Genomic DNA, 57,671 nt, shown 5'->3' with positions numbered 1-57,671 from the left:
GCAGGAGGTCGTCCGCAAGGTGATGCTGACCTACTGGAACACGGTCAGCTTCCATGCGCTGTACGCCCGGGCCAACGACTGGACGCCGGCCGACCTGACGGCACCCAGCCACGTCCTGGACCGCTGGCTGGCGTCGTCCACCCAGCAGTTGGTGGCCGAGGTCACCGCCGCCCTGGAGGACTTCGACACCCAGACCACCGGGCACCTGCTCGGGGAGTTCATCGACAACCTGTCGAACTGGTACGTGCGCCGCAGCCGTCGTCGCTTCTGGGACGGCGACGCCGGTGCCCTGTCGACGCTGCACTCGACGCTGGTCACGCTGACCCAGTTGATGGCGCCGATGGCCCCCTTCGTCACCGAGCGGGTCTGGCAGGACCTGGTCGTCGCCCCCGACCCGCAGGCCCCGGCCTCGGTGCACCTGTCGACCTGGCCCGTGGCCGACGAGTCACTCGTCGACGCCGAACTGGGTGCCGCCATGGACGTCACCCGTCGCCTGGTCGAACTCGGACGCTCCGCGCGGGCGGAGTCGAAGATGAAGACCCGCCAGCCACTGGCCCGGCTGCTGGTGCCCTCGCTGGCGCTGGGGCAGTTGGACGAGTCGTTGGTGGCCGAACTGCGCCAGGAGTTGAATGTCGAGTCCGTCGGCTCGTTCGCCTCGGCCGGTGACCTGGTCGACTACTCGGCCAAGGGCAACTTCCGGGCGCTCGGCAAGCGTTTCGGCAAGCAGACCCCGCTGGTCGCGGCAGCCATCGCCCAGGCTGATGCTGCGGCGCTGGCAGCCGAGCTGACCTCGACCGGACGTGCGATGGTGGCCTTCGAGGGCGGCACGGAGGTGAGCGCCGACGAGGTGATCATGAGCGAACGTCCCCGTGAGGGGTGGAGCGTGGTCAACGAGCAGGGTGAGACCGTGGCCCTCGACCTGGAGCTGACGCCCGAGCTGGTGCGCGCCGGCCTGGCCCGTGAGGTCGTCCGCGCCGTGCAGGAGGCCCGCAAGTCGTCCGGTTTCCAGATCACCGACCGGATCGCGCTCAGCTGGGCGGCCACCGGTGAACTGGCCGAGGCGATCGGCGTGCACGCGGCGACCATCGCCGAGGAGGTGCTGGCCACGTCGGTGCAGCGCGTCGAGCATGGCGCGGGTTCGGCCGGCGAGGGTTGGGTGAACGACGAGGAGTTGGGCCTGGCCGTGAAGGTGGTCAGGGCCTGAGGCTGCCGGTGCTGGGCGGTGCTGGGCGGTGCTGGGCTGGGCTGGGCGGGGCCGGCTGCCGGTCCCGCCCGCTCGCCGCTGGTGGGCTCAGGCGCGCAGGTCCTCGTACTCGGGGTTCTTCTGCATGTAGCGGTCGAGGAAGGGGCACGTCGGGGCCACCTTCAGGCCACGCTCGCGGGCGTCGTCGAAGGCGAAGCGGGCCAGGTCCTTGCCGTAGCCGCGCCCACCGAAGGCCTCGTCCACGATCGTGTGGGGCATCTCAATGACGCCGTCGGCCTCATGGAACTCGATGTAGCCGGCTTCGGCGCCGTCAGCGGTGAGGACGTAGCGGTGACGGTCGTCATGGCGGGCAATGGACGCGTTGTGCTCGGTCATGGCTCCCACGGTAGTCGCGGTAGCCTGCCGGGGTGGCAGAGTGGACGATCCCCAACCTGGCCGCCGACCCCGGCTGGCACGGTGGCCGCAGCCACGCGCTGGTGTGGGCCCTCGAGCTGGGCGAGCCTGCGCACCGGCTGACGGACCTGGCCCGGCGGCGCCTCGGACCGGTGCTGCTGGAGCGCTACGAACGCCAGCCGCACGTGACCATCAGTTACGCGGGCCTGATGCGTGGGCCCGGAGTTGACGGATACGGCCCCGACGCGCTGGTCGTGGACCTCGAGCGGCTGCGGCCGCTGCTGCGGGGCCCGGTCACGGTGGTCGCGCAGGGCTGGGACAGCTTTCCGATGGTGCCCTACCTGGGGCTGGCCTCCGACTGGCTGCACCAGGCCCACGCCGCCTTGCCCACCCCCGGCTTCCACGGCGCCATGACCTATCGTCCCCACCTGACCGTCGGCCAGTACGCGACCCGGTTGCCGCTGGCCGAGGCACGCGCGCTGCTGGCCCCGCTGCCCTCGACGGGTGCCTGGCAGGTGGGGGAGGTGTCCCTGCTGCGCTACGACACCGACGACATCAGCGGTCCGCTCACCGCGGAGGGACGGTTGGACCTGACCAGTGGCCAGTTCCGGTGGTCGAGCCGGAGCCTGCTCCTGGGGATGGCCGACAGCCCGAGCGTCAACAACTGAGGTCCCAGCAGCACGCGCCCTGCACTATGGCAGGGCGCGTGCCGCTGGGTACTTGGTTGTTGACGGGTTTCGTCCTTGCGCCCGGCTGGTGGGCGGGGCGCTCAGAACTGGGTGGCGATGCCCATGCCGATGGCCGCGGTGACCAGCACGACCGACTGGGTCAGTTCCACCAACGAACCGAAGGTGTCGCCGGTATGGCCACCCAGACGTCTGACCAGATGACGATGCCAGAGGTGGGCAAGACCATGGCCCACCAGCACGGCCACCGGCAGGACGACCAATCCGGGCACGCCGGCCGCCCACCAGCCTGCGGCCGCTGAGCCCAACACCACCAGCACGGAATGAGCCAGCGCCGTGGCGGGTGCGCTGGTCTGGTGGAAGAGGGCCCCGAATCCACCCGGGCGGGCCACGGGGCCGGCGGTGGTCGTGGCCCACACCACGACCACGCGGCCCGTCGTGGTCGCCACGACCCATGCGGTCGCCCCGAGCCAGAGTCCACGCCCGCTGGGGTCGCTGGCCGCGGTCAACCCGACCAATGAGGTGACGTCGACCAGCAGCACCATCAGCAGGGTGATCACGCCCATCGGTCCGATGTCGGAACGTTTCATGATGGCCAGCGCCGTTTCAGGGTCACGCCGGGAACCCAGCCCGTCGGCGGTGTCGGCGACCCCGTCCAGATGGAGTCCGCCGGTCAGCCAGGCGAGCGCCGCCACCGCCAGCACCGCCCCCAGCCATGGCTGGTCGATCGCGGTGAGCGCGACCAGCACCACCGCCCCAGCAATCCCCAATAGCGACCCGACAACGGGAAATGCGGCCATGGCGCGCGTGGCTGTGCGTCGCGTCAGGTCAGTGATGGGGGGCACCGGGATGGTGGTGAACAGTCCCATGGAGGCATGCAGCGGGTGGGGTTCACGGCTCATGGTGTGTCCTCTCGGCCATGTGGTCCCATCCTGGGGTGCCTGCCGTCAGCCCGGCCGGCCACGTCGCGACCCCTCACTTGAGCCGCTGCGCGATGCCGGCGGTGCACAGGACGACGCGGTCGCAACAGGCCGCCACCCGGGCATTGAGGCGTCCCAGTTCGTCCTGGAAGAGCCGACCAGACGCTGTCGAGGGCACCACCCCCGAGCCGACCTCGTTGCTGACCAGCACCACTTGGCGGCCGGTGCCGGTGAGGGCGTCGACGAGGGCGGCGACGGTCTGGTCCAGGCCCTGACGCCACCTCTCGGTGGGTTGCGTCCAGGCGTCCAGGTGGTCGAGGTGGTGGGTCAGCCACAGTGTCAGGCAGTCGACCAGCAATGGCGTCGTGCTGTCGGCGCCGAGCAACCTCACCAGATCAAGGGTCTCGATGGTCTGCCAGTGGCCGGGACGACGCTGGCGGTGGGCATCAACCCGAGCCTGCCATTCCGGGTCATCGGGCTGCGGTTCGGAGGTGGCGACGTAGTCGACCGATGCCTCCTGGTCGAACTGCTGTTCCGCCCAGTGCGACTTCCCGGACCGGGCTCCGCCCAGCACCAGGGTCGTGGTGGGCCGGGCGTCAGGTGCGGCCACGGGTGTCACGGTCGCCACACGTGCCAGGTCCTGCAGCAAGCGTTGCGCCTCGGCGGAGCCCCGGTCCACGCGGACGTGGAACTCGCTCATGACCCCGACACGCCGGCTGACTCGAAGGTCGCCATCTCGTTCATCACCCGCGCCGCCGCCTCGACCAACGGCAGCGCCAGCACCGCACCGGTGCCCTCGCCCAGCCGCAGGCCCAGATCCACCAGCGGATGCAACCCCAGATGGGTGAGGGCCAACCTGATGCCTGGTTCGGCGCCGGCATGCCCGGAGACCAGGTAGCCGCGGACGTCATCGTTGAAGGCGACCGCCACGCAGGCGGCGGAGCAGGCAATCAGGCCGTCCAGGATGACCGGCACCCGGTGGGCCGCGGCGGCCAGGATGAACCCGGTCAGGGCAGCGTGCTCCAGGCCACCGACGGCCGCCAGCACCGCCAGCGGGTCGGTGGGGTCGGGGCGGTGCAGCGCCAGGGCGTCGGTGACCACGCGGGTCTTGGTGGCCATCATCTGGTCGTCGGCGCCGGCCCCGCGTCCGATCACGTCGGCCGGGGCCGCCCGGGTGAAGACGGCCACCAGGGCGCTGCTGGGGGTGGTGTTGCCGATGCCCATCTCGCCGGTGAGCAGGCAGCGGGCACCGTCAGCGATGGCCTGCTGGGCAGTCTCGATGCCGACCTCGATGGCGGCCCGCGCCTCCTCCACGGACATGGCCGGTCCCACGGACAGGTCGGCGGTGCCACGACGCACGGTGCGCTGGCGCACCGACGGATGCCCGTCATGCGCGGTGGCCACGCCGACGTCGGTGATGATCGTGGTAGCACCCAGTTGGCGGGTGAGCACGTTGATGGCGGCACCGCCGGCTGCCATGTTCATCAGCATTTGCACCGTGACCGCCTGCGGCCACGGGCTGACACCCTGCGCGCAGACGCCATGGTCACCGGCGAAGATGCCGACGACGGCGGGGGTGGGCAACGGCGGCGGACAGGCATCGGCGATGCCCGCCAGCCGAATGCCGACGTCCTCGAGCACGCCCAGGCTGCCCGGCGGCTTGGTCAGGTGACCCTGCAACGTCCTGGCCTGCTGCATTGCCGAGGCGCTGACCCCCACGATGGCGGCGAGCGTGCCATCAAGGGTCGACGCGGACGGTGCGGTGGGGGTGGTCGGCGCGGCGGCCGAGGGGGCAGTGGCGGGCGCGGCGGCTGCGGCGGCTGCGGCGGGCGGTGCTGATGGGCCAGGCATGCCTAGATACTGGCACGCTCCGGCAGCGAGCCGTTCATCGGCCACCCAGCAACGTGCATCCAGTCGCACTCCACAGGCCTCGGGGCCCGGAAACGGCGCACTGGATGCACACTGCTGGGGCACGGCTCCGGAACCTCGCTCCCACGCCCCAGCAAAGCGCCGGGTGGCGAGCCCCCATGGGGCCCGCCACCCGGCGCTGGTGCCAGTCGGTGTTCGCGTCAGGTGTCTCGTGCACTCGCGAACGCCTCATTCAGGACTTCGGCTTCACCACCGTCTTGCCGGTGGGGTCAACCTGCACCTGGGCGAGGTTCGGGTCCACCGTGCCGGTGCCGATGCTGAACGGGGTGGTGGTCCACACCTGCCAGTGGTTGGGGTTGTTCTTGTCGCCGAGGGCCTTCAACGCCCGCAGCTCGAGAATGTAGGACCCGGCGGGAGCATTCTTCACGGTGGCGTGCTTGTTCTTGCCCACCTGGTAGGTGCCGTCCCACGACAACGCCGTGAAGTTGTTGTCGCGACCGGAGTTGCCGGTGGTCATGACGGGCCGACTGCTCAGCGGTGCCCCCTTGGTGCCGTCGGCATTGGCGTGGTAGGCCCACAGTTCGAGGTTCGAGACGGGGTAGTCCAGGTGGAACAGCAGGTAGGGCACGTCATCGCCCTGCATGGTGAACTGCCGACCCGGAGCGGCCTCGTTGTAGAACCCATCCTCGAGGTAGCCCAGGAAGAACGGCTGCAGCGGGTTGAGCGACTGGTAGTCACCGGCCATGCCGGCGTAGGGAACCCGCAGCACCGATCCATTGTCCCCGGTGAGAGTCACGTAGCCACCGTAGATGTAGCCGGCAGGAACACCATCGGGGGCAGAGATGGTCACCTTGACCTTGGCGCTGCTCCTGGCCTTGACCTTGACGGTCTGCTTGTTGGCCGAGAAGTTGGCGTCGGCCAGGTAGAAGCCCGGGTCTTGCGTGGTCTCACCCCAGGCACCGACGGCGTTCTCGTTGGTGATGGTGTAGGTGACGGCTGCCCGGCTGTCGTTCTCGATGGTCAGGGTGGTGGTCACCGGCTTCTTGGCGGCATCCCCCAGGCTGATCTTCGAGGGCGAGACACCCTGGCGGGTGGTGGCGGCGCGCAGGATGTTGACCATGCCGGCGCCCTGACGGGCGACGGCCTCGGTGGCTGCGCCCGGGGCGAAGCTGAACGTCGCCGGGGTGGCGGTGTTCTGGAGGACCTCACGGACCTCGGTGGGCTTCTTCTTCAGGTCGGGACGGGCCTGCAGCAGCAGCGCGACGACACCCGCCACATGCGGGGCCGCCATCGAGGTGCCCGAGTTGGACGCGTGTCCGCCCTTCTCGACCGGCACCGTCGACCAGATGTTGCCGCCGGGGGCACCCAGGTCGGGCTTCAGGGTGAGGTCAGCGGCCAGGCCCCAGCTCGAGAAGTCCGAGATCAGACCGGCGCTGGCGCTGGGGGTGGAGGTGACGTCGCCGGTCCAGGTCATGGTGACCCCGCCAGCAGCAGCCGCCGCGGCCAGGGCGGTGCCGTCCGCCTGGGAGATCATCACCACGGGGATGGTGATGGCAGGGTCACCCTCGACGGTCGGGTTGATGGTGCCGGCAACGTTGTTGTACAGGATCGCCGCACCGGCGCCAGCCTTCTGGGCAGCCGCAGCCTTCTCGTAGAACGAGCAGGTGCCGCGCTGGATCAGGTAGACGGTGTCAGCGCTGACCGGGGCCAGCGGGGCGCAGCCGTTGGTCGGGTTGGCGACGGCCACCTTCAGGGTCCCGGACTTGGGGGCGATGGGGGCGCCGGACGCGTTGCCGTAGCCAATGTCCTGGCCGTTCGAGGTGCGCAGCACGTTCTGGGTGATGAGTGCATTGTCGAAGCTGGCCACCGAGATGGCGTTCTTGGCGACACCGGGTGCGCCACCGGAGAACAGGCCGTCCGCGCCCGAGTTGCCGGCCGAGGCGACCACGACGACACCCTTGCGGTGCAGTCGGTCAGCGGCCTGCGCCGTGGGGTAGTCGGGCCAGGTCATGAACGAGAAGCCGAGGGACATGTTGACCACGTCCATCTTGTCCTTGCCGGCCTTTTCCAGGGCGGCCAGGATGATGTCGGAGTCCGATGAGCCCTCACAGCCGAAGACCCGGTAGCCGCCGAGGGTGGCCTTGGGGGCGACGCCCTTGATGCCACCGGTCTTGGTGTCACCATCGGCGGCGGCGATGCCGGCGACGTGGGTGCCGTGGCCCTCGCAGTCGTCGGGGTTGTTGTCGGGGACCGGACGTGACCCGGTGACGTCGGCGTTGTACAGGTCGCCGACGAAGTCGTAGCCATAGGCCACCTTGGCGGTCGGGAAGGCTGTCGACCCGTTGGTGCCCTTGCCACCCAGATCCGGGTGGTCGATGTCGATGCCGGTGTCAATGATGCCGACCTTGATGCCCTTGCCGGTGAGTCCCAGTTCGTTCTGGGCCACCGAGGCGCCGGTGAGGTTGAGTGCGGCGATCATGTCGGGGCTGGTGGTACCGCCCTTGGTGACCGGACGGTTCACCTGGACGACGGGGAAGACCCGCTCGACGCCGGGAATGGACAGCAGTTCGGCGACCGAGGCGTCGTCGGCGTTGACGGTCAGGCCGTTGAACGAGGTGTTGTAGGCCCGGGTGACGTCGATCTTCACGCCGCGGCTCTTGGCATTCTTGACCACGCTGTCCTGGGTGGCCTTGGCGGTGGCGGCGCTGCCACCATCATCAGTGGGAGCGCCAGAAATCTGGACGAACCACTTGTTCGGGACTGCCGTGGTGCCGGCCTGCGTCTTCATGGTCTTGACGTAGTCGGACAGCTTGCCGAGATTTGTTTGGGCGTGCGCCGGTGCACTGCCCAGGCCGGCGCACAGCAAGGCGGCGGCCGCTGTGCCAGCGGCCAACCTCACTGTGAACCGGGGGGGAACCTTGGTCATGGAAAATCCTCACATCTTTGGGGCAGAAGGTGAGGCGAAGATACCTGCGTTGTGGGCCGTCAGTGGCCGATTGGTCCAAGAATTCTGAACTTGTTCTCAGACAGGTCCCCGGCGCCGACCCCCGGTGGGCATGTTTGGCCTAGCCGGGCCACGTACGCGTCCCGGTGAGTGGAGCCCGTCCCCAGACACTTCCGGGGAAGGGCGACGGCGTGTCGGCCGGTCGCGGACCTCAGCCCAGCGGCTCGTCGTTCTCGGTGACGGGCACACCCAGCTCGTCGATCACCTGCTGCATCAGCCGCATCACTTCCAGGGTGTCGTCGAGGGTCATGAACTCACTCTCGGTTCTACCGGCCCGGATGCACCGATTGACCTCCTCGAACTCGTAGCCGTAGCCCTTGCCCACCACCTCGGGGACGATCTCGCGCGACTCGCCACCCAGGGGGTGGACCACCAGCGAAGGCGGGTGGTGGAATCGCGGCGGCAACTCGGCCCAGCCCTGGGTGCCCAGGACCACCATCCGGCCGGGGCCCGGGGTGCGCAGGGCTGCGGCCAAGGTGGCGTAGCGGTCATCGGCGTAGGTCAGCAGCATGCCCAGTTCGGCATCGGCGCCGTTCTCGAAGGTGGTGCCGTGCAGGGTCAGCCTGGTGGCGTTGCCCAGGAAGTCCTGGGCGAAGCTGAGCGGGTAGACGCCCAGGTCGAGCACCGTGCCCCCACCCTCGGCCAGGTCGAAGATGCGGTCGTCGGGGTCGTAGGCGCGGAACGCGCACAGGTCGCCCTGCACCGAACGGACCTCGCCCAGTTCACCGGACGCAATGACCTCATGCAGGGCGCGGACGGCGGGCTGGAAGCGCGTCCACATCGCCTCCATCACGAACACGTTGGCGGCGCGGGCCGCGTCGACCACCTGCTGGGCGCCGGCCAGGGTCGCCGTGAATGCCTTCTCGACCAGCAGGTGCTTGCCGGCGGCGATGGCGGCCAGGGCAATCGTCTTGTGGCGCGGGTGGGTGGTCGCGATGTAGATCGCGTCGACGTCGGGGTCGTCCACCAGGGCCTGGTAGGAGCCGTGGGCGGTGGTGAACCCGTGCTCGGCGGCCATGGCGTCGGCACGGGCCTGGGTGCGCGAGGCAATGGCCTGCAGGTGCACCTCGTGCGGGATCAGTGTGAGGTCGGCCAGGACGGTGTCGACGATGCGACCTGTTCCGGCGATGCCCCAGCGCAGGGGAGTGGTCACCACAGTTCCTTTCGTTGGTGCTGTTGTTGTCGCAGTGCGAGGTCCTCGCGCCGCTTGCGCGCCAACGACTCGATGGCGGCATTGATGCCGGGGGCGAGGAAGAGTCCGGCGAAGAAGACCCACCAGGTGATGCCCAGGATCATCAACACCAACCCCATGGGAATCACGGCCCAACCGACCAGACGCAGGACGCTCAGGTAGCCGGGTTCCCCGGCCGGCAACACAGGTCCCCGGCCGGTGTCGGCCTGCACCTCGTCCGGGGTGGTTCCCGATCTGGTCGGGGCAAGCGTGTGGCCTGTGGGGGGAGCGACGCGCGGCAGGTCCGCGAACAATGGCACCAGGTCCTCGACGGTTCGAGCCTGCAGCGCCCGGCCCATCCGTTCGTCGAACTCGGCCGTGTCGAGGCGACCGGCGGCATGGTGCTCCTGCAGCTGGGCCACGGCCTCGTCGCGCTCGGCGAATCCAATGCGCTTCGGCGGCGTTGGCACGGTCATGCCGAACAGCGTAGTCGGACGAGCGTCACGCTGCTTCTGCTGGGTCACTACACTCAGGGGGTGCCGTGCCGTCCTGGCCGGCGAGGGACCCCCAGGGGTCCCGCAGCGGAGGAAGGTGGACATGGCCCGAATCGTGATGAAGTTCGGCGGATCGTCGGTGGCGGATGCCGAGTCGATCAAGCGCGTCGCGCGGCGCGTCCTGCGAGCCAAGCAGGACGGCAACGAGGTCGTCATCGTCATCTCGGCCATGGGCGACACCACCGACGAGCTGATGGATCTGGCCCTGCAGGTCTCACCGCAGCCAGCCCCCCGCGAACTCGACATGCTGCTGACCACCGGTGAGCGCCAGTCGGCCGCGCTGCTGGCCATGGCCCTGGCCGACCTGGGCGCCGAGGCCCGCAGCTACACCGGTTCGCAGGCCGGGGTGATCACCACCAGCGCCCACGGCAACGCCCGCATCATCGACATCACCCCCGGCCGCATCGAGAGTGCCCTCAACCAGGGCAGCGTCGTCATCGTGGCCGGCTTCCAGGGCGTCTCCCAGGACACCAAGGACATCACCACCCTGGGACGCGGTGCCTCCGACACGACCGCCGTCGCCCTCGCCGATGCCCTGGGTGCGGCCTTCTGCGAGATCTACTCCGACGTCGACGGCATCTTCACTGCCGACCCGCGCATCGTCCCGGGGGCTCGGCGCATCCCCGAGATCAGCTACGAGGAAATGCTCGAGATGGCCGCCAATGGCGCCAAGATCCTGCACCTGCGCTGCGTCGAGTACGCGCGCCGCGAGAACGTTCCCGTGCACGTGCGTTCGAGCTTCTCGGACAAGCCCGGCACGTGGGTCAAGGACATCAAGGACATGGAAGGAACGGCAATGGAAGAGGCCATCATCTCGGGCGTCGCCCACGATCGCAGCGAGGCCAAGATCACGGTGGTCGGCGTGCCGGACACCGTCGGGGTGGCGTCGCAGATCTTCCTCAAGATCGCCCAGAGCGAGATCAATGTGGACATGATCGTCCAGAACGTCTCGCACGTCGACAGCAACCGCACCGACATCTCCTTCACCCTGCCGATGGACGACGGCCGCACCGCGATCGACGCCCTGCGCGAGATCCAGGGCACCGTCGGCTTCCAGGACGTCCTCTATGACGACCAGATCGGCAAGGTGTCGGTCATCGGCGTCGGCATGCGCTCGCACCCGGGCGTCACCGCCACCTTCTTCAGCGCCCTGGCCGGTGCCGGCATCAACATCGGCATGATCTCGACCTCCGAGATCCGCATCTCGGTGGTGGTCGACTCCCACCAGGTCGACGACGCCGTCCGGGCCGCCCACACCGCCTTCGGCCTGGACGCCGAGGGCGAGGCCGTCGTCTACGCCGGGACGGGACGCTGAGGCGCCCGTGACCGAGCACCCACGGCGGCCGGGTCGCGCCACCCCGGGTGGGGAGGGCGCCACCCCGGCCCGTGGGCTTCCCGACGACAAATTCCGTGAGGACGAGTCGTGGGGGGTCCCGACCGGCGCGATCCCGCCCGGGTTGTTCCGGGACGCCCCTGCGGCCGGGCCCCCGGTGCCGTCCCCGGCGCCGGCGGCCGGGACGACCGCTGGGCCGCCGCCGGAACCGGTGGCGGAACCGGTGGCCGAGCCCCACGAACCTGCCTTGGAGACCACCCTCTACGTCCGCCTGGACGACATCTTCGACGGTGCCCCGCCCAGGCCTGATCCGGTCCTGTCCGGGTGGGTCGAGGGCCCCCCGGACGAGCCCGCCGCCGAGTCGGAGGGCATCGCGGAGTCACGGGGCATGGCCGAGCGGGCCACGCCTGGCTCGGTACCCGACGAGATGATTGACACCGTCATCCGTGCCCCGATCACCGCCGAGGAACTCGACCGGGTCGGCCGCGAGCGCGCCGCCGCGCCTGCAGGTACCGCAGCCGCCCGCCGCGCAGCCCCTGTCGACAGCGTCCCCGGCGACATCGCCGCGGCCGCCGACGGGGCCGCGTCCGCCGACGGGGCCGCGCCCATCGACCCCGCCGACACCGGCGCCGCCGCCACCGTGGCCCGCAACTCGGCGCTGATGGCCGCCGGCACCCTGGTCTCGCGGGTCCTCGGCATGGTCCGGACCGCGCTGCTGGCCGCCGCGTTCGGCGTCTCGGTCATCGGTGACGCCTTCCAGGTGGCCAACACCCTGCCCAACTACGTCTACATCCTGCTCTCGGCCGGTGTCCTCAATGCCGTGCTCATCCCGCAGATCACCAAGGCAATGAAGCGACCCGACGGCGGCCGGGCCTTCGTCGACCGGCTGCTGACCGTTGCCCTGGGGCTGGTGCTGGTGACAGCCGTGCTGGCCACCCTGGCCGCCCCGCTGCTGGTCCGGGTGACGTCAAACCTGCCCGAGGGGGCCCACGACGCCGCAGTCTTCTTCGCCTTCCTGTGCCTGCCCCAGATCGCCTTCTACGGCCTGTACACGGTGCTCGGCCAGGTCCTCAACAGCCGCGGCCAGTTCGCCGCCTTCATGTGGGCCCCGGCACTGGCCAACGTCGTCCAGATCGCCGGCCTGGTCTGGTTCTTGGCCGTCTGGGGCAGCCAGGGCCCCGAGGCCACCTTCACCCCGCCGATGATGTGGTTGCTGGGCGTCTCGGCCAGCCTCGGCATCGTCGTCCAGGGCCTGTCGCTGATCGTGCCGCTGTACCGTGGCGGCTTTCGCTGGACCCCCCGCTTCGACATCCGTGGGCACGGCCTGGGCAGCGCGTCCAAGATCCTGGGCTGGACCTTCACGGCCCTGATCATTGCCCAGCTCGGCGGCCTGGCCGTCCAGCTGGTGATGACCACGGTGCGCGGCGACGACCCGCGGGTGCCCTCGGTGCTCGCCCACTCCCAGGCCTTCCAGATCTTCATGCTGCCGCACTCGTTCGTGACGGTCTCGATCCTGACGGCCATGTTCCCGGCCCTGAGCCGCGCCCACCACGACGGTGACCTCGGCAGGATGCGCCAGCTGCTGCGCCGCTCGCTGAGCATGCCCGCGGTGGCGGTGATCCCGATGAGCGTGGCCATGGTCGCGCTGAGCTACCCGATCATCCGGGTGCTGCTGCCGGGCAGCGGCACCGACCATGCTGCCGTCGCCTGGATCCTGGCCGCCATGTCCCTGGGCGTGATGGCCTTCGGCATCACCACCCTGCAGCAGCGCTACTGCTTCGCCCGCGAGGACGGCAGGACCAACCTGTGGCTGCAGGGACTGCTGACCGGCACCCAGGTCGTGATCGCCCTGTTCGCCTTCGTGGTGCCCGCCCGGTGGGCGGTGGTCACCATTGGCCTGGGCCAGTCGCTGGCCAACATCATCACCGCCGTCGTCTTCGTGCTGGTGGCCCGCCGCCAACTCGGTGGCCTCGAGCTGCGCCCGGTGGTGGCCCTGTACGCGCGACTGATCGCGGCCTCGGCCGTGGCCGGGGCGGTCGCCTTCGCCGTCGCCTGGGGCATCGGCCGCCTGGGCGACGGGGTCGCGTTGGCGCTGCTGCAGCTGGCCGTCGGCGGGGGACTGTTCCTGGTCATCGTCTGGTTCGGGCTGAAGAGGTTGCGCGTCACCGAACTGGACGAGGTGCTCGAGCCGCTGCTCCGGAGACTCCGACGCGGCCGCGCCAGCGCCTGATCGTCCTGGCCGCGGCGGAGCGTTCTCGGCGGGTTAGCGGGGGTGATCCGGGTCGTCGCGACGTAGGCTGAAGCATGAGCGATCCGACGGTGACCGACGGGGACCACTACTCCGTCATCTTCGAGAACGACCGGGTGCGCGTGCTGGAATATCGTGACCAGCCGGGCACCCGCACCCAGGAGCATCATCACCCGGATTCAGTGATGGTGAGCCTGACCCCCATCCACCGGCGCATCACCTCGGGCGATCGGACCATCGAGGTCGAGCTCCCCGCCGAGGCGGCCCGGTGGCTCCCCGCCCAGGACCACGTGGGGGAGAACATCGGCCAGGCACCGATTCACGCGATCTTCGTGGAGTTGAAGGAGCCCTCGTCGACCCCGTCCGGGACGGGACGGGGGTTGGGTCCCTTTGACCAGGTGGCCGGGCCTCCGTCGTCGACGAGTCCCGACAGGTTCTGCTGCGCGTGCCTCGTCCGGGATGGTTGACTCGTCCCATGATCCACGTCGGTGACCGATCCACCCTGAGCTATGTGGTGCCGGAGCAGCGCACCGTGCCGCACCTGTTCCCCGAGTCGGCCGAGTTCGAGGTGATGCCCAGGGTGCTGGCCACCGGCTACCTGGTCGGCCTGCTGGAGTGGGCCTGCATGCACCACCTCACCGAGGCCGGTCACCTCGAGGGCCAGCAGATCTCGGTCGGCACCCATGTCAACGTCTCGCACACTGCCGCCACCGTCCCGGGACAGCAGGTGACCGTCGAGGTCACCTGTACGAAGGTGGAGGGGCGCCTGGTCGAATGGGACGTGGTCGCCCGTGATGAGCGTGACCTGATCAGCCAGGGCACCCACCAGCGCGCCGTGCTCGACCCGGCGCGGTTCGCTGCCGGTGTCGGCCGCAAGGCCGAGGAGCTGGGACTGGTCTGGGGCTGAGCCCAGCCGCGCCGAGCAGGCCCGGTCAGCAAAAAAGGCCCCGTCAGCAGACGGCCGCGTCAGCGACGGCCGGCCAGGTGGTCGACGAGGCGCTCGTCGGCGTCGGGTGGGGTGAAGCCGGTGGCCTTGAGACGGTCCAGGGCCAGAACGCTGTGCTGCGGACGTGGTGCCAACTGCTTGCCCTGCCCGTACTGCTCGGCCGTCACCGGGAGGACGTCGGCGGGGTCGCGTCCACACAGTTCGAAGACGCGGGCGGCGATGTCTGCCCATGATCGGACCGGGCCGTCGTTGGTGACGTTGTAGGTGCCGAAGGGTGCGCCGCTGCGGACCAGGTGGACAATGGCGGCGGCCAGGTCGTCGGCGAAGGTGAGCCGACCGAACTGGTCGCTGACCACCGAGGGTTTGATTCCCCTGGCCGCCAGGTTGGCCATGGTGGTGACGAAGTTCGCGCCGTCGCCGATCACCCAGCTGGTGCGCACGATCCAGTGCTGGTCGACAGTGGCGGCCAGCAGGTCACCGGCAGCCTTGGTCTGCCCGTAGACCCCCAGCGGGGAGGCCGGCTCGTCCTCGTCGTGCACCGGCGTGCGACCGTCGAAGACGTAGTCGCTGGACACATGCACCAGCCGCAGGTGGTGCCGACGGGCGGCGGCGGCCAGGTGGGCGACACCGGACGCGTTGGTCGCCCAGGCGGCCGCCCGTCCAGCGGTCGTCTCGGCGGAGTCGACGCCGGTGTGGGCGGCGGCATTGATGAGCACGTCGACCTCACTGAAGTCGAAGGCCTGCACGGCGGCCGCGTCGGTGATGTCCAGGTCGTCGCGTCCGACCAGCAGCGCGTCGGGCAGCAGGGTGGCCAGTGCTCGCCCCAGCTGTCCGTTGGCGCCAATGATGGCCGGCCGGCGGGGGGTCATGGGTCTCACCTGCGCCAGCATGGGGTGGTGCTGGTCGGCCTCGGACAGTTCGCACCGGGAGCGTTCGATGGGCCACGGGATGCCCAGGGCCGGGTCGAACAGGTTCGCGTAGGTGTAGCGGTCCCGGGCGGCGGCGCTCCAGTGCGCGTTGACCAGGTAGGCGTAGCAGGTGCCGTCCTCGAGGGCCTGGTAGGAGTTGCCGACGCCGCGCGGCACGAAGACGGCGGTCTCGGGGCCGAGTTCCAGGGTGACGACGGTGCCGAACCCGTCGCCGGAACGCAGGTCGACCCAGGCGCCGAAGATGCGTCCGGTGGTCAGGCTGACCAGCTTGTCCCAGGGCTCGGCGTGGATGCCGCGGGTGGCACCCCGGGAGTTGTTGAACGAGACGTTCTGCTGGACGGGCCCGAAGTCGGGAAGGCCGAGCTCGGTCATCTTCGCGCGCTGCCAGTTCTCCTTGAACCAGCCGCGGGCATCGGCGTGCACGGGCAGGTGCACCACCAGCAGGCCGTCGATGGCGGTGGTCTCGACGCGCAGCTCGCCCATCACTGTCCCTTCGCTGCGTACTTGGCCTCGGTGGCCTGCTTCATCGGACGCCACCAGTCCTCGTTGTCGCGGTACCAGGCGATGGTGTTGGCCAGACCCTCGCGGAAGCTGGTGAACTCGGGGCGCCAGGCCAGTTCCTCACGCAGCTTGGTGGAGTCGATGGCGTAGCGCAGGTCGTGGCCGGCGCGATCGGTGACGTGGTCGTAGGCATCGCGGGGCTGGCCCATCAGCTCCAGCACCAATTCGATGACCGACTTGTTGTCGAGCTCCCCGTCGGCCCCGATCAAGTAGGTTTCGCCGGGTCGGCCCGCCTCCAGAATGCGCGCCACCGCGGCATTGTGGTCGTCGACGTGAATCCAGTCGCGCACGTTCAACCCGGCCCCGTAGAGCTTGGGCCGGTGGCCGTCGAGCACATTGGTGATCTGGCGCGGGATGAACTTCTCGACATGCTGACGGGGGCCGTAGTTGTTCGAGCAGTTCGAGATGGTGGCCTGCACCCCGAACGAGCGCACCCAGGCGCGGACCAGGTGGTCGGAGCCGGCCTTGCTCGCCGAATAGGGACTGGACGGGTTGTAGGGGGTGTCGGGGGTGAACCTGGCCGGGTCATCCAGCGCCAGGTCGCCGTAGACCTCATCGGTGGAGATGTGGTGCAGGCGTTTGCCGTGGCGACGCACCGCCTCGAGGACGATGAACGTACCGACCAGGTTGGTGCGAATGAACGGCGAGGGGTCGTTGAGTGAGTTGTCGTTGTGGCTTTCGGCAGCAAAGTGCACCACGACATCGTGGGCCGCCACCAATTCATCGACCAGGGATTCATCGGCCACGTCGCCGGTGACCAGTCGGCAGCGGTCGGCCGGCAGGTCGGCCAACGAGTCGGGCTGCGCGGCATAGGTGAGCGCGTCGAGCACGGTCACGGTGTCGGTGGTGGTCGCCAATTGGCGACGGACGAAGTTGGCGCCGATGAAGCCGGCGCCACCGGTGCACAGGATATTGCTCACGCCCGACATGCTAGTGCCGCGAGCAGCATCGGCACGGGGTGACCACACCGGGCCTTTCTGGATCCTCGACGGTGTGACATTGTGGCCTGCATGCGCGGAATCATTCTTGCCGGTGGTACTGGCTCGCGGCTCCATCCCGTCACCCTCGGGTCGAGCAAGCAACTCGTGCCCGTGTACGACAAGCCGATGATTTACTATCCCCTGTCGACGCTGATCTTCGCCGGCATCCGGGACGTCCTGGTGATCACCACTCCCCACGAGGCAGCGAGCTTCCGTGACCTGCTCGGTGACGGTTCCGCCTTCGGCATCTCCATCCAGTACGCCGTCCAGCCCGAACCGAAGGGCCTGGCCCAGGCCTTTACCGTCGGCGCCGACTTCATCGGCGAGGACAAGGTGTGTCTCGTGCTGGGCGACAACATCTTCTACGGCCAGGGACTCGGCACGAACCTGTCCACCTACGCCGACGTCGACGGGGGCGCGGTCTTCGGGTACTGGGTGGCCGACCCAACCGCCTACGGCGTCGTAGAGGTCGACCAGGACGGGCGGGCCATCTCCATCGAGGAAAAGCCGATCGAACCGCGCTCGAACTATGCCGTCCCGGGGCTGTACTTCTTCGACAACGACGTGGTCGACATTGCCCGCAACCTGTCACCCTCGGCCCGGGGCGAACTCGAGATCACCGACGTGAACCGGGCCTACATGGCCCAGGGTCGACTGCACGTCACCATCCTGCCCCGGGGCACCGCCTGGCTGGACACCGGCACCTTTGACTCCCTCAATGACGCCTCCAACTTCGTGCGCACCATCCAGGCCCGGCAGGGACTGCAGGTCGGGTGCCCCGAGGAGGCGGCCTGGCGGCAGGGCTTCCTCAGCGACGACGAGCTGCTGGCGCTGGCGGCCCGGTACGCCAAGTCCGGGTACGGCACCTACCTGTCCAACCTGCCCGGCTCGCCCCGCTGAGGGAGCCCCCCCACTGGGGGGCCGCCGCTCAGTAGGCGCCGTCAGACTTCAGCACCGCCTGGACCGTCCGGAACAGGATGCCGAGGTCCTGCACGAAGGACCAGTTGTCCACGTAGTACAGGTCCAGGCGGACGGCGTCGTCCCAGGACAGGTCCGAGCGTCCGGACACCTGCCACAGCCCGGTGATCCCGGGGCGGACGTCCAGCCGACGCAGGACGTGGCGCTGGTACTTGCTGACCTCCGACTCCAGCGCGGGGCGGGGGCCGATCAGGCTCATCTCGCCCTTGAGCACGTTGACCAGCTGCGGCAGCTCGTCGATGGAGTAGCGCCGGATGAATCGGCCCACCCGGGTGACCCGAGGATCCTTCCGCAGCTTGAAGAGCACCCCATCACCATCGTTCTCGTTGGCCTCCAGCCGGCTGCGCAGCTGGTCGGCGTTGGGCACCATGCTGCGCAACTTGAGGCAGTCGAACACCGTGCTGTGCCGGCCGACGCGGGGCTGGCGGTAGATCACCGGCCCGCCGTCCTCCAGCTTGACGGCCAGGGCGGCCACCAGCAGCACCGGACTGGCGAGGATCAGGGCGGCCCCGGCCAGCGCCAGGTCGAAACCACGCTTCAGTCCGCGGCCGGCGCGTTGGGCCTGCGGCTTGGCGACGGTCAGCAGCGGCAACCCCGCGACGGTTTGGACGTCGATCCGGTTCGAGGCGATCTCGGCCAGCGCCGGGATCACGATCAACCGGGCCTTCTCCAGCTCCAGTTCCCGGGCCAGCAGGTTGAAGTGGTGGGGTTCGCGGAAGGCGCCCTCCACGAAGATCACCGCGGCCGCGTTGGTGCTGCGAATGGCACCGAGGACGTCGTCGGGGGTCCCCAGCACGGGCAGGGGGGCCTTTGGCCGGTCCTCACCCTCGGGCACCAGCGCCCCGACCAGGTCATAGCCCAACCAGCGCTCACGGTTCAACACCTGGGCCAAGTAGTCGATGTGCCACGGGCTGCCGGCCACGAGCATGGGGGTGCGGAACATCCCGCGCTTCCAGACGGCGTGCAGCACTCGCCTGATCACGAAGCGGGTCACCAGCAGGGTGGGGATGCCCAGCAGGAAGACCACGAAGAAGTAGGCCCGCGACAGCGGGTAGTCCGCCAGGTAGGCAGAGATGCCGACCAGGCCGGCGGTGAGCAGGCTGCCCTGCAGGACGGTGCGGTACTCCGCGGTGCCTGCCCCCAGGTGCTTCTGTCGGTACGCGCCGACGCTGAGCAGGGCGAGCAACCACACGACGATGACCAGCCACATCACGGGCAGGATCAGGGACTCCAGTCCAGGGGTGGGGCCGAACATCCGCATCTCGCTGCGAAGCGTGAGGGCCAGCAGGGCCATGGACGTGATGACCACGGCGTCCGCGGCGAAGACGACGACGTAGATCTTGTTGCGGTGGACGCGTGGTGGCGCTGCCACCATGCTGTCGACGCGCCGCGCGACGTTGACCTGACCCATGTCGGGCCCCTCTCGATGAGTGCGCCGCAGAGGGGGGTGGCCACACGAACTTTTGTATTTGTAACGGGATTATTGCACGGGCCACAGACGAAATCTAGGGTCTCGTGACGCGGTTACGAAACTATGTCATACATCCCGAACGTGAGCTGCGACACACCCGGGAATCGGACACAAAGTGGCCTGGCGGATGCGTCCGGGCCACCGGGAATAGTCTGCGACGGGTTCGGGTTGGCCCCCACGTGACCGATCTCTTCGCGCCGATGACCCTGCGCCAGACCACCATCGCCAACCGCATCTGGACCGCGCCCATGTGCCAGTACTCCTGCTGGGACCAGGACGGCGTTGTCAACGACTGGCATCTGGTCCACCTCGGTGCCTTCGCCCAGGGCGGCTTCGGGTTGGTGCTGACCGAGGCCAGCGCCGTCTGCCCCGAGGGCCGGATCAGTCCCCGTGACGCCGGCATCTGGAACGACGAACACGTGCACGCCTGGCGGCGCATCACCGACTTCATCCACGCCCGCGGCACCCTGGCCGGGGTCCAACTGGCCCACGCGGGGCGCAAGGCCAGCACCTACGCACCGTTCGGCGGGGCCGGCAGTGGCAGCGTCCCCACCGAGCAGGGCGGCTGGGCCACCGTCGGTCCCAGTCCCATCGCCTTCCCCGGCTATGCCGCACCCGCCGCACTGGACGGCGCCGGGCTGGCCAAGGTGGTCGCCGACTTCGCCGCCGCAGCGTCGAGGGCCATTGACGCGGGCTTCGACGTGATCGAGATCCATGCCGCTCACGGCTACCTGTTGCACGAGTTCCTGTCGCCGCTGTCGAACCAGCGCACCGACGGTTACGGGGGCAGCCTGGACAACCGGGCGCGCCTGCTGCTCGAGGTCGTCGATGCCGTCCGTGACGTCTTCGACGGCGTGCTGTTCGTCCGCATCTCGGCCACCGACTGGATCGAGGGCGGCTGGGACCTTGACCAGAGCGTCGCCCTGGCGAAACTGCTCAAGGAGCACGACGTCGACCTGGTCGACGCCTCCAGCGGTGGCAACCACCCCACCGACATCCCGCTGGCGCCGGGCTACCAGGTCGAGTTCGCCGACCGCATCCGCCGCGAGGCGCGCATCCCCACCGCCGCCGTCGGGCTGTTGACCGAACCCGAGCAGGCCGACGAGGTGATCGCCACCGGGCGTGCCGACGCCGTGCTGCTCGGACGGGTGGCGCTGCGCGAACCGCACTGGCCGCAGCGGGCAGCCCACGTGCTGGGCGCCGAGGACGCCGTCGTCTACCCCGACCAGCACGTCCGCGGGGCGTGGCGCTGAGCACGGACCGAACCGCACGGAGCCGGCGCCGCTAGCGTGGGGGCATGCAAACACTCGTGATCGGCGGCACCGGGCACATCGGCACCTGGCTGGTGCCCCGGCTGGTGCGCGACGGGCACCAGGTCGTGGTGCTGACCCGCGGGCAGCGCCGCCCCTACCGCGACGACGACGCCTGGCAGCAGGTCGAGACGGTCCTGGCCGACCGCAGCGAAGAGGAGTCGCGGGGCGTCTTCGGCGCCCGAGTGGCAGACCTTGGTGCCGAGGTCGTCATCGACCTGACCTCGTTCACCGTGGACAGCACCCGGCAGCTGGTCGAGGCGCTGCAGGGTCGGGTGCAGCACTTCCTGCACTGCGGGACGCTGTGGGTGCACGGCCCCAGCCGTCTGGTGCCGACCACCGAGGATGCCGTCCGGCATCCGATCACCGACTACGGGCGCGCCAAGGCCCAGATCGAGGGCTACCTGCACCAGCAGGCGTCCGCCGTGGGCTTCCCGGCCACGCTGGTGCACCCCGGCCACATCAGCGGCCCCGGCTGGGTGCCCATCAACCCCGCCGGCAACCTCGACGTGGACGTCTTCCAACGGCTGGTCGATGGACGCGAGCTGGTCCTGCCCGATCTGGGCATGGCCACCCTGCAGCACGTGCACGCCGATGACGTGGCCGGGGTCTTCATGGCGGCGCTGCAACGACCAGCGGTCAGCATCGGGGAGAGCTTTCATGCGGCCTCGGCGACCGCCATCACCCTGCAGGGCTACGCCGAGGAGGTGGCCGCCTGGTTCGGGCGCAGTGCGAACCTGTCCCACCTGCCCTTCGACCAGTGGCGCCAGACCGTCAGCGAGCAGGATGCCGCGATCACCGCCGACCACATGGCGCACAGCCCCTGCGCCAGCATGGACAAGGCCGAACGGCTGCTGGGCTTCACGCCGCGGCCGCAACTCGACGTGCTCCGCGAGGCCCTCGACTGGCTGGTGGACCAGGGCCGGGTCACGGTGGCCTGACGCACCTACACGTGCAGGCGCTTGCGGACCTCGTGCTGCACGTCGGCGCCGTGGAAGACCTGCATCCAGACCAGCATCAGGAACCCCATCGCCACCGAGATCCACGACGGCAACGTGTGGGTGACCCAGCCAAGAGCCAGGAACAGGGCCGGCACGACGCTGAACAGCAGGGTCAGCCACGAGTAGACCAGGTAGTCGCCCGGCCGCATCCGGGCAATGCGCACCGCCACCAGCAGTGCGATGATCGAGGCGCCACAGACGATGGGAATCACGTAGGTCGTCGACCACGCCCCCCAGCCGCTGAGGAAGTCGGCGTACAGGCACAACCCGCAGGCCGCGACGACCAGGTAGACGATGGTCTTGGCCACATTGCGCCGCTTGCGAATGGTGATGATCCCGACCAGCCACAGCGCCGCGAACCCCATCACCATCAGCCGTACCCACGGCACCGGGATGAACACGATCGCTCCCAGCGTGCCGGCGATGATCACCAGCGAGGCCAGCAGCACGGCCTTCATCCACACCCTGCGGTCGAAGCGCAGCGGCACGTCCGGCCACGGTGCGGCGGTCGACGGGGCCGCCGTGGGAGCCGCTTCAAGTGGTTCCTGGCACAAGGGGCAGCTGGCCCAGTCCCCGCGGATCTGCGCCGAACACGCGGTGCAGCGGCTCATCCGACGCTCACCCCCGGGTTGAGTTCGGCGGGTGTCACCTTGCTGGTCGCGACCTGCACCGCCACCCCCCGGCCGGTCAGTTCCCGGACGAACGCCGTCTGGTGCTCGGTGCCGATGAACGGCGAGGTGAAGCTCACGGTCAGGATGTTGCCATGGCTGGCCATGCTGAACTGCGGTCGTGCCGCCGAGACCGCCAGGTAGACCGCACCGACGTGGGCGTCGACGGGTCCGGGGAAGCTGACCCTGCCGATGTTGGTCATCGCCACCGTCAGGTTGCGATTGTTCAGCCGGTTCACCGCGCCCAGCACCACGTCCTTGATCGGGCGCGGCAGCAGCCGACCGAAGGGATGGTGCTCGAAGCCGATCAGTTTGCGCAGCTTGGCCTCCAGCGCGCTCGAGGTCGTCTGCGCCGCCAACTGTTCGGCCAACGAGGCGCACATCGCGGTGAAGTTGTCGTCCTGCTGGCAGTGCTCGAGCCGGGTGGTGGCGAAGAAGTTGCGTGCCGATTCCGACGCGAAGCGCTGGCGCAGGTCGACCGGCACCGACACCGCCATCGTCCGGTCGTCGCAGGCGGCCCCGTCGACCTCGCGGATCGCGTGCAGGAACAGCGCGGTCAGGTAGATCGTCAGGGAGACTCCGTGGGCGCGGGCCAGCGGCAGCACCTGGGTCACGTCCATGGTCAGTTCGACCAGCCGGGTGCGGTGGTCCGGGGTGAGCTGGCCGCGGATGCGGTGCACGCGCCGCCGGCCCCGACGGAACAGGTCGCTGCTGACCAGGTGCTTGCGAGGTTCGGCGACCTCGGGCGGCGTGTCCGGGCCCTGCTCGGCGGCCACCTGGTCCTCGACCTCCAGCGGCGCGGGACGCGCAGCCTGGGTGAACAGCTCGGGCTGGCGCGGGTGAAAGACACCGAAGCTGTCCGGGTCCAGTCCGTGCTTGACCCCGCTGGGGGCTGGCACGTCACCGAACTCGTCGGGGTGGCGCAGCCGGACGTACTCGCTGACCAGGTCCTGCAGCACCCACGACGCGCCGGTGCCGTCGGACAGGGCGTGCAGCACCTCCAGGACGATCCGGTTGCCGTGGTGGACGACGCGGAACAGCAGGTTGTGGCGGTCGAAGTGGTACAGGTGGTCGCAGGGTGGCAGCACCTCTTCGGTGACCGTGGGACGCAGGTCGCTCTCTTCGAGGTAGTACCAGAACACGCCGCGACGCAGCACCGAGTGGTACAGCACGTACTGGTCGAAGACGGTGTCCAGGGCCTGCTGCAGCAGGGTGGGGTCGACGACCTCGTCCAGGTCGGCGCTGAGACGAAACACCTTGGTGTCGACGTCACTCATCGCCGCCAGGAAGATGTTGGAGGCATTGTCCAGGCGCACCCAGGCGCGGCGGCTGTTCATGTCCGCACCGCGGGGGTGTGGGCCAGGAAGTCGTTGATCACCTCGTGCAGGCGCAGGACCGGTTTGGCGAAGCGGGGCAGCGTCATGAAGCCGTGCAAGGAGCCGGGGGCGCGTTCGACGGTGACCGCGTTGCCGGCCTGGCGCAGCTTCTCGGCGTAGGCCTCGCCCTCGTCGCGCAGCAGGTCCATCTCGGCGGTGACGACCAGGGTGTCGGGTTGGCCGGTGAGGTCCTCGGCCAGCAGGGGAGCGATCAGCGGGGTGCGGCGTGCCCCGGCGTCGGGCTGGTACAGCGACATGTAGTCGAGCACCTCGGCGGCGGTCAGGCGCAGGCCGGTGCCGTACTGGCGCACCGAGTCGAAGGGTGAGGTGCGCGGGTCGTGGTCGTACCACGTCGCCGGATACAGCAGCACCTGCCGGCTGGGCATCGGGCCACCGCGTTCCCTGAGCTGCAGCGAGACGGCCGCGGCCAGGTTGCCCCCGGCGGAATCACCCATCAGGGTGATGCCGCTGGGGTCGTCCAGGTCGAGCGCCTGCGGGTTCTTCAGCAGGACCGTGGCCGCCTGCAGGCAGTCCTCGAAACCGGCCGGGAACGGGTGTTCGGGTGCCAGTCGGTAGTCGACCGAGAGCAGCACGCGTCCGGTGGCGTCGGCCATCGCGGCACACGAGGGGGTGTAGCTGTCGATGTCGCCGATGACCCAGCCGCCGCCGTGGAAGAACAGCAGCACGTCGTCGTGGGTCTGCTGTCGCGGCAGGAACACCCGGACGGGGATTTCGTGGCCGTCGGTGGCCAGGATCGACTGGTCGAGGGTGTGGAAGCGCCCGGTGGGTCCGGCGGCCAGCCGCTGCAGCAGGCGGACCTTGCGGTAGTCCTCGCGCATGTTCACCCGGGGGGCGGCGAACAGGCCGAGCAGTGCCCGGAGCACCGGGTTGACCTGGGCCGACGACGCGGGCTGCTCCTGGCCGCCGGCGACAGGTTCATGGTCCATGGGGCCACTGTACGGGCACCGCGCGCGGAGGTCGGGCGGTTGTGCGCCACTCAGCCGAGGGGCACGTGGGCGGCGTAGACGACCTTCGCCACCAGCCGCTCGGGGCCCCCGGTGGCCGCATCGGTGGGCCAGCGCTCCTCCTCCAGGATCAGCAGCCGGTGCCCCGCCACCTGTTCTGGCAGTGCGACGCGTCCCGTCCAGGTCGCCACCCCACCGGCTCGGGTCACACCGAGCACCACGGGCGCCGCGTCGTCGTCGACCCACCCCAGGTCGGGGTCGGCGATGGTGGGGTCGCGTCGCTGCACGCGGACCGTCATCCGGGCCAGGGCGTCGGGGTCGCTGCGCACCTGCCCGGGTTCGGCGATGGCGTCGTAGGACGGGCCGACCACGGTCACGTCGCGGGCAGCGGCGTCGTCGGCGGCGGGCACGACCGTGGCGACCCGGTCCGGCAGGGTCTGGACGATGTCAACCACGACCGGTGCCGACAGGTGGCAGTTGGTCAGGGAACTGGGTTGGTAGCGCACCAGCCCCAGCCGCAGGAACGGCTGGTAGGACTCGCCGGTGTCAATGTCGATGTCGCAGAACCAGAGCCTGCTGCCCTCGTCGAAGGTGGGGGTGAAGGCGACCACCTGCACCGGTCTGGTGCCCCCGGGCAGCGGCAGGAACGTGGAGATGGTGGTGGGGTTGCGAAACAGATCGGGGCCCAGGTTCTCGGGGACGACACCACGTCGGGCGGGGTCGGCGCTGAGGATGGAGATGTGGGCGTAGTCGTCACTGTTCTGGGTGATCACCGGCCGTCCGGTCACCACGCCCAGCAGTTCCCCGTCGCCCGAGGCGTTCCACCCGCGCCGCAGCCACACCCGCACCCCGCCGCCGCGTCGGGTCAGCGTGACCCGTTCGTCCTCGGTCACCGACCGCCATCCCATGGTCGGCACGGCGTACAGCACCCCGGGTGGGGGCGGATCGGCCGAACTGGGCACGTCGATCTCGATGGGGTCACCGGTGAGGCTGGTCCGGTCGGGCTGGGACAGCCACGCAGCGGGGAAGTCCTCGCGGAACGGGGACGCCGACGTGGCGGTGTAGCTGACCATCCGGTGCTTGGTGTCGCCGAACTCGTGCGGGGCCGGTGGGGTGCCCAGTTCGCGTCCCATTGGCGTGTTGAAGCTGACCGCTCGCTCGCCGATCAGGCTGTAGGGGGCGTTCTCGTCATCGATGGGTCCGGTCGCCACCAGCGACATCGGCAGGGTGAAGGCGCTGGAGGCGCCGGCCAGGGTGCGGGGGCCGGGTTCGTCAGGCCGGTCGACCGACTCGGTCCAGGCACCACGCACCTCAACCTTCTCGGTGCTGGCCGGGTCGACGGGCACCACCCCCGACAGGTCGACCGAGGTCTGGGCGCGGTAGCGGGAGGCCGTCAGCCGTTCGAGGTGGGGGATGACCAGGGGGTGTTGGACCGCGTGGACCAGTTCCAGGTCGTGCCACGGGGCGACCAGCCAGGACCGGTTCTGCTTCATGGCCTCGATGGCCTGGTCCAGTGCCTGGCCGTTCAGTTCCCGCTCGCACCAGTCGCGGATGCCCATCAGGTCGAGTCGGGTGACCACCGAGACGCCTCGGGCGTGCAGCGTCGTGGCCTGGGGCAGGTGGACGGTCAGTACCCGGGACTCGTCGTCCCAGGTGGTGGCCGCCTCGCCGCTGGCCAGCCGCAGACGGAAGGGACGCGGCTGGTACCAGTGCTCGGAGGCGACCTCGACCCGCAGACCCTCGGACGGGGTGCCCGGCAGCCCGAGGAACAGGACCGCTTCGGCCAGGGGATCGGGCAGGTAGGGCAGCTCCAACGTCGGGGTCTGCCACACCACGTACCGTCCGGGCGGGCGCTCACCGCTGGCCGGGATCTCGACGACCCGTGCCCCCGGCGCCCCGGCAGCATCGAAGGATCCCTTCTCGCGGCGGGCGATCTCGTAGGCGGCGCGCACCTCGGCCACCTGCGCGGCGCTCGGCGCTGAGCCGTCGGAGGCCATCACCGTGTCGAACATGCCGTGGCGTTCTGCGGTCTCGAAGGAGGCCTTGGGGGCGGCGATGTGGCGGTCGTCGTGGTCCAGGTAGGGCTCAAGGCCCAGGTCGGTGAGGTCGACGGCGGTGGTCGCGGCGTACTCGGCGGCACTGAGGTCGATGTCGCTGCGCACCACCAGTCGCAGCGCCGAGGCGCCCTCGCCGAACACCTGCGCCGGGACGACGGCCGGGGCGGGGACCGGCTCGAAGCGCAGGTACGGCGCCCCGCGCGTGGTCGGCACCGTCGGGGTGGCAGCCGCCGGTGAGGCCAGCCAGCTGTCGGCCTCGGCCAGGCTCGGGCCGTGACCGGCCAGGTCGACCTCGCGCAGCCGCAGCCGGTACTCGTGGCCGAAGCGCAACTTCGGCAGGGTGCCCGGGACGACCTCGCTCTCGAGGGTGAGCCCCATGCTGGTGTGCGGGTCATTGGGCACCCTGGTGGGCGCAGTCTGCGGGTCGTCGGGGTCCGGTGCCCGGGGGTCGCGGTTCAGCGCGGCACCCGGCCGGGGCGCGGACAGGCTCCAGCCGTCCCAGGTGGTCACCACCTCGTGCACGTACAACTCGCCGTCCGGGTCGGGTGCGGCCCCGGCCGGCACCGGGGCACCCGCCAGCGAGACGGTGGTGAAACCCTCCCCGGGCATCGGGTCGATCGGGCCGGGGTAGCGTTCCGCGGTGGCGGTGACGACGCGGGCGTGCAGCGAACGCCACTGACCCGAGACGGTCGTGTCGAGGACGTCGACCCGGTGCCCGCGAACCAGGTCCTCGGCGTACAACTCGGTCACGGCGTCCAGCGCGGCGATGGCGTGGTGGTCCAGTGCCCGGGTGAAGTCCTGCTGCAGGTCGGCGGCCCGTCCGGTGTGGGTGAGCCCCAGACCGCTGGTGCGGATCGCGGGCAGGCCCGCACGGTCGGGCTGGTCGAGGGGTTTCTCGGCCGGCGAGGACGCGGGCCGCGCCACCGTCGCGGCCAGGTTGACCGCCTTCAGCAGGGCGCCGTCGACGTCGACCTGGTTCAGTGAGAAGGACGTCTCGGGGACCGGCGCCAGGCCGGTCGGGACGCCACCGGCCGGGCCCAGCGGGTCGGGCACCGCCCGTGCGGCGACGAAGACGAGACCGTGGTCGGGGTCGTCGTCGGGGACGTCGTCGAAGACGTAGGCGGTCAGGTGGTTGAGTTGGGTGCGGGTGACGAGGTCGGGTTCGGCCGGTTCCGGAAGCGTCGCCACCACGGCCACGAACTGGGGCGCCGCGACCGGTGCCCGGGGCAGTTCACCATCGACGACCAGGTCGACGACCAGTCCCAGTCGGCGCAGCAGGTCGGGGTGGTCACCCAGGGCGCCGAACATTTGGTGGACGTCGACCGCGTCGCGGTAGAACCCGCCGTCGGCGGGCATCTCGACCGGGTCGACCTCGGGACGGGTGTGGAAGAACAATGCCCGTTCGCCCTCGCTCCACGCCCCGGCGGGCAGGGGCTCGATGGGGGCGGGCAGGCCCCGGTTGCCGCCGGCGCGCACCGCAGCGGACTGCCCGCGGGCCGCGTCCAGGAAGCTGCGCACCACGTCCTTGCGTTGGTCGGTGGTGGACAGTTCGCCCAGACGACCATTCAGGATGCCGAGGAACGGGCCGAGAAGTTCGTCGAGTCCGGGGACGAACGGCTCCTGACCGCGGTCGGTGGTGATCGGGATCAGGGTGGTGCCGTGGACGGCGGCTGCGGCGTAGAGCCGGCGCAGGTCCGACAACACCCGGGTCAGCCCGAACGTCACTAGGGGCCGGTCGGCGTAGTCGTCGAAGGCGAAGGGGCGCAGATAGGTTTCGGGCGGGAACAGTGCGGCCCACAGTGCGGAGTCGGGTGGGGGGCTGGTGACCGTCAACGGGAAGGTGTCCCCGCCCACCTCGGCATGCCAGCTGGCGCCGGCCACGTGGCCCGGCCAGTCGACCAGGTCGGGCAGGTCATCCAGTCGGTTCCCGTCGGTGCGCAGCCTCGGCGCCAGGTAGGCAGTGATCCGGGGGCGTCCGTCCCCGTCCACGCCGTGGGGCAGGGCGATCCATTGCAGCATCTGGTCGGCGGTCATGATCAGTCCTCCGCGTAGGCGAGGCAGTACTGCTGCCAGTCGTCCTCGTCCATCACCTGGTCGAGGCTGGGGTCGCCGGACGCGCCGGCGAAGCGGCGTTCCACCGACAGCTTCACGCTGGTGGAGAAGAAGGCGACCTTGACGCTGACCGACAGCGACGCCTGCCCCCAGATCTCGCTGCGGCCACCACCCTTGGCGCGATAGGTGAAGGCGAGGTAGAACTCGAGTGAGATGCTGATCAGCCCCAGCACCGACAGGTGGCCACCCATCCGCAGGTAGCCGGTGAGCTGGGTGACCTGCTGGGTCATGCCGAAGTACACCCCGGCCATCACGTACACCCCGCCGCTGGCGACGCCCAGGTTGAGGCTGATGTTGCCCCCGAACTCGATGGACGCCTCGATCTCCTCCACTCCGTTGGCGCTGACCCCCAGGGCGAAGAACCCGCCGCCGCCGAACATGGTGACGGTGACCAGGAACGGATGGTGTCGCTCCGAGAGGGCGAAGCGCAGGCCCGCAGCCTTGCCGACGAAGGGCACCGACAGGGACGCCGACAGCGCCAGGTTCTGCAGCGAGAAGACCCCGACGCCGATGGTGGGGATGGCCAGGCTGAACCCGGCCCGGATGCCCTGCTCGTCGACGGTGATCGCTGGCGGGTCGCTGAATCCGTTGTCGGGCAGCAGGTCGCGCAGGGTGTTCACGAATTCCAGGGCTCCGATGAAGTCCAGCGAGACACCCTCGGCGGTGACATCGGGTTTGCGTCCGGGCAGGGTGATGAACCGCAGGGTGCCGAAGCTGAGCCGGGCCACGTCGGCAAAGGTCATCGCGAAGCCGGTGAACTCACCGTGGACGCGCACCTGCGGCGCCGAACCGTCCAACGGGGTGGTGGTCACCACGTCCAGCACGAAGGTGGCACCGGCGACGTCGAACAGCGGTTGCAGGCCCGGGTCGGCCTGCAGCAGCGGCTTCCACAGGAAGCGGGTCTGGGTTCCGAGGGGCAGGCCTCCACCATCGCGCAGCACCCGTGAGCGCAGGATCGGCACCTCCAGGTGGGCGTTGCGGTCGGCGACCAGGGCGTCCAGTTCGGGGTCTGACAGGTCGGCCTTGCCGAACAGGGTCGCCGACGCGGCCGGGATCGGGCCCAGCAGTTTGCTCAAGGGGACGGTGCCGAACAGCTTCATGTCCCCGAACAGGGACGCCAGCGTGGCCGCATTCAGTCCGCCGGCCAGCGTGGACGACATCAGCCCGGCCCGCGCCGAGAGGGTGTCGAGGTCCATGCTCGGGGCCGACAGCCCACCACCGTCGCGCTTGCCCATGGCCACCGTGGCCACCCCGGCCATGAGCCGGGCGAAGCCCCCGGTCGGGTTGCTGTTCGGGTCCAGCCCGTGGGTGAGGTACTCGGGGGTCAGCGCGACGCGACGGGTCTCGGCGGCACCGGTCAGCCGTTGCAATGGTTCCAGGGTGGCGTCGGCCGAGGCGACCCGGAACATCCACGACGGGATGTAGCCGGGCAGGGTCGCGCCGGAACGCCGCGGGTCCAGGGCGAACTGCAGCGAGGATACCGGAGCGCTGGTCGACTCCGGTGCGCCGCCGGTGGGGTCGGCCAGGGCCAGCACCTGACCGGACAGCTCGGCCCGCCGTCGACTGTCCGGTCCCGCACCGAACTCGGCCACCACGGGACCGACGGCGCCGACCGACCGGTAGGGGATGAACATCAGCGGTCGCGCGGCGCTGACCCGGCGGCCCAGCCAGTCGGTTCCGACGAAGCCGAAGGTGACGTCGCGTCCGTCAGCCTGCAGCCATCGGGGGCTGTTCAGTGCTTCCTCGAGCTCGGCCTGCACCTGGGCCAGGATCTGGCGTCTGGTCATCCGGCGCCCAAACCAGCGCTGCAGCTGCTGGATGCGGGCGCCGGGGTCCATGGGCAGGTCGAGCTTGGGCGAGCTCAACGTCGTGAACTCGATCGAACGCAGCGGCATCTCGCGCCCGTGGTGGGGATAGCCGGCGCCCAGGGCGGCGTAGTCGAGCACGGGTTGGGTGATGAAGACGCGGTAGTACTGCCGCAGGTAGCCGTGGGTCCCGAAGACGCCGTAGACCCCGTAGCGGCCGACCCGAGTGCCGATCTGCACCGGGTCGTAGTGGCGTTCGGTGACCCGCAGGATGACGGCGCGGTGACCGGTGTCGACGAACCCGCGGCGGACCACCTCGACGTGCTGGTCGCGCCCCAGCCCGGACACGTGGACGTAGCGGACCAGTTGCGGCACGGTGACCCCGGCGCTGACCAGCTCGTCCGGGTTCTGGTCGTCGCGGGGGAAGGTGAAACTGCCGCGCAGCCGCATCGATGCGCCGAGACTGGTCAACAGCACCTGCTCACCGTCCAACGGGACCGGTGGCGGCACCATCGGGCCGCCCCGGACGAGTTCGCGGAAGCGGCGGGCCCACTGCTGCAGTTGCGCGCCGCCGCCGATGCGCGGCCGGCGGGGGCCGTTCGCGAAGTCCGAGGTGAGGGTGACCAGGTCATCCAGGTCGGGCCGGGACATGGAAGAGGTGAACAGGTCGGGTTCGGGGCGCACGAACAGGGCCCGCAGCGGGACCGGTGTGGTCGAGGACGGGTCGGCGGCGCCCCCGAGGACGGGGACGAGCCGGGTGTGCCACAGCTCGGTGCGGCCGTTGGCGGTGCGTGGCGCCTGCTGGTGCCACCAACCGAACTCACCCACGGGGCTGAGCAGCAGCCGGTAGGGGAATTCGATGACCGTGTCGTCCTCTCCGGGCGCCCGCGGCCGGGGACCCGAGCGGGTTCCCGGGGGCAGCGCCCCCGGGGCCAGGCTGGGCTGCAGCCGACTCCAGTCGAGCAGGCCCGCCATTGTCAGCGGCACCGAGGCGACCTCGTCCGGCAGGGTGAACACCAGTCTGCTGGGGCCGGCCGCCAGCGTCTCGACTGGTGGCGGGTCGGGGGTCTCGGCGGAGGTCGCGAACTGGTAGTAGGCGCGTTCGGCGACGTGTTGGGGTGCCAGCGCGAACGCCAGCCGGGCAGGACTGGCGGCATCGATGCGTTCCAGGGCCGTTCCGTCTGCGGTGGGCTGCAGGTTGCTGAGGTGGACGTCCAGGACGAGCAGGTCCTCTGGGCGGATGAGACGAAGTGGAGCCGACATGTCGGTCCTCTGTTCCGGGGTCTCGAGAACGCAGGTGATGCGTGGGCGGAACGGGCCTGCGGCGTACCGGGCCGGGCGGCACATGGGCGCCGCTTCACTGCAGCAGAAAGCCAGGCATACCGATCACGAGGGTGCCTCCCTCAACGATGAAGCCTTCCTCAACGATGAACCTATGGCACCGACGCGTCAAGGGTCGGCGACCCCGCTCCTGTGCGGACGCTCCAGAGCAGCGCCAGGTCGTGGGCGTCGACGTCGCCGGTGGCGGCCGCGATGGCGAGAAGGGCGGCGCTGGCCGATGCCGCTGCGGCGGCATCGGCGGTCCTCCACAGCTCGGCGTCCACGTCCCACTCGGCCAGCCGGGTCTCACCGTCCTCGCCGACCGGTGGCCCCGGGGACGCGTCGGTCACCGAGGTGGCGGGCACTGACGTGGCGGCCGCGAGCGCCAGGGCGTCGCGGAACTGTCGGGCGCTCTCCGGTCGGTGCGCCGGGTCCTTGGCCAGCCCGCGGGCCAGTACCTGTTCCACGGCGGGCCAGGGGGGACGACCCACGTCGCTGAACGGCCGGGGCGGGCAGGCGATGATCGCCTCCAGCGCCTGGGACCGGGGGAGTTCCAGGTCGAGCGGCGCTGATCCGGTGAGGATGCGGTAGGCCAGGGTGGCCAACGCGAAGACTTCGGCGGCGGCATCGAGCGGGGCAGGGGCCTGGTCGTGGAGCAGGGCGGCGGCGGCCTGCGGGTCCAGTTGCTCACCGCCGGCGGTGCGTGGTGCCGGACCCAGCCCGGCGCCGGTCACCTCGGCGATGCCGAAGTCGATCACGCCCACCGTTCCCCGGGCGTCGACCAGGACGTTGCCCGGGTGGATGTCGCCGTGCCAGACGCCGGCGGCGTGGATCGCCACGTAGGCGTCGAGGGTCGACAGGACGATCGTCATGGCGGCGGCAGCGTCCAGCGTCCCGGACGCGTCGAGGGCGGCCAGGTCGGCCGGGTCACCGTCGACCCAACCCAGCACCAGCACGCCCCCGGTCGCCTGCGCGTGCTCCCAGAGCACGTCCGGGACGGGCCCACCGGCCAGGCGCCGCAGCGCGGTCGTCTCGCGCAGGAACAGTTCGGGGCCGGACGTCGGCTCGTCGATCACCTTGACCACCACCGCGGAGCCGTCCTCGAGGGTAGCGTCCCAGAGTTCGCCGTCCCGCAGCACCCTGATCGGAACGCCCAGGTGTGCCGGGCCCACCCGCTCCCCGGTCGCGTGGCGGGGAGCCAGCGCGGTGGCGGCGTCGCCGTCGGGGACGAGCAGGTCGGTGCGGGTCAGGGCGACCAGCACCGGGAAGGCCTCGTCCAGAATGGTGATCGGGTCACCGCCGTGGGCCTCGCAGTAGCCGATGATGGCTGCCGACAACGTCGAGGGTTGGCGGAAGAGCTCCAGCAGCGTCCAGGCGTCCGCGGACAGCACCTGCGACGGGAAGCGGCTGCCGGGCCGCGCGGCGATCACCTCGGACCCGCCCGGGTCGGGGACTGCCTCCACGTCCTCGGGCAGGCGGAACTGGATGTCGACAATGCTCACGGGACTGCTCCGACGTCGGCCGTCTGGGGCACGGCCGGCTGGGGGGCTGCGACCGGAAGCCACCCGCGGGTGTCGAATCCGTCCCGGGTGAGGGAGGCGTAGGCCTCGTCGACGACCCTCCCGGGCGCGGTGGCGGTGCCGTTGCGGGCGCGGGCCGCCAGCAGCGCGTCGGCCAGGCTGCGGCAGACCACGGCACGCCAACTGGTGGCGTTGCGGTCGATGCCGCGGGATACGATGCCGGTGCTGCCGACCTGTGCGGTGAACGGCACCCCTTGGGGGGCCACGAGGCTGAGGTGCTCAGCAAGAACGGAGGCCGCATCGTCGGCCGCCTCGGCGGAGGCGAAGTACAGGACGAACTTGTCGGCCCGGTGGATCCCGGCGAGATCGGCGCCCACCTTCCAGGCCGGCACCTGGAGGCTGGTCGCGATGTCGAAGGCGCTGGGCAGTACGTCGGTGAGGCTGGGGACGGCCGGGCTGAGGTACACCTTGTGCACCAGTGCCACGACGTCGGCGTCGGTCCGGGTCCAACTCATCCATCCCTCGGTCGAGGTGCGCGCATAGTCGACCAGGCGGTGGCGCACGTGGCGCTGGGCACGGCGGAGCAGCAGGTGCGGCCAGCGCTCGTCCACGTGAACCGACGGCGTGCTGCCGCCGGCGCGGTAGAGCACACCGGCGAGGGCCGCGGTGCCCAGGGTCTCGGGGTCGACCCAACTGGTGAGCGCCGCGGCACGGATGGCCGCTGTGCGGCTCAGGCGCGCCAGGCGCTCACCAGCTGGGGGAATCGACACCGGTCAACCGAGGACTTTGCGCGTGTACTTCAGTTCTTCCTCGGTCGGCTTCATCTCCTCCAGTTGACGCTCAACGGCCTCAAGGGTGACCTTGAGGTTCTCGCGCACCAACACCAGGTCAGCCAACTCCAGGCGCCCCACGGGGGTGACGATCGGGGTGATGGGGGTCGGGATGGTGTACAGGGTCGTGTCGTCGGCGGGAAGAGCCACGTCGCCGCCGCCTCCCGCGCCGCCCCCGGTGACGCGAGCGAGCTGCGGCGAGAGGGCCGTCACACGGATGATGGGGGAGGTCTCGGGGACCGTCGGCGGGTTGGTCAACTTGTCGTGCCACTTGAACTTGGGGACCCGGTGGATGTACAGGTCGTCAACGTAGAAGCCCATGGTGATACTCCTCAGGAGTGGTGGACCGCCTCGTCGTCGGGGCGGGTCCGCTGCCGCGTGTGCGGAGGGGAGTTCGGGGCGGGCGGTCGACGCCGCTGCCGCCGAACTATGGTGAGGGCACGCAATTCAGCAAGGCCATGCTGCTTCCAAGCGTCCTCTCGCCGACCGGCCGTGTCAATTGAAAACAATGTCCCGAGAGTCTCGGGTCGCGCCACGATGGAGCGAACCGCGCGAACTCAAAACAGAACCCCCGGCCAACCAGCATATGAACTGGTCAACCGGGGGTTCAGGTGGTGCGCGAGAGAGGAGTTGAACCTCCACGTCCCGAAGGACACTGGCACCTGAAGCCAGCGCGTCTGCCATTCCGCCACTCGCGCGTTGCTGGTTTTCACCAGCCCGGAAACGATAGCACGGGCCAATCGCGGCATGCCAATCGAGCGTCCGTGGGCCCTCTCATAGCTGTGGAGTGGCTCTCCTGTGGGGGCGTCGGCCCAGCAGAATGCCTCAGGAAGCCGCTGCTGGCCGCCATACGCGTCTGGATCCCCGTCCTGAGGCATCCTGCTGGACGGATCAGTCACCAGCGCCACGTCAGCGCACTGGTTGTCCTGACCGATAGGCACTGGGTGGCACACCCACGAAGGCAGTGAACTCCCGCGTCAGGTGCGCCTGGTCGAAGAACCCCAGATCGTGGGCGAGGTCGGCCAGCGGTGCCTCCGGGTTCTCGTCCAGGGCGGCCACCGCGTCATGCAGTCGCGCCCTGAGCAGCACCTGCTTGGGGGACAACCCGACGTAGCGGGCGAATCGGCGTTGCAGACCTCGAACCGTCATCGCGCCCGCATCGGCCAGTGCCGCGACGGTCGTCATGGAGGCGTCCCGCTCGACCAGGTCCACGAGGTCCTTCACGCCCGCCCACACGTCGTCAGCCCGATCGACGAGCGGCGCCAGGGCGGCGTCCAGATCCTCGGTTCCGGCCCGGGCGGCCGCAGCGAAGTCCTCGGTGACCCCGCGGGGCAGGACGTCGGACGCGGGCACGGTCCGGTCGGTCAACTCCCGGGCGGCCACCGCCGAGCACCCGGCCAACGCTCCCGGATGGAACTTCACCCCCACCACCCATCCCGAACCGCTGAGGTCCACGTCGAACCGCCGGCTCGGGACGCCGGTGACGACCGGACCGGGGCCCAGCCCACGGGCGCCACCGTGCTCGAGGGTGAGGTTGGACGAGAAGTGCGGCACGAGTGAGGAACCGAACTGCTCGACATCCCAGTGCAGGGTCCAGTAGCTGTCCACCAGACAGGAGACAGCTGGCCCGGGGCGGAACCGTTGTCGGTCGATCGCGCGGTCATGGCTGTCGCGGTGCAGGATGACACCGCGTGGTGTCGCATTCGTCCAAGCCGCCACAGCACCGATCGTAGGAGCCTTGGACCCATGACGACACGAATTGGCATGTTCACCATCGACTGCTCGGACCCGAGGGCCGAAGCCGAGTTCTGGTCCGGGCTGCTCGGTTGGCAGGTGGCGGCCGCAGACGACGACTACGCCATGCTCGTCGGGCCGGACCACGCCCTCGGCTTCGGACGGGTCGACGGCTACCAGCCACCGCAATGGCCGAACCCCAACGGGACCAAGCAGTTCCACCTGGACCTCGCCTGTGACGACGTAGCGGCCTCCGAGGCGCGGGCGGTGGAACTGGGTGCCACCGTGGCAGATCCGCAGGGTGGCGAGACCTGGCGGGTACTGATCGACCCTGCGGGGCACCCGTTCTGCCTCACGGACGCCAAGAACTGGGGCTGAGGGTCACCCGGGGTTGGAACTTGTGGCGGCAGCGCCACGATGTCTGCTGCCCCGCAGGCCTCTTGCCTGCGTTTGTGGCGGCAGCGTCACCATGTCCGGTGCCGCGCCGGGCTCTTGCGTGTATTTCTGGCACCAGCGCCACGATGTCAGGTGCCGCGCAGGGCTCTTGCCTGCATTTCTGGCAGCAGCGTCACGATGTCCGGTGCTGGGGAGGCGTCTCGCCTGCGTTTGTGGCGGCAGCGCCACGATGTCCGGTGCTGCGGAGGGCTCTTGCCTGCATTTCTGGCACCAGCGTCACAATGTCAGGTCAACGGACGCCTCTCGCCTGAATGTCTGGCACCAGCGCCACGAACTCAGGTCGGCAGCCCCACCTCAACTCGGTTCGTGGCCCTCGCTGTCGTGGCCCTCGATGCCGTGGCTCTGTGCGCCGCGCTTCAACCGCTCCCGGAACGCCTGGGTCGCTGCCGCCCGACCGATCGCCCGCCCCCGCAGCAGACCCAGCACGAACCCGCCCAGCAGGGTGAGTCCGGCCAGCGAGGCGGCCATCACCCAGGTCGGGCGTTCCAGCCGGGACGGCGTGCTCAGCTCGGGTTCGGTGACCACAGGACCGGGAGTGGGGGTCTGGGACAGGTCGACCTGGTCGATGGCCTGGTCGACCGAGTCCAGGGTTGCCGCGATGGCGGCCCCGTGGTAGCCGAGGTGGATCGGGCGCGTCCGGTTGATCTCATCGGTCATCGTGGTGGCCCCCACCAGCAGTTGGCCCATCGGCTGGCTGGCGTCACAGACCATGTCGCCCGCCTCGCACACCGAGTAGGTCGCCGCATAGCTGCTCGCCGGGATCTCGGCTCTCACCGCGCTCATCGCCTCACGGATCGCGGCACTGTCGACCTTGCCCTCGTGCATGTCGAAGGTCACCTGCAGCATCGTCTCGACGGCGGTCTGCCGGTTCGGCGCCTCGGCACCCAGCCGTCGCATCAGGTACAGGTAGGCGCCCAGTCCGATCGCCTCCGCCGTCGCCGAGCCGGACAGCTCGCGCACGTTCTGGCCGGGGTAGTGGCTCGGGTTGCCCAGCAGGATGGCCGCCACCAACCGGTCGTCGGGGTTCGTCAGCGCCATGGCCCGGGTGATCACCTGCGCGCCCTGGCTGAACCCGGCCAGGATGATGCGCTCATTGGGGCAGCGCCGCAAGGAGTCATTCATGATCGCCGCCAGCCGGGTGCCACCCACGTCGGCCGAGTCGAAGTACTCCGTCGAGGGCATCGGCTGGGCGAACAGCAGGTCCTCGACGTTGACCTCACCCAGCGTCTGCGGGGCCACCGCCGGGTAGTCCAGCCACACCTGGCGCACGGTGCCGGAGCGGTCCCAGCGTTTCGCCAGCCCGTCACGGACGCCGGTGACGGTCCTGCCATAGCCGTCGGGTTCACCTGAGCCTCGGGCTCCCACGAACAGGAAGTCGGCGCAGGGCTGCCCCACGGCCTGGCTGGACCTCACCGGCGGGTCGGACCAAGCGTCAGCGGCCGGCGCTGGTGTCGCCGCGCCGACGGCCCCCATCAGCGCAAGGGCGGTCGCCAGCAGGGTGGCTGCGGCTCGTCGGGTCAGGGCAGGCAGGAACCTCACGTCGTCCATTCAACCCGACAGCCCTGGTCGGGCGAAGTCAGCTGTGGGGGTTGGCGAACATCGCGGTGAAGCTGGCCGAGTCAATGGCCGAGGCGAGCAGCGCCATCCGCGTCGCTGCCGAACTGGCCTCGTCCGGCACGTCCAGACGCTCGGTCGGCAGCGCGTAGACGGTGAAGACGTAGTGGTGGGCCGGCCCCGGCGGGGGATAGGGGCCGCCGTAGCCGATGTAGCCGTAGTCATTGACCCATTCCCGAGCCGATTCGGGCAGGTGGGCGCCCTCGGCGATCGAGGTGATGGTGGCGGGCAGGTCGACGGCGACCCAATGCCACCAACCCGAGCCGGTGGGGGCGTCGGGGTCGTAGACGGTGATGGCAAACGACTTCGTCTCGGCGGGGGCGTCGCTCCAGGTCAGGTCGGGGACGACGTTGCGGCCACCGACGCCACCCTCGGCGAACTTCAGGTCGATGTGGCCATTGGCGGGAATGCCCGCACTGGTCAGCTGCATTGCTGGTTCCTCCCGTGGTCGACAGGTTGGTTCTCAGCCTAGCCAGCGCAATGCTGCTCCCGCATGGATACGGGCCACCTACTAGGCTGGCGACACCCGGGCACCGGCGACGATGCCCCTTCCGAGAGGACGCACATGACCACCACTCCCGCGCCCACCTTTGAGGCACGCACCGGTGCCCGTTTCCCGGAGGGATTCCTGTTCGGCACCGCGACCGCCAGCTACCAGATCGAGGGCGCCGTCCACGAGGACGGCCGTGGCCCCAGCATCTGGGACACCTTCAGCCACACCCCCGGCAAGACCCTCAACGGTGACACCGGCGACGTCGCCTGCGACCACTACCACCGGCTCGACGAGGACCTCGACCTGATGGCCTCCTACGGCCTGGACGCCTACCGCTTCTCGATCGCCTGGCCGCGGATCATCCCGGGCGGCACCGGGGCGGTGAACCAGGCCGGCATCGACTTCTACTCCCGGCTGGTCGACGGGCTGCTCACACGTGGCATCAAGCCGGTCGCGACGCTGTACCACTGGGACCTGCCGCAGGGCCTCGAGGACGACGGTGGCTGGCCCGCCCGCGGCACCGCCAACGCCTTCGCCAACTACGCCGAGGTGATCGGCACCGCGCTCGGCGACCGGGTCTACCAGTGGACGACCCTGAACGAGCCGTGGTGCGTCGCCTACCTGGGCTACAGCGAGGGGGTGCATGCCCCCGGACGCCGTGAGGCCGAGGCCACCCTGCGGGCCGTGCACCACCTGAACCTGGCCCACGGCCTGGCGCTGCAGGCGCTGCGCGCCACCGTCACCAAGACTGATGCGAAGTACTCGATCACCAACAACCTGCAGACGGTGCGTCCGATCGACCCCGACTCGGCCGACGACCTGGCCGCCGTGGCCCGGACCAAGGCCATGCACAACGGCGTCTTCACCGGCCCGCAGCTGCGCGGCGCCTACCCCGACCTGGCCTTCGAGACCACCAGCGAGGTGACCGACTGGGGCTTCGTCCTGGACGGTGACCTGCAGACCATCCACCAGCCCATCGACGTGTTCGGACTCAACTGGTACAACCCCCACTGGGTCGGGGCGGGACCTCTGCGCGACGGTGACGACGGACTGCAGACGACCCCGGGACTGGCCGACGTGCGCCTGCGTTCCCCCAAGAACCTGGCCCGCACCCACATGGACTGGCCCGTGGACCCCACGGGCCTGGACGAGATCCTGATCGACCTGCACTCCGAGTTCGGTGACCTGCCCATCAGCGTCACCGAGAATGGCAGCGCCGAGGTCGACGTGGTCAGCGACGACGGGCAGGTGCACGACCCGGCGCGGGTCGAGTTCCTGGCCACCCACGTCAGCGCCGTCCACCGGGCCATTGAGGCCGGCGTCAACGTCGAGAGCTACTTCGCCTGGTCCCTGATGGACAACTTCGAATGGGGCTTCGGCTACGAGAAGCGCTTCGGCATTACCCACGTCGACTACCAGACCCAGCAGCGCACACCCAAGGACTCGGCCAAGTGGTTCAGCGAACTGATCCGCACCCGCCAGATTCCCTCGACCGACCCGACCACCTGGGGCTGAGGCGTCGAGTGGACGACCAGTGGCTCAAGATCGGTGACCTGGTCCGGCTCACCGGGCTGACGTCGCGGACGTTGCGCCACTATGACCACCTGGGGTTGTTGGTGCCCAGCGGCCGCACCGGCGGCGACGTCAGGATGTACGGCGCCGACGACGTCCGCCGGCTGCTGGCCATCCAGCAGCTGAAGTCGCTGGGCCTGTCCTTGCAGGACATCGCCAGCGCCCTCGACGACGCCTCCTTTGACGCCGGCACCGCGCTGGAGGACCACATCGCGGTGGTGGAGGCCAGGATCGCCGCCGAACGCGAACTGCTCACCCGGCTGCGTCGTCTGCGGGGCGCAGCCGCCACCGGCTGGCAGGAAGTCGTCGACGTGATCGCCCTGACCGAGCGTCTGCGGCATCCCGACCCCGCCATCCGGTTCAGGACCACGCTGCAGTCCCCCCGGGAGTTGCCGCTGGAGGAACTCCTCGACCTGCTGCGGGCCGACCCCGTGCCGGGCGTCCGCGAGGTTGCCACCTGGGCCATCGCCCAGCATGGGCCGGCGGCGGTGGACGCCGTGGTGGCCCAGTTGGACGACCCGGACCCGTCGGTGCGCCTGCAGATGGCCCACGTCGCCTCGAAGCTCAACGACCCGGCCGCGGCGCCCGGGTTGGTGCGGCTGCTGCAGGACACCGAGCCCCGGGTGCGGGCCAAGGCGGCCTTTGCGCTCGGACGACTCGCCCGGCCCGAGACGATCACCCCACTGGTGGCGGCGCTGGCCGACCCGGACGACACGGTCGCGGATGCGGTCGTGGGCGCCCTGGGGCACTTCGCCGGCGAGGCCCGGCCTGCCCTGGTCGAGGCGATCGGCGCCGCCTCGGCGACGGTGCGCGAGCGTGCCGCCGATGTCCTGGGCCGGCAGGGTCTGGCGACGTCGGTGCCGCTGCTGGCCGCAGCGCTCGATGATGCCGCGGCGCCGGTCCGACTGACGGCGCTGCTCGCCCTGAGCAGCATCCACGACGACCAGGCCCGGTCGGCGGTGTCAGCCGCCCGCTCCCACGCCGACCCGCAGGTCTCAGCAGTGGCGGCGCGGCTGTCGTGAGGGGTCACCTCCAGGAGGAGTCGGCATGGCGGTGGTGATCCTGGCCCTCGGCTCACGCGGCGACGTCCAGCCCATGGCCAATCTCGCCGGGGGGCTGGCGCGCCGCGGCGTGGAGGTCTCGGTCGCGGCCCTGCCCGAGTATGCCCCCGTGGTGGCCGACCACGGTGACGGTGCCCGGTTCGTGCCGCTGCCCGGCCGACTGGCCGATGCCGTCGGCGAAAGCCGACTGGATCGTCGGTTGACGCAGTCGTCCCCGGGGCAGTGGCTGGTCCTGAGGCGGTGGCTGGCGGCGATGGCGCCCGGCTTCGTGGACGCCGTCACCGCGGCGATCCGCCCGGGCGACACCGTCCTGTCCGGTGTGCTGACGCGCGGGGTCGCGGTGGCCTTCGCCGAGGCGGGTGGCCGCGCGGCCACGGTGACCTACACCGGGCAGGTGCCCACCCTGGAGCGGGAGAGCTTCTACCATCCGGGTCAGTTGACCGGCCGGCGTGCCTGGGACAGCTTCGGGGTCGGGGTGAACTGGCAGTTGGCCACCGCGATCGGGGGAGTGCTGACCCGCAGGACCCGGGCAAGCCTGGGGTTGCCCCAGCCCGGCTTCCGCGGGGGCACCCGGGTTGCCGACCGGCACCCCGTCATCATGGCCGCCAGCCCCGTGCTGGTTCCCCCTGCCGCCGACTGGGCCGACGGGGTGCACCAGACCGGCTACCTCGCGCCTCGGACGAGACCGTTCACCCCGGATCCGGCGCTGGCGGCATTCCTGGCGGGGCCCCGGGCGGTCCACGTCGGTTTCGGCAGCCTCACCCGATTCGCCTCGCGGCAGGAGTTCGGGATGGTCGTCGAGGCCGCCCGGCTGTCGGGGCGACGACTGGTCACCAGCGCGCCCCCGTGGGTCGCGGCGGGGGAGTTCGCGCCGGACGTGTTCGCGGTCGACGGCGTCCCCCATGGCTGGCTGTTCAGCCGGCTGGCGGGGACGATTCATCATGGCGGTGCCGGGACGACCCACGAGGCGTTGCGCAGCGGCGTCCCGTCGGTGGTGGTGCCGTTCGGGCTGGACCAGCCCTACCACGGCGCGCGGCTGCACCGGCTCGGCGTCGGACCGGCACCGTTGGGCCGCAAGCGCCTCACGGCCCAACGGTTGGCTGACCTGATCAGTGAGCTCGTCGACTCACCCCGGACACCCCGGTACCAGCGACGAGCCGTCGAGCTTGCCGCGATCTGCTCGGCCGAGGACGGGGTGGGACGCACCGTTGACCTGCTGGCCGAGCTGGGGATGCTGCCGCCAGACGGCGGCGTCCGCCCCTGACGGGCTCAGGCGTCGTTGGCCTGCCGCAGCGCGGCGTACTGTGCCTGGCGCTTACGCAGCGTGGCGCGGGACTGCTGCAGCGACGACGCGATGGCCGCCAGCTGCGGGTCGTTCCCGCCGGCAACCTGGGCCAGCGCCGCATCCGCGACCGGCCCCAGTTGGCCCAGGGCCGAGGTGGCCACCTGACGCACCGACGCGTCGTCGTCCGCGGTGGCGGCGACCAGGGCGTCGAGCGCGGCATCCGCCTCGGCGCCCAGGTGTCCCAGCGCCTCGGCGGCATGGGCCCGCACGGCGACGTCAGGGTGTGACAGTGCCTCGGTGAGCGAGGCGACGGACTCCTCACCGAAGCTCACCAGCGCGTTGGTCAGGGCATCGCGCTGCAGGGCGTCGCCGTCACCCAGACGGTTGGCCAGCACCGGCAGCACCGAGGTCTCACCGGTGTTCGCGGCGGCGAGGTAGCCCTTGATGGCGACGTCGGTGTTCTCGTCTTCGACCAGCGCCACCAGGCGGTCGGCGAACTCCGCTCGTCCGGTCTTGGACAGCACGTGCGCGGCCTGGGCGCGGGCAGCCGGGTCGTCGCTGTCGAGCTTGGCCAGCACCCCGGGCAGGGTGGCGTCGAGGATCTGGACGGCAGCCCAGGTGATGCGCTCGTTGACCTGGCGGTCGGTCTCGACACCGATGCGGGCGACCAGCAGGTCGGCGGCGCCGGTCACCCGGTGGGTGCCGATCAGCGAGGCGGCGTCGAAACGGTCATGGAGGTCCTCGCTGGTCAGCTCACGGGCGAGCTTGGCGATGGTCTCTGCGGTGATGGTGGTCATGGGACCCTCCTTCGGTCACCTACCACGCTAGAGGTTGACGCAACGTCAAGGTCAAGTCGCCCACCCGGCCAGCTGCAGTAGTTAGCGCCTCCTGCACGGTTTGAAGCGCTGCAGCAGTCGCTAACTACTGCAACTGGGCGGCCGGAGGTCGGGATCGGCCCAGGTCGCGGTCCCAGACCGGTTCAGTCCAGTCGACCGAATGCCCTGGTGGTCAGCACCAGGGCCTCGGCCTCGTCGCTGGCGTCCAGGTCGACCACCGCGTGGATCTGCCAGTCGTGGTCGCCGTCGGGGTCGCTGACGATCTGGCGGACCACCCACATCCGCGGGTTGGTCCGGTCGACCAGGATCCGCGCCGCCGACCGCGCGTCGGCGTCGAGCAGGATGTCGTCGTGCTCGTCCCAGTACTGGCCCAGGGCGTCGTCCCAGTCGTCGCCCGTGAAGTCCTTGTTGCCGGGCTCCAGCGCCTCCAGGGCGTCGACCTTGTCCGCCGCGGCCAATGTCACCCGTTGCCACAGTGCATTGCGCACCAGCACCTGGAAGGTGCGTTCGTTCGACGTGAGTCGCACCTCGACCGGCGCGGCCTGCGGACGGGCGCTCTCGCCGTCCCACTGGGTCAGCGCCTCCCACTCGTCCAGCAGGGACGAGTCGGTCATCCGCACGGTGTCGCCCAGCCAGTCCAGCAAGGTCTCGAACTCGGGGGTGCGCGCCGACTCCGGCACGGTCTGGCGCAGCGCCCGGTAGGCGTCGGTCAGGTAGCGCAGCAGCAGGCCCTCGACCCGTTCGATCTTCAGCCAGGCGACGTACTCGCCGAAGGTCATCGCCCGCTCGTACATGTCGCGGATGATCGACTTCGGTGACAGCGCGGCCTCGGCGATCCAGGGATGGCGAGGGTGGAACAGGCCGAAGGTGTGGTCGAGCAGGTCCTTCAACGGACGCGCGTAGGACACCTCCTCCAGCGCGGTCATGCGTTCGTCGTAGTCCAGGCCGTCGGCCTTCATCTCGGCCACGGCCTCGCCGCGTTCCCGGAACTGCTGGGCCAGCAGCACCTGACGCGGGTCCTCCAGGGTGGCCTCGATGACGCTGACCACGTCCAGGACGTAGTCGGGCGACTCGGGGTCGAGCACCTCCAGCACCTCGGTCGCGAAGGCCGACAGGGGCTGGTTCAGCGCGAAGTCGGTCTGCAGGTCGGGGGACAGGGCGTACTTGCGTCCGCCGGCGGTGGGCTGGTCGAGGCGGACGACGGTTCCGGAGTCCAGCAGGGACCGGCCCAGGGCCAGCGCGCGTCGGTACAGTCGGCGCCGCACACCCGGGTCGGTGGTGGAGTGCTCCACGAGGTGCACCACGGCCGCGACGGTGTCCTGGTCGCGCTCGAGCAGGTTCAGCAGCATTGCGTGGCTGATCCTCATCCGGGCGTGCAGGGTCTCGGGCACGGACTCCTGCAACCGCTCGAAGGTCTGCTCCGACCAGTTCACGAAACCCTCGGGGGGCTTCTTGCGCACCAGTCTGCGCAGCTTCTTGGGGTCATCGCCGATCTTGGCGATGGCACGCTCGTTCTCGATGACATGCTCGGGGGCCTGGGCCACCACGTAGCCGATGGTGTCGAAGCCGGCCCGTCCGGCCCGACCGGCAATCTGGTGGAACTCGCGGCTGCGCAGCACCCGGGAACGCTGGCCGTCGAACTTGCTGAGCGCGTTGAACAACACCGTCCTGATCGGCACGTTGATGCCGACGCCCAGGGTGTCGGTGCCGCAGATCACCCGCAGCAGACCCTGCTGGGCCAGGGTCTCGACCACCCGCCGATAGCGGGGCAGCATGCCGGCATGGTGGACGCCGATGCCGGCGCGGATCATCTGCGACAGGATCGTGCCGAAGCCCTTGCCGAACCGGAAACCGCCGAGGGCCTCGACGATGCGGGCGCGGGCGTCCTTGTCGACCAGCGGCGTCGACAGCATCGCCTGGGCGCGTTGGAAGGCCAGCGACTGGGTGGCGTGCACGATGTAGATCGGCGCCTGGAGTCCCTCGATCAGTTCGGCGACGGTCTCGTTGATGGGTGTCAGCGCCCACCGGTAGGCCAGGGGCACCGGGCGTTGGGCGTCGGCGATGACCGTCGTCTCACGCCCACCCATGGCGTGCATGGCCTCGGCGAGGTTGCTGACGTCACCCAGCGTGGCCGACATCAGGATGAACTGTGCCGTGGGCAGTTCGGTCAACCCCACCTGCCAGGCCCAGCCCCGGTCGGGGTCGGCGATGAAGTGGAACTCGTCCATCACGACCTGGTCGACGGGGGCGTCCGTGCCCTGCCTCAACGCCAGGTTGGCCACGATCTCGGCGGTGCAGCAGATGATGGGCGCATCGTGGTTCACCGAGGCATCCCCGGTGATCATGCCGACATTGGCGGCCCCGAAGATGTCACACAGGGCGAAGAACTTCTCGCTGACCAGCGCCTTGATGGGCGCTGTGTACCAGGTGCGTCCCCCGCCGGCGACGGCCGCGGCGTGGGCTGCGGTGGCGATCAGTGACTTGCCCGACCCCGTGGGGGTGGTGACGATCGTGTTGGCCCCGGTCAGGATCGCCAGGATGGCCTCTTCCTGGTGGGGGTACAGGCTCAACCCGTCCTCGGCGGCCGCGGTGGCGACCTGCTCGAAGACGTCGTCGGGGGAGGCCCCGGTCAGGGCCGTGATGTCGAGTCTCATTGCTGCCAACCTAGCGTGCTGCCCCGACGGGGACGCCCGGGCTAGGGTCCGAGCAGGACGGGCGCCTCGGCCAGTTGGTGCTGGCCGAGCAACCGGACGCCCTCCGGAACGGCTGCCGCGTGCAGCACCTCGGCCACCGGGTGACGAGTGCGGTCGGCCGCGGCCATGATCGTCCCCAGGGCGGCGACCAGACCCGCCTCGGGCACCAGTCGTCCGTCCTTCACCAGTTCGGCGGGCGGGTCCAGGGCCAGCAGCAGCATGCCGTAGACGGGTTCCTGGCCCTCGTCGATGGGCGGCTGGAAGTAGGGCACGTCCAGGATGAAACCGCCCTGGCGCAGGTAGAAACGCAGTCGCGCCCGGGGGTCGCCGTGCATCGGGTGTGGCGCGTGGTGAGTGGGGTGCTCGACCTCGGCCAGCACCACCGTGCCGGGGGCATCAGCCCTGATGCCGCGCAGCAGTTCGGCGAGCAGCGCCGATCCGACGCCGCGTCCGCGCACGTCCTGACGGGTGGCGAAGTAGGCGAGCAGTACCGCCGGGGTCCGCTCCAGCGTCTCCAGGACCGCCACGGCGATCGGGTCGTCGACCGGGCCGACAACCCGCACCTCGGCGACACCGGCTGCCACCCCGGCGACCAGATCCTCCACGGCCATCAACTCGTCGGCGGGGAAGTTCGGGCTCATCAGCAGTTCGTGCACCCGGCTGAGCGCGCTCTCGCCGCGGACGACGGTGCTGGTGACCGGCTCGTCGGCCTGGGTCATGCGTCATCTCCTCGGGTGGCGGCGCGGCCGGGAACCCGCCGACGTCGCTTTTGACCATAGCCTGCGCCGGCCCGCTCGGTGGCAGATCGACCGGCCCGCCGGGGGTGTGCGGGCAGGAACAGGCGGTCTGGAACAATGAGTCCCATGAGCGACCGTCTACCGCTGCCCGAGTGCATCACTGGCCCCCGGATGATCGTCCTGGTGGACCGTCGCACCGACGGCGACACCGACGACACCGCCCGGTTCGCCACGCTGGTGCCGGTGCTGGAGGTAATGGTGCAGGAGGGTCTGGTCACGTTCTCGGTGTCGCTGGCCGACCTGGGTCTGCTGCCGCAGTTAGGCGAGTTCTTCACCGATCGTGCACGTTTCGGTGTCCACGACGTGTTGACCACCCAGGACGCCACCCGGGCAGCGGCTGCGGGCGCCGCGTTCATCCTGACCAACAGTGACGACGCCGACCTCGTCCGGGTGGGGGCAGAGGCGGGGGTGGTGACCCTGCCGGCGGGGCTGACCCCCAATGAGTTGCACCGCGCCTGGGGCACTGGCGCCGCGGCGGTCCAGGTGCTGCCCGCCGACATGCTCGGTTCGTCCTATCCCGAGGCGTTGAAGGCGCTGCTCCCGGGCATCGCATTCATTCCCCGGGGGAACCTGGGTGGGTGGTCGATGGGCCGCTGGTTCGAGGCCGGAGCGGCCGCCTGCGTGGCCGACAGCCCCCTGCTGGGTGACGCGCTCACCGGCGGAAACCTCAGCCACCTGCGCGACCGCTGCCGCACCTACCTGGACGTGGTGCCCAAGCCCGCTGCCCAGCAGCAGTAGCCCCACAGCCGAGGGCCGGATGACGGCCCCGGGGTCAATCTGAGAGAAGTTCGCGCCAGCATTTGGGTTTTCCTGAGAGAATCCTTAGACTCGTCTCAGATATGGCAGTGCGTGAGGCTGCCAACCCCGACGTAAGGCTTTGTAGATGACCCAGTCCGGACGCAGGATCGCCGCCGACACCGACGACCTCGAGGTGGCCGATCGTAGCGCTGCCCGTGGTCTCGAGGCGACCGACATGGACCTTGTCGAGCACACCGACGACAGCGCGGCCCCCTTCGCGCGGCGACGCAAGCGCACCGCGCTGCTGCTCGCCCCCATGATGGTGCTGGGACTGGCCAGCACGGCGTTCGCGCTCGGCCCCCAGACCGAGCAGCAGACCGCGTCCCCCGTGGCTGCCGCAGCGGCACCCTCCCAGGCGCCCAGCCGGGACGCCAACCAGGCCAACCGCAATGCTGTGCGCCCCTCGCTGACCGCCAGTTCGCTGCCGGCCACCTCGGCAGCACCGAGTTCCACCGCCCCGAGCACCACGGCGGCCCCGACGACCACCAAGGCCGCCACCACCAAGGCCCCGGCGTCCAAGGCCCCGGCGTCCACGGTCGCCAAGCCGGTGACCGCCAAGCCCGTGACCGCACGGCTCGGCGAGGTCACTGGCACCCGCTACACCACCACCGGGCTGAACGTGCGCTCCCAGGCGACCACCGCCAGCGAGACCGTCACCTCGTTGGTGAAGGGATCCAAGGTCAGCATCACCAGCGTCAGACTCAACGGGTTCACCCAGATCAGGATGAACGGCAAGGCCGCCTACGTCAGCTCCGACTACCTCACCAAGACGGCCCCGGCGACCAGTTCCTCGACCCCCACGACCCGCACGAAGTCGTCGTCGAGCAGCGCCAAGAGCACTGGTTCGAGCAGCAGCTCGGGTGGCCTCAACTACGCCGCCTGCGCCAAGGTCTCGGGCATCGAGGGTGGAGTCAACAGCAATGCGCGCAACGTGGCCCGTGCCATCTGCAACACCTTCCCCTCGGTCAGCAGCTTCGGAGGCTACCGCTCGTCGGCTGACGCCCACGGGTCAGGCCGCGCCATCGATGCCATGATCAGTGGCCAGGCCGGCTGGGAGGTCGCCAACTGGGTGCGCGCCAACGCCTCGTCGCTCGGCGTCACCGAAGTGATCTACGCCCAGAAGATCTGGACCACCCAGCGCTCCGGCGAGGGCTGGCGTTCGATGTCGGACCGCGGTTCGGCCACCGCCAACCACTACGACCACGTGCACGTCACCGTGCGTTGAGTTGGCCCGTGCGCTGAGCTGGCGCATCCTCGATCAGGAGGGGCGGTCCTCACGGGCCGCCCCGTCGTCATGTCCCCTCGAACCTGAATCACTGGTCGCCCCACCAGGGATTGCCCCGGTGTCACGGGTCCTGACCTGCACTGGGTGGTCAGGGGTGAGGAGTCCATCGCTCCCGAAACGTCGGCCCCTTCACTAGGGTGAGGACATGACGAATCCGGTTGATGCCACGTCCACTGCCGCCTGGTCGACGCTGACCACCCTCGCCGACAAGCTGCAGCCAGACCTGCGCGGCTGGTTCGCCGACGATCCCGGGCGTGCCGCGCGCTACTCGATCACCGCCGGTGACCTGTATGCCGACCTGTCCAAGAACTGGATCACCGACGAGGTGCGCGACGCCCTGGTCGCGCTGGCCGACCAGGTCGGGCTGGCCGAACGCCGCGACGCCATGTACCGCGGCGAGAGGATCAACGTCACCGAGAACCGCTCGGTGCTGCACACCGCACTGCGGCTGCCCCGGGACAAGCCGTTGGTCGTCGACGGGACCGACGTCGTCGCCGAGGTGCACGCCACCCTCGACAAGGTCTACGCCTTTGCCGACAAGGTCCGCTCCGGCGCCTGGACCGGGGTCACCGGCAAGCCGATCACCCACGTCGTCAACATTGGCATCGGCGGCTCCGACCTCGGCCCGGTCATGGTCTACGAGGCGCTGTTGCCCTACAAGACCGACGCCCTGGAATGCCGCTTCGTGTCGAACATCGACCCCAATGACCTGGCCGAGAAGGTCGGCGACCTCGACCCGGAGACCACCCTGTTCATCGTGGCGTCCAAGACGTTCACCACCCTCGAGACGCTGACCAACGCCCGGCTGGCCCGCAGTTGGCTGTTGGACACCTTGGGCCACGGTGGTGCCATCGATGACTCCGAGGCGAAGCGTGCAGAGGCCGTGGCCGCCCACTTCGTCGCGGTCTCGACCGCCCTGGACAAGGTCGCCGACTTCGGCATCGATCCGCAGAACGCCTTCGGCTTCTGGGACTGGGTCGGGGGACGCTACTCGGTCGACTCGGCCGTCGGCACCGCCGTCGCCATCGCCATCGGGCCCGAGAACTTCCAGGAACTGCTCGAGGGCTTCCACGCCATGGACGAGCACTTCCGCACTGCCCCGCTCGGTGAGAACCTGCCGGCATTGATGGGTCTGCTGAACATCTGGTACGTCAACTTCCACGACGCGCACAGCCACGCGGTGCTGCCCTACGCCCAGTACCTGCACCGCTTCGCCGCCTACCTGCAGCAGTTGACGATGGAGTCCAATGGCAAGTCGACCCGCGCCGACGGCACCCCGGTCACCAGCGACACCGGTGAGATCTTCTGGGGTGAGCCCGGCACCAACGGCCAGCACGCCTTCTACCAGCTGATCCACCAGGGCACCCGTCTGATCCCGGCCGACTTCATCGCCTTCGCGACCCCCGCGCACCCGCTGCGCGACGGCGAGACCGACGTCCACGAACTGTTCCTGTCGAACTTCTTCGCCCAGACCGCCGCGCTGGCGTTCGGCAAGACCGCCGACGAGGTGCGCGCCGACGGCACCACCGACGAGGCGATCGTGGCGGCCCGGGTCTTCGAGGGCAACCGGCCCACCACCTCGATCATGGCGCCGGCGCTGACCCCCGCGGTCCTCGGCCAGCTGATCGCGCTCTACGAGCACATCACCTTCGTCCAGGGCGTCGTCTGGGGCATCGACTCCTTCGACCAGTGGGGCGTCGAACTCGGCAAGAAGCTTGCCCTGGAGATTGCCCCGGCCGTCCAGGGTGACCAGGCCGTGCTCGCCCGGCAGGACTCCTCGACCCAGCAGTTGGTGCGCTACTACCGCGACCATCGCGTGTGAGCGGTAGGGCAGCCTTGCCGCGTCGGGCCATACTGGGGCCATGGCCCGACGGATTCGCAACGCCCTCCTGATGCTGGCGGCGCTCGCCGTGGGCACTGCGCTCGCGCCGACCGGTCTGGTGTGGGCGCTGGCCCGCGGCGATACCCACGCGACGGTCGCCGAGGTGGAGCCGCGGGAGGTCACTCTTGTCCTGGGAGCCGCGGTGCGTCCCTCCGGTGAACCCTCGGGCTACCTCAAGGGGCGCCTGGACCTGGCCGCCGACCTGTACGAGGCCGGCAAGACGAAGGTGCTGCTGCTGTCGGGCGGCTCGGCCGACCACTACAACGAACCCGAGGCGATGAGCCGCTACCTGGTCAACCAGCGCGGCATCCCCGCCGAACACCTGGTCCTCGACCCGCTCGGGTCGGACACCTACAGCTCCTGCGTGCGCGCCAAGCAGGTCTTCGGGGTCGACGCGGCCATCGTGGTCACCCAGCGCTACCACCTGAACCGATCGGTGGCGACCTGCCAGTTGGCCGGCATCGACAGCCAGGGCGTCGGTGACGTCAGCGTCGGCACCGGCACCGGCACCTGGCGCTACGGCACCCTGCGCGAGATGGGTGCCAACCTGAAGACGGCCTGGGACTTCACCCGGGGCCGCACTCCGGTGCTGGGACAGCCCAGCGACGCCGTCCAGGTCGCCCTGGCCGGACGCTGAGCTCAGTCGCTGCCGAACAGGTCGCGCGTGTAGACCTTGTCGGCGACGTCGCGCAGTTCCTCGGCGGGACGGTTGGCAATGATCACGTCGGCTCGTGCCTTGAACTCGTCCAGGTCGGCGATGACCTCGGAGTGGAAGAACTCCTCGTCGGTGAGCGTGGGTTCATAGATGATCACCGGGATGCCCTTGGCCTTGATCCGCTTCATGATCCCCTGCACCGACGAGGACCGGAAGTTGTCTGATCCGGCCTTCATCGTCAGCCGGTAGACGCCGACGACCTCGGGGCGGCGGGACAGCACGTCGGTGGCGATGAAGTCCTTGCGGGTGGTGTTGGAGTCCACGATCGCCCGAATCAGGGTCTGGGGCACCTGGTCGTAGTTGGCCAGCAACTGCCGGGTGTCCTTGGGCAGGCAGTAGCCGCCGTAGCCGAAGGACGGGTTGTTGTAGTGGCCACCGATGCGGGGGTCCAACCCGACGCCGTCGATGATCTGGCGGGTGTTGAGCCCGCGCGAGGCGCCGTAGGTGTCGAGTTCGTTGAAGTAGGCCACGCGCATCGCCAGGTAGGTGTTGGCGAACAGCTTGATCGCCTCCGCCTCGGTCGACCCGGTGAACAACACCGGGGTGTCATCGTCCAACGACCCGGCGCGCAGCAGTTCGGCGAAGCGCTCGGCCCGGGGGCCGGAGCCGCCCACGATGATGCGTGAGGGATGCAGGTTGTCGTACAGGGCCTTGCCCTCGCGCAGGAACTCCGGCGAGAACAGGATGTCCAGGTGGGGGTACTGGGCGCGGACGCTCTCGGTGTAGCCCACCGGGACGGTCGACTTGATCACGATGGTGGACTCCGGCGCGATCCGGTCGACGGCCGCGATCACCGCGTCGACGCTGGAGGTGTCGAAGAAGTCGCGCTGCTCATCGTAGTTGGTGGGGGTTGCGATCAGGACGTACTCGGCCCCCGCGTAACCCTGCTCCCCGTCGGTGGTGGCCCTGAGATCGAGGTCGCGGGTGGCCAGGTAGTCCTCGAGTTCGCGATCGACGATGGGGGCCCGGCGCCGGTTGACCAGCGCCACCCGTTCGGCGTTGATGTCGACGGCATGCACTTCATGGTGCTGGGCCAGGATGACGGCATTGGCCAGGCCCACGTAGCCCAGTCCTGCGACGGCGATCTTCATGGGTTCAGGGTAGCGGCCCCCAGCAGACCGCCCGGCGGGGTGGACGAACGGCGCCAGTCCCAGCGAACACCTCCTGCCAGGACTAGCGTGGGGACATGCCGACCCCCATCACGCCCGTGGGTCAGACCACGTTGCATCGTTTCACCGTGCGACCTCGACACCTCGAGCAGTGGCACGACCAGTTCATCCAGGCTGTCGGCCTGCGCAAAAGCCACGGCTTCGTCACCCACCGCGTCTTCGTCGAGACCGACGCCGAGCCCAAGGTCACCTGGATCTACTCCCACCCCGACCCCGTCGCCGCCGAGAAGAAGTTGATGGACGACCCCCGCGCCGCCAAGGTGGAGCAGGCGATGGCCCCGCACGTGTTCAAGAACCTCGACGTGCGGCCCGTCGAGCTGGAGGCGATGACCCACGCCTCCCACGGCGAACTGGAGGGCAAGGACGGACGCATCGCCATCGTCCGGCGCTACACCATCGTCGGTGACCTCGACGAGTTCCTCACGCTGTGGCGCCGCATCGTCCCGCTGCGCGAACGCCACGGATTCCGCTGCCTGTTCGCCGTCATCGATCGAGAGACCAGGACGTTCACCTGGGCCATTGACTTCCGGGGCACGTGGGAGGAGTTCCCCGCAGGCCAACGCTCCTACTACACCGACCCGGAACGCAGGGAACTGCGCAGGGTCTTCGACTACATGGCCGACTACAGCCTGCACCCGGCCCGGATGGTGATCTGAACCGGGTGCAGACGGGTGTCAGAAGTCGGCGGTGGCCGGGTCGCCGCCCTGACGGTTGCCTTGGTCCAGCCCGCTGAGCAGGCTGACCTGGGTCTCGCTCAACGAGCTGGCGAAGACGTCGAAGTTCTCGGCGATGCGGCTGGGGGTCACCGACTTGGGGATGACGATGTTGCCGATCTGCAGGTGCCAACGGATGATCACCTGGGCCGGGCTCAGCCCGGTCTCCTCAGCCACCTGACGGACCTGGGGCAGTTCCAGGTCGCGGGGGTCGCGCTGGTTGCCCAGCGGGCTCCAGGCCTCGACGTGGATGCCGCGGCGCCCCAACTCGGCGCGCAGTTCGTCCCGGTTGAACGACGGGTGGCACTCGATCTGGTTCAGGCTCGGCTTGGAGCCGTCCAACCGGTCCAGGTGGTCGGGGTTGAAGTTCGAGACGCCGATGCTGCGGGTCAGGCCCTCGGCCTTGAACTGCTGCAACGAGTCCCAGGCCTCGATGAAGGATTCGCCGTACTTGACGGTGGCCGGCCAGTGGATCAGGTACAGGTCGAGGTGGTCGACACCCAGCTTGGTCAGGGTGTCCTCGATGCCGCGGCGGGCAGCGTCCTTGAGGTGTGCGTCGTTCCAGAGCTTCGAGGTCAGGAAGACCTCGTCGCGGGCAACACCGGACTCGGCCAGGGCGCGACCGACGCCCTCCTCGTTGCCGTAGACGGCGGCGGTGTCGATGTGGCGGTAGCCGACCTCGAGGGCGGTCAGGACGGGCGCGACGACCTCGTCGTTCTTGACCCGCCAGACGCCGTAGCCGAGCTGGGGAATCTGGACGCCATCATTGAGCGTGACGGTAGGAACAGTCATGGGGTGCCTTTCATCGTGGGAACCGCCGCCAAGCCTAGTCACCATCGGCCCCGCAGGCCCCAGTGATGGCCGAAACGCGCGTGCTGGGCCCACCGTGCGGCCATGAAAGAATGGGCACCATGTCTTCGCAGTCCCTCGCAGCAGCCTCGCTGCCGGCCCAGCTCACCGAACGCGTACAGGCGGTGGCCGGCATCGACCCCGAGATGCGTCCGGCCACCAAACCGCAGTTCGGCCACTTCCAGTCCAACGTGGCCCTGCGCCTGGCCAAGACGGTCGGCAAGCCGCCCCGGGAGGTGGCCGCCGACCTGGTGGAGCGCCTGGACCTGGACGACGTCTGCGAACCGCTGGAGATCGCCGGTCCCGGCTTCATCAACTTCCGGATCAAGGCCAGCGTGCTGGCCGCGACGGCCACCGCCCTGCTCGAGGATGCCAACGACGGCATCGTCGCGGCCGAGGTGTCGCAGCGGGTGGTCATCGACTACTCGGCGCCCAACGTCGCCAAGCAGATGCACGTGGGACACCTGCGCACCACCATCATCGGCGACTGCTTCAATCGCGTGCTGACGGCGCTGGGACACACCGTCATTCCGCAGAACCACATCGGCGACTGGGGCACCCAGTTCGGCATGCTGATCGAGCAGGTTCGCGACGAGGACATTGACGCCAGCCAGCTGACCCTGGCCGAGGCCGACGCCCTGTACAAGCGGGCCGCGGCCCGCTTCCGCGCCGACGAGGAGTTCGCCACCCGCGCCCGTGCCCGGGTCGCGGTCTTCCAGGGCGGTGACGAGGAGTCATTGGCAATCTGGCGCCAGCTCGTCGAGATCAGCAAGCCGGCCTTCAACGAGGCCTACCGCCGCCTCGGGGTGCTGCTGACCGATGACGACCTGGCCGGTGAGTCGACCTACAACGATGACCTGCCAGTGCTGGTCGACGAACTGGAGTCCTCGGGCGTGGCCGTGGTCGACGACGGCGCCCTGTGCGTCTTCGTCGATGGGTTCGAGGCGCCCCTGATCGTGCGCAAGAGCGACGGCGGCTACGGCTATGCCACCACCGACCTGGCGGCCATCCGCCGCCGGGTGCGCCAGTTGGATGCCGACCGGATCATCTACGTCACCGACGTGCGCCAGGGCGGCCACTTTGCGCAGGTCTTCGCCGCGGCCCGCAAGGCCGGCTTCCTGCCCGAGGACGTCCTGGCCCAGCACGTCGGCTACGGCATGGTGCTGGGCACCGACGGCAAGCCGTTCAAGACCCGGGACGGGTCGGCGGCCACGCTCTCGTCACTGCTGGACGCCGCCGAGGAGGTGGCCGCACCGAACATCGCGCTGGCCGCCATCAAGTACGCGGACCTGTCGAACGGACTGCAGAAGGACTACACCTTCGACGCCGAACGGATGGTGCAGACCAGCGGCGACACCGGCCCCTACCTGCAGTACGCCCACGCCCGGATCAGCCAGATCCTGCGCAAGGCCGAGGCCGACGACCTGCCGGGCCGAGTGATCACGGTGCTCGAGGAGCCCGCCGAGCAGCAGTTGGCACTGCTGCTGTCGCGTTTCGGCGAGGTCGTCACCGAGGTCGGCCAGGCGCTGACCCCCCACAAGCTGTGCGGCTACCTCTACGAGTTGGCCGGCGCCTACTCCACCTTCTACGAGCAGTGCCCGGTGCTGAAGAGCACCGGCGAGCTGCGCGAGTCACGGCTGGCGCTGTGCCGGGTCACCCAGCAGGTGCTGGCCCGAGGCCTGTACCTGCTGGGCATCGACGCCCCCGACCGGATGTGAGGGCTACTTCTTCTTGCCCTTGGCCTGCTTCGGGACGACGATCTGGTCGTCACCGGCGACGGAGGCGAAGTTGGTGACGATCTGCGGCGCCGCGTCCGGGTGCTGCAGACGATCATTGGCCAGCCAGGCGGCGCCGATGATGCCCGCCTTGTTGCGCAGCTGGGCCGGGACCATGGGCGTCTTCAGCGTCAGGTTCGGCATGAACTTCGCGTGGTCCTTGCTGACCCCGCCGCCCACGACGAACAGGTCGGGCCAGAACAGCATCTCGACCACCTCGTAGTAGCGCTGCAGTCGCACTGCCCAGTCCTTGTAGCTGAGGCCCAGACGATCCTTGATCGAGCTGGCGGCCTGGGTCTCGGCGTCGTGGCCGTCGATCTCGAGGTGGCCGAGTTCGGTATTGGGCACCAGGTTGCCGTCCAGGATCAGCGCCGAGCCGATGCCGGTGCCCAGCGTGGTCAGGATGACCAGGCCGGTGACGCCCTTGGCTGCCCCGTAGTGGACCTCGGCCACACCGGCGGCGTCGGCGTCGTTGACCAGGGTGATCGGGCGTCCGAGCTGGTCGGCGAAGAACTGGTCGGCCTGCAGGCCGGCCCACTGCTGGTCGAGGTTCGCGATGAAGGGCACCTTGCCGTGCACGACCGGCGCCGGAATCGTCAGACCGATGGGGCCGTCGCCGATCGTGTCCCCGAAGTGGTCGATGATCTCGGCCACCACCTTGGCCACGTTCTTCGGGGTCGAGGTGGACGGGGTGTCGATGCGCAGCCGCGCGGCCGCGAAGTCGCCGACCTCCAGGTCGACGGGCGCGCCCTTGATGCCCGAACCGCCCACGTCAATGCCCAGCACATGTGTCATGGGCACAGCCTAGGACAGAGGCGCGTCGACGTGCAGGGCGGAGGGGGCCGGATCCTCGCCGGTGGCCGCGGGTGGCGACGTGCGGGTGCTGAGGGTGACCCCCGTGCTGGCCCGTCGCTCACGGGCCGCCCGGGCAAGGACCGGCTGCTGTTCCAGCACCTGGCGGGCGTCGGCCGGGTCCAGATGGACGAAGTGCATCTCGACGGGGCCGTCGACCAGATCGATGCTGACCGAGGCCAGGTTGAGTCGACGATCCAGGGGTCCGCGGTGCAGGCGCACCGACTGGGCCCGGGCGTGGTCGATGACGTTGAACTCGCGCCGCAACCAGCCGCGACGGTTGACGGCGAGCTGGTCGGTGAGTGCCCAGCCTGCGTTCCTGCGTCCCCACCACAGGAACCAGGCCGCGCGCTCGGGCACCGGGTTCAGCCGGATGTCGTGCAGGTTCACCCCGGGCCAGACCGTGTTGATGACGGCCATCGCCTCGGCCCAGCTGCCGATCGCCAGGGCCACGTCATTGGCGCTGTCGTCGTCGTCGGTGGCGCCGCCCTTGCCGAGCACGGTCATCCGCACCCGCCACCAGCCGAACCGCCGCCACAGGACGCCCTGTTCGATGGTGAAGCCCTGCACCCGGTCGAACGGGGTGCTGCTGGTCGACAGGTCGGTCATGCCGTGGCTGATGCGCAACCCCTGGCCATCGGTCTCGACCCGGAACCGCCACTCCTTGACCACCCGCTTCAGGACGTAGCCGCCCAGGGGCAGCAGCAGGAACAGTCCGAAGCCGAGGTTGATGGCGCCGCCGCTCAGCTGGCGCACGAGGGCGAAGACGCCGAAGCCGACCAGCGTGCCCAGGAACTCCCCGGAGGTCACGGCCGCGACGACCAACGACCGGGGTGCGACCTGGACGACCAACTGGCGGGGCCGCTCGAACTGGGCCAGCT

Annotated in this window: 47 protein-coding genes and 1 tRNA gene (1 of these 48 running past the window's edge); 19 read left to right on the top strand and 29 right to left on the bottom strand. The window is 69.8% G+C overall.

Annotation, left to right across the window (positions count from 1 at the left end; genetic code table 11):
* Positions 1-1,204, top strand: partial view of an isoleucine--tRNA ligase gene (gene ileS, locus IPV09_RS01340; protein ID WP_207473125.1) — the final stretch only. 2,006 nt of this gene lie to the left of the window's left edge; only the last 1,204 of its 3,210 coding nucleotides appear in the window; its start codon lies off the left edge, out of view; it ends in the stop codon at positions 1,202-1,204.
* 87 nt (positions 1,205-1,291) lie between these two features.
* On the opposite strand, the gene IPV09_RS01335 is transcribed toward ileS, so the two are convergent.
* Positions 1,292-1,579, bottom strand: coding sequence for a GNAT family N-acetyltransferase (locus IPV09_RS01335; protein WP_207473123.1), 288 nt, complete (start codon positions 1,577-1,579; stop codon positions 1,292-1,294).
* A 32-nt stretch (positions 1,580-1,611) separates the two neighbouring features.
* Here IPV09_RS01335 and IPV09_RS14060 point away from each other — a divergent pair, with 32 nt between their 5' ends.
* Positions 1,612-2,265 carry a 2'-5' RNA ligase family protein gene (locus IPV09_RS14060; protein WP_207473120.1) on the top strand — a complete coding sequence of 218 codons (654 nt, stop codon included), beginning with the start codon at positions 1,612-1,614 and terminating at the stop codon, positions 2,263-2,265.
* Between the two features lie 101 nt (positions 2,266-2,366).
* On the opposite strand, the gene cobS is transcribed toward IPV09_RS14060, so the two are convergent.
* From cobS to IPV09_RS01300, 6 genes are all read right to left on the bottom strand, one after another.
* Positions 2,367-3,185, bottom strand: coding sequence for an adenosylcobinamide-GDP ribazoletransferase (cobS, locus tag IPV09_RS01325; RefSeq protein WP_207473119.1), 819 nt, complete (start codon positions 3,183-3,185; stop codon positions 2,367-2,369).
* Between the two features lie 73 nt (positions 3,186-3,258).
* The gene (gene cobU / locus IPV09_RS01320; protein WP_207473118.1) at positions 3,259-3,903 is read right to left on the bottom strand and encodes a bifunctional adenosylcobinamide kinase/adenosylcobinamide-phosphate guanylyltransferase; all 645 of its coding nucleotides are present in this window, start codon (positions 3,901-3,903) and stop codon (positions 3,259-3,261) included.
* Positions 3,900-5,054 carry a nicotinate-nucleotide--dimethylbenzimidazole phosphoribosyltransferase gene (cobT, locus tag IPV09_RS01315; RefSeq protein ID WP_207473117.1) on the bottom strand — a complete coding sequence of 385 codons (1,155 nt, stop codon included), beginning with the start codon at positions 5,052-5,054 and terminating at the stop codon, positions 3,900-3,902. Before cobT ends, cobU begins: the two co-directional genes overlap by 4 nt.
* A gap of 250 nt (positions 5,055-5,304) precedes the next feature.
* The gene (locus tag IPV09_RS14465; protein WP_207473116.1) at positions 5,305-7,998 is read right to left on the bottom strand and encodes a S8 family serine peptidase; all 2,694 of its coding nucleotides are present in this window, start codon (positions 7,996-7,998) and stop codon (positions 5,305-5,307) included.
* A gap of 229 nt (positions 7,999-8,227) precedes the next feature.
* On the bottom strand, positions 8,228-9,229 hold the full coding sequence (locus tag IPV09_RS01305; RefSeq protein ID WP_370590173.1) for a Gfo/Idh/MocA family protein: 1,002 nt from the start codon (positions 9,227-9,229) through the stop codon (positions 8,228-8,230).
* Complete coding sequence (locus tag IPV09_RS01300) at positions 9,226-9,723, bottom strand: DUF1707 domain-containing protein (RefSeq protein WP_207473114.1); 498 nt, start codon at positions 9,721-9,723, stop codon at positions 9,226-9,228. Before IPV09_RS01300 ends, IPV09_RS01305 begins: the two co-directional genes overlap by 4 nt.
* Positions 9,724-9,844: 121 nt before the next feature.
* Here IPV09_RS01300 and IPV09_RS01295 point away from each other — a divergent pair, with 121 nt between their 5' ends.
* The 4 genes from IPV09_RS01295 (at position 9,845) to IPV09_RS01280 (ending at position 14,289) form a co-directional block, all read left to right on the top strand.
* The gene (locus IPV09_RS01295) at positions 9,845-11,116 is read left to right on the top strand and encodes an aspartate kinase (protein ID WP_207473112.1); all 1,272 of its coding nucleotides are present in this window, start codon (positions 9,845-9,847) and stop codon (positions 11,114-11,116) included.
* Positions 11,117-11,123: 7 nt separating this feature from the next.
* Positions 11,124-13,364 carry a murein biosynthesis integral membrane protein MurJ gene (gene murJ / locus IPV09_RS01290; RefSeq protein ID WP_207473110.1) on the top strand — a complete coding sequence of 747 codons (2,241 nt, stop codon included), beginning with the start codon at positions 11,124-11,126 and terminating at the stop codon, positions 13,362-13,364.
* Positions 13,365-13,438: 74 nt separating this feature from the next.
* Positions 13,439-13,849 carry a hypothetical protein gene (locus tag IPV09_RS01285; protein ID WP_207473108.1) on the top strand — a complete coding sequence of 137 codons (411 nt, stop codon included), beginning with the start codon at positions 13,439-13,441 and terminating at the stop codon, positions 13,847-13,849.
* Positions 13,850-13,857: 8 nt separating this feature from the next.
* Positions 13,858-14,289 (top strand): thioesterase family protein, encoded by a 432-nt coding sequence (locus tag IPV09_RS01280; RefSeq protein WP_207473106.1) that lies wholly within the window; start codon positions 13,858-13,860, stop codon positions 14,287-14,289.
* Positions 14,290-14,348: 59 nt separating this feature from the next.
* Here the strand turns inward: IPV09_RS01280 and IPV09_RS01275 are convergent, their stop codons facing one another.
* Complete coding sequence (locus tag IPV09_RS01275; RefSeq protein WP_207473104.1) at positions 14,349-15,740, bottom strand: bifunctional dTDP-4-dehydrorhamnose 3,5-epimerase family protein/NAD(P)-dependent oxidoreductase; 1,392 nt, start codon at positions 15,738-15,740, stop codon at positions 14,349-14,351.
* Positions 15,740-16,747: a dTDP-glucose 4,6-dehydratase gene (gene rfbB, locus IPV09_RS01270; RefSeq protein ID WP_207473103.1), complete on the bottom strand. Its 1,008-nt coding sequence runs from the start codon at positions 16,745-16,747 to the stop codon at positions 15,740-15,742. Before rfbB ends, IPV09_RS01275 begins: the two co-directional genes overlap by 1 nt.
* Before the next feature lie 81 nt (positions 16,748-16,828).
* Here rfbB and rfbA point away from each other — a divergent pair, with 81 nt between their 5' ends.
* Positions 16,829-17,698: a glucose-1-phosphate thymidylyltransferase RfbA gene (gene rfbA / locus IPV09_RS01265; RefSeq protein ID WP_207473102.1), complete on the top strand. Its 870-nt coding sequence runs from the start codon at positions 16,829-16,831 to the stop codon at positions 17,696-17,698.
* A 28-nt stretch (positions 17,699-17,726) separates the two neighbouring features.
* On the opposite strand, the gene IPV09_RS01260 is transcribed toward rfbA, so the two are convergent.
* Positions 17,727-19,187, bottom strand: coding sequence for a sugar transferase (locus tag IPV09_RS01260; RefSeq protein ID WP_242681078.1), 1,461 nt, complete (start codon positions 19,185-19,187; stop codon positions 17,727-17,729).
* Between the two features lie 239 nt (positions 19,188-19,426).
* Between IPV09_RS01260 and IPV09_RS01255 the strand changes: the two genes are divergently transcribed.
* Both IPV09_RS01255 and IPV09_RS01250 read left to right on the top strand, forming a co-directional pair.
* Positions 19,427-20,500 carry an NADH:flavin oxidoreductase/NADH oxidase gene (locus IPV09_RS01255; protein WP_370590172.1) on the top strand — a complete coding sequence of 358 codons (1,074 nt, stop codon included), beginning with the start codon at positions 19,427-19,429 and terminating at the stop codon, positions 20,498-20,500.
* A gap of 44 nt (positions 20,501-20,544) precedes the next feature.
* A complete protein-coding gene (locus IPV09_RS01250; protein WP_207473101.1) occupies positions 20,545-21,498 on the top strand; it encodes an NAD(P)-dependent oxidoreductase in 954 nt (317 codons plus the stop codon).
* Between the two features lie 5 nt (positions 21,499-21,503).
* On the opposite strand, the gene IPV09_RS01245 is transcribed toward IPV09_RS01250, so the two are convergent.
* The 10 genes from IPV09_RS01245 to IPV09_RS14525 all read right to left on the bottom strand — a co-directional run bounded on the left by IPV09_RS01245 (position 21,504) and on the right by IPV09_RS14525 (position 35,930).
* Positions 21,504-22,169, bottom strand: coding sequence for a DUF6320 domain-containing protein (locus IPV09_RS01245; RefSeq protein ID WP_207473100.1), 666 nt, complete (start codon positions 22,167-22,169; stop codon positions 21,504-21,506).
* Entirely contained in the window at positions 22,166-23,563 is a 1,398-nt protein-coding gene (locus tag IPV09_RS01240) for an alcohol acetyltransferase (RefSeq protein WP_207473099.1), read from the bottom strand. The genes IPV09_RS01245 and IPV09_RS01240 overlap by 4 nt, the downstream gene beginning before the upstream one ends.
* Positions 23,560-24,549: an alpha/beta hydrolase gene (locus IPV09_RS01235; protein WP_207473097.1), complete on the bottom strand. Its 990-nt coding sequence runs from the start codon at positions 24,547-24,549 to the stop codon at positions 23,560-23,562. Before IPV09_RS01235 ends, IPV09_RS01240 begins: the two co-directional genes overlap by 4 nt.
* Before the next feature lie 50 nt (positions 24,550-24,599).
* The gene (locus IPV09_RS01230; RefSeq protein WP_207473095.1) at positions 24,600-28,658 is read right to left on the bottom strand and encodes a hypothetical protein; all 4,059 of its coding nucleotides are present in this window, start codon (positions 28,656-28,658) and stop codon (positions 24,600-24,602) included.
* Between the two features lie 2 nt (positions 28,659-28,660).
* Complete coding sequence (locus IPV09_RS01225; protein ID WP_207473093.1) at positions 28,661-31,804, bottom strand: hypothetical protein; 3,144 nt, start codon at positions 31,802-31,804, stop codon at positions 28,661-28,663.
* Positions 31,805-31,974: 170 nt separating this feature from the next.
* Positions 31,975-33,363 carry an AarF/UbiB family protein gene (locus tag IPV09_RS01220; RefSeq protein ID WP_207473092.1) on the bottom strand — a complete coding sequence of 463 codons (1,389 nt, stop codon included), beginning with the start codon at positions 33,361-33,363 and terminating at the stop codon, positions 31,975-31,977.
* Complete coding sequence (locus IPV09_RS01215) at positions 33,360-34,151, bottom strand: hypothetical protein (RefSeq protein WP_207473089.1); 792 nt, start codon at positions 34,149-34,151, stop codon at positions 33,360-33,362. The genes IPV09_RS01220 and IPV09_RS01215 overlap by 4 nt, the downstream gene beginning before the upstream one ends.
* Before the next feature lie 3 nt (positions 34,152-34,154).
* Entirely contained in the window at positions 34,155-34,532 is a 378-nt protein-coding gene (locus tag IPV09_RS01210; protein ID WP_207473087.1) for a hypothetical protein, read from the bottom strand.
* A 291-nt stretch (positions 34,533-34,823) separates the two neighbouring features.
* Positions 34,824-34,909: transfer RNA gene (locus IPV09_RS01205), tRNA-Leu, on the bottom strand.
* 211 nt (positions 34,910-35,120) lie between these two features.
* Complete coding sequence (locus tag IPV09_RS14525) at positions 35,121-35,930, bottom strand: helix-turn-helix domain-containing protein (protein WP_207473085.1); 810 nt, start codon at positions 35,928-35,930, stop codon at positions 35,121-35,123.
* A 27-nt stretch (positions 35,931-35,957) separates the two neighbouring features.
* On the opposite strand from IPV09_RS14525, the gene IPV09_RS01195 reads away from it, so the two are divergent.
* A complete protein-coding gene (locus tag IPV09_RS01195; protein WP_207473084.1) occupies positions 35,958-36,323 on the top strand; it encodes a VOC family protein in 366 nt (121 codons plus the stop codon).
* Positions 36,324-36,695: 372 nt separating this feature from the next.
* Here IPV09_RS01195 and IPV09_RS01190 read toward each other — a convergent pair whose 3' ends face one another.
* Positions 36,696-37,940, bottom strand: a complete 1,245-nt coding sequence (locus IPV09_RS01190; protein WP_207473083.1) for a cutinase family protein — start codon at positions 37,938-37,940, stop codon at positions 36,696-36,698.
* Positions 37,941-37,977: 37 nt separating this feature from the next.
* On the bottom strand, positions 37,978-38,445 hold the full coding sequence (locus IPV09_RS01185; protein WP_207473082.1) for a YbhB/YbcL family Raf kinase inhibitor-like protein: 468 nt from the start codon (positions 38,443-38,445) through the stop codon (positions 37,978-37,980).
* A gap of 135 nt (positions 38,446-38,580) precedes the next feature.
* On the opposite strand from IPV09_RS01185, the gene IPV09_RS01180 reads away from it, so the two are divergent.
* The 3 genes from IPV09_RS01180 to IPV09_RS01170 are packed head-to-tail and all read left to right on the top strand — an operon-like array spanning position 38,581 to position 42,405.
* Positions 38,581-40,023 (top strand): GH1 family beta-glucosidase, encoded by a 1,443-nt coding sequence (locus IPV09_RS01180; protein WP_207473081.1) that lies wholly within the window; start codon positions 38,581-38,583, stop codon positions 40,021-40,023.
* Positions 40,024-40,031: 8 nt separating this feature from the next.
* Positions 40,032-41,102, top strand: coding sequence for a HEAT repeat domain-containing protein (locus IPV09_RS01175; RefSeq protein ID WP_207473080.1), 1,071 nt, complete (start codon positions 40,032-40,034; stop codon positions 41,100-41,102).
* Between the two features lie 25 nt (positions 41,103-41,127).
* Complete coding sequence (locus IPV09_RS01170) at positions 41,128-42,405, top strand: glycosyltransferase (RefSeq protein WP_207473079.1); 1,278 nt, start codon at positions 41,128-41,130, stop codon at positions 42,403-42,405.
* A gap of 5 nt (positions 42,406-42,410) precedes the next feature.
* Here IPV09_RS01170 and IPV09_RS01165 read toward each other — a convergent pair whose 3' ends face one another.
* From IPV09_RS01165 to IPV09_RS01155, 3 genes are all read right to left on the bottom strand, one after another.
* The gene (locus IPV09_RS01165) at positions 42,411-43,223 is read right to left on the bottom strand and encodes a HEAT repeat domain-containing protein (protein ID WP_207473078.1); all 813 of its coding nucleotides are present in this window, start codon (positions 43,221-43,223) and stop codon (positions 42,411-42,413) included.
* Positions 43,224-43,405: 182 nt separating this feature from the next.
* A complete protein-coding gene (locus IPV09_RS01160; protein ID WP_207473076.1) occupies positions 43,406-45,916 on the bottom strand; it encodes an RNA helicase in 2,511 nt (836 codons plus the stop codon).
* 41 nt (positions 45,917-45,957) lie between these two features.
* Positions 45,958-46,674: a GNAT family N-acetyltransferase gene (locus IPV09_RS01155; RefSeq protein ID WP_207473075.1), complete on the bottom strand. Its 717-nt coding sequence runs from the start codon at positions 46,672-46,674 to the stop codon at positions 45,958-45,960.
* A 144-nt stretch (positions 46,675-46,818) separates the two neighbouring features.
* On the opposite strand from IPV09_RS01155, the gene IPV09_RS01150 reads away from it, so the two are divergent.
* The 4 genes from IPV09_RS01150 to IPV09_RS01135 all read left to right on the top strand — a co-directional run bounded on the left by IPV09_RS01150 (position 46,819) and on the right by IPV09_RS01135 (position 51,354).
* Positions 46,819-47,490, top strand: coding sequence for an aldolase (locus IPV09_RS01150; protein WP_207473074.1), 672 nt, complete (start codon positions 46,819-46,821; stop codon positions 47,488-47,490).
* A gap of 145 nt (positions 47,491-47,635) precedes the next feature.
* Complete coding sequence (locus tag IPV09_RS01145) at positions 47,636-48,775, top strand: SH3 domain-containing protein (protein ID WP_207473073.1); 1,140 nt, start codon at positions 47,636-47,638, stop codon at positions 48,773-48,775.
* A gap of 205 nt (positions 48,776-48,980) precedes the next feature.
* Positions 48,981-50,657 (top strand): glucose-6-phosphate isomerase, encoded by a 1,677-nt coding sequence (gene pgi / locus IPV09_RS01140; RefSeq protein WP_207473072.1) that lies wholly within the window; start codon positions 48,981-48,983, stop codon positions 50,655-50,657.
* Between the two features lie 40 nt (positions 50,658-50,697).
* On the top strand, positions 50,698-51,354 hold the full coding sequence (locus IPV09_RS01135; RefSeq protein ID WP_242681077.1) for a vancomycin high temperature exclusion protein: 657 nt from the start codon (positions 50,698-50,700) through the stop codon (positions 51,352-51,354).
* A gap of 2 nt (positions 51,355-51,356) precedes the next feature.
* Here the strand turns inward: IPV09_RS01135 and IPV09_RS01130 are convergent, their stop codons facing one another.
* Positions 51,357-52,523 (bottom strand): nucleotide sugar dehydrogenase, encoded by a 1,167-nt coding sequence (locus tag IPV09_RS01130; protein WP_207473071.1) that lies wholly within the window; start codon positions 52,521-52,523, stop codon positions 51,357-51,359.
* 95 nt (positions 52,524-52,618) lie between these two features.
* Between IPV09_RS01130 and IPV09_RS01125 the strand changes: the two genes are divergently transcribed.
* On the top strand, positions 52,619-53,257 hold the full coding sequence (locus IPV09_RS01125) for a hypothetical protein (protein WP_207473067.1): 639 nt from the start codon (positions 52,619-52,621) through the stop codon (positions 53,255-53,257).
* Between the two features lie 18 nt (positions 53,258-53,275).
* On the opposite strand, the gene IPV09_RS01120 is transcribed toward IPV09_RS01125, so the two are convergent.
* On the bottom strand, positions 53,276-54,106 hold the full coding sequence (locus IPV09_RS01120; RefSeq protein ID WP_207473066.1) for an aldo/keto reductase: 831 nt from the start codon (positions 54,104-54,106) through the stop codon (positions 53,276-53,278).
* Between the two features lie 119 nt (positions 54,107-54,225).
* Between IPV09_RS01120 and argS the strand changes: the two genes are divergently transcribed.
* Complete coding sequence (gene argS / locus IPV09_RS01115; protein WP_242681076.1) at positions 54,226-55,881, top strand: arginine--tRNA ligase; 1,656 nt, start codon at positions 54,226-54,228, stop codon at positions 55,879-55,881.
* Between the two features lie 3 nt (positions 55,882-55,884).
* Here the strand turns inward: argS and ppgK are convergent, their stop codons facing one another.
* The gene (gene ppgK / locus IPV09_RS01110) at positions 55,885-56,733 is read right to left on the bottom strand and encodes a polyphosphate--glucose phosphotransferase (protein ID WP_207473063.1); all 849 of its coding nucleotides are present in this window, start codon (positions 56,731-56,733) and stop codon (positions 55,885-55,887) included.
* 9 nt (positions 56,734-56,742) lie between these two features.
* Positions 56,743-57,671 (bottom strand): PH domain-containing protein (locus IPV09_RS01105; protein WP_207473062.1); only part of this gene is annotated, 929 nt, incomplete at its 5' end.

This window comes from Tessaracoccus sp. SD287 (assembly GCF_017355265.1).
Taxonomy (GTDB): Bacteria; Actinomycetota; Actinomycetes; order Propionibacteriales; family Propionibacteriaceae; genus Aestuariimicrobium.
Note: the sequence above shows the minus strand (reverse complement) of the source record. Positions and strands in the feature narration are given on the sequence as shown.

Excerpts from the sequence above, each read along its gene's own strand:
- IPV09_RS01280 (WP_207473106.1), top strand. The coding sequence starts at position 13,858 with ATGATCCACGTCGGTGACCGATCCACCCTGAGCTATGTGGTGCCGGAG.
- IPV09_RS01165 (WP_207473078.1), bottom strand. The coding sequence starts at position 43,223 with ATGACCACCATCACCGCAGAGACCATCGCCAAGCTCGCCCGTGAGCTG.
- IPV09_RS01170 (WP_207473079.1), top strand. The coding sequence starts at position 41,128 with ATGGCGGTGGTGATCCTGGCCCTCGGCTCACGCGGCGACGTCCAGCCC.
- IPV09_RS01250 (WP_207473101.1), top strand. The coding sequence starts at position 20,545 with ATGCAAACACTCGTGATCGGCGGCACCGGGCACATCGGCACCTGGCTG.
- IPV09_RS01285 (WP_207473108.1), top strand. The coding sequence starts at position 13,439 with ATGAGCGATCCGACGGTGACCGACGGGGACCACTACTCCGTCATCTTC.
- IPV09_RS01295 (WP_207473112.1), top strand. The coding sequence starts at position 9,845 with ATGGCCCGAATCGTGATGAAGTTCGGCGGATCGTCGGTGGCGGATGCC.
- IPV09_RS01245 (WP_207473100.1), bottom strand. The coding sequence starts at position 22,169 with ATGAGCCGCTGCACCGCGTGTTCGGCGCAGATCCGCGGGGACTGGGCC.
- cobT (WP_207473117.1), bottom strand. The coding sequence starts at position 5,054 with ATGCCTGGCCCATCAGCACCGCCCGCCGCAGCCGCCGCAGCCGCCGCG.
- IPV09_RS01260 (WP_242681078.1), bottom strand. The coding sequence starts at position 19,187 with ATGGGTCAGGTCAACGTCGCGCGGCGCGTCGACAGCATGGTGGCAGCG.
- rfbA (WP_207473102.1), top strand. The coding sequence starts at position 16,829 with ATGCGCGGAATCATTCTTGCCGGTGGTACTGGCTCGCGGCTCCATCCC.
- IPV09_RS01185 (WP_207473082.1), bottom strand. The coding sequence starts at position 38,445 with ATGCAGCTGACCAGTGCGGGCATTCCCGCCAATGGCCACATCGACCTG.
- IPV09_RS01145 (WP_207473073.1), top strand. The coding sequence starts at position 47,636 with ATGACCCAGTCCGGACGCAGGATCGCCGCCGACACCGACGACCTCGAG.
- IPV09_RS01230 (WP_207473095.1), bottom strand. The coding sequence starts at position 28,658 with ATGACCGCCGACCAGATGCTGCAATGGATCGCCCTGCCCCACGGCGTG.
- IPV09_RS14465 (WP_207473116.1), bottom strand. The coding sequence starts at position 7,998 with ATGACCAAGGTTCCCCCCCGGTTCACAGTGAGGTTGGCCGCTGGCACA.
- IPV09_RS01335 (WP_207473123.1), bottom strand. The coding sequence starts at position 1,579 with ATGACCGAGCACAACGCGTCCATTGCCCGCCATGACGACCGTCACCGC.
- IPV09_RS01300 (WP_207473114.1), bottom strand. The coding sequence starts at position 9,723 with ATGACCGTGCCAACGCCGCCGAAGCGCATTGGATTCGCCGAGCGCGAC.
- pgi (WP_207473072.1), top strand. The coding sequence starts at position 48,981 with ATGACGAATCCGGTTGATGCCACGTCCACTGCCGCCTGGTCGACGCTG.
- IPV09_RS01235 (WP_207473097.1), bottom strand. The coding sequence starts at position 24,549 with ATGGACCATGAACCTGTCGCCGGCGGCCAGGAGCAGCCCGCGTCGTCG.
- IPV09_RS01180 (WP_207473081.1), top strand. The coding sequence starts at position 38,581 with ATGACCACCACTCCCGCGCCCACCTTTGAGGCACGCACCGGTGCCCGT.
- IPV09_RS01225 (WP_207473093.1), bottom strand. The coding sequence starts at position 31,804 with ATGTCGGCTCCACTTCGTCTCATCCGCCCAGAGGACCTGCTCGTCCTG.
- IPV09_RS01240 (WP_207473099.1), bottom strand. The coding sequence starts at position 23,563 with ATGAACAGCCGCCGCGCCTGGGTGCGCCTGGACAATGCCTCCAACATC.
- IPV09_RS01130 (WP_207473071.1), bottom strand. The coding sequence starts at position 52,523 with ATGAAGATCGCCGTCGCAGGACTGGGCTACGTGGGCCTGGCCAATGCC.
- IPV09_RS01160 (WP_207473076.1), bottom strand. The coding sequence starts at position 45,916 with ATGAGACTCGACATCACGGCCCTGACCGGGGCCTCCCCCGACGACGTC.
- cobS (WP_207473119.1), bottom strand. The coding sequence starts at position 3,185 with ATGAGCCGTGAACCCCACCCGCTGCATGCCTCCATGGGACTGTTCACC.
- cobU (WP_207473118.1), bottom strand. The coding sequence starts at position 3,903 with ATGAGCGAGTTCCACGTCCGCGTGGACCGGGGCTCCGCCGAGGCGCAA.
- IPV09_RS01150 (WP_207473074.1), top strand. The coding sequence starts at position 46,819 with ATGAGCGACCGTCTACCGCTGCCCGAGTGCATCACTGGCCCCCGGATG.
- IPV09_RS01155 (WP_207473075.1), bottom strand. The coding sequence starts at position 46,674 with ATGACCCAGGCCGACGAGCCGGTCACCAGCACCGTCGTCCGCGGCGAG.
- IPV09_RS01210 (WP_207473087.1), bottom strand. The coding sequence starts at position 34,532 with ATGGGCTTCTACGTTGACGACCTGTACATCCACCGGGTCCCCAAGTTC.
- IPV09_RS01120 (WP_207473066.1), bottom strand. The coding sequence starts at position 54,106 with ATGACTGTTCCTACCGTCACGCTCAATGATGGCGTCCAGATTCCCCAG.
- IPV09_RS01195 (WP_207473084.1), top strand. The coding sequence starts at position 35,958 with ATGACGACACGAATTGGCATGTTCACCATCGACTGCTCGGACCCGAGG.
- ppgK (WP_207473063.1), bottom strand. The coding sequence starts at position 56,733 with ATGACACATGTGCTGGGCATTGACGTGGGCGGTTCGGGCATCAAGGGC.
- IPV09_RS01135 (WP_242681077.1), top strand. The coding sequence starts at position 50,698 with ATGGCCCGACGGATTCGCAACGCCCTCCTGATGCTGGCGGCGCTCGCC.
- IPV09_RS01125 (WP_207473067.1), top strand. The coding sequence starts at position 52,619 with ATGCCGACCCCCATCACGCCCGTGGGTCAGACCACGTTGCATCGTTTC.
- rfbB (WP_207473103.1), bottom strand. The coding sequence starts at position 16,747 with ATGTCGGGCGTGAGCAATATCCTGTGCACCGGTGGCGCCGGCTTCATC.
- IPV09_RS01275 (WP_207473104.1), bottom strand. The coding sequence starts at position 15,740 with ATGGGCGAGCTGCGCGTCGAGACCACCGCCATCGACGGCCTGCTGGTG.
- argS (WP_242681076.1), top strand. The coding sequence starts at position 54,226 with ATGTCTTCGCAGTCCCTCGCAGCAGCCTCGCTGCCGGCCCAGCTCACC.